This window comes from Ruminiclostridium cellobioparum DSM 1351 = ATCC 15832, assembly GCF_000621505.1.
Lineage (GTDB): Bacteria > Bacillota > Clostridia > Acetivibrionales > DSM-1351 > Ruminiclostridium > Ruminiclostridium cellobioparum.
In genome coordinates, this window is the sequence record NZ_JHYD01000027.1 from 57,672 (window position 1) to 115,342 (window position 57,671).

The following is a 57,671-nucleotide window of genomic DNA, read 5'->3' on the forward strand; positions in this document are numbered from 1 at the left end:
CAGGTATCATTTCATTGACGATATTTTTCAAGGCCAAATGTATATTGTTACTAATTTGATTTGTTGTTTCCAGATTCGCTTCCGACAACTCTATTTCATATCTTTTAGCAATACGGCTTGAAAAGATGAAACTGTTAAATACTTGTATAACCAACACTAATAAGCACAGAGGTGCTATAATTTTATAGCTTATAGACTTACTAAAAAAACCCTGTTTCATTTTACTCATGATTACACCGTCTTTTCCAGCATCAGCCGCTATTTTTTGCTAATATATCAATGATTTAACAATATTACATTTTAAATGCACAAAGAATGGTGGAATTCCAGCCATTCTTTGTGCTTATTTTGAATAATTTAATTTTATAAATGTAAGCTACCGTGCAAGCCAGCCTCCGTCAACTGCCAGCGTATAGCCCTGTACATAAGCGGAGGCCTGGCTTGCTAAGAACACAGCTGCTCCCCCCATATCTTCGGGCTGTGCCCAACGCCCCGCAGGAATTCTGTTTAAAATCTCCTGAGAACGCTTTTCATCTTCCCTTAATGCTTGAGTATTGTCTGTTGCCACATACCCAGGCGCTATTGCATTTACATTAATCCCGTATTTAGCCCACTCATTTGCCAGTAAACGGGTCATACCCATAACCCCGCTCTTTGCAGAAGTATAGGATACTACTCTGATACCACCCTGATATGATAGCATGGAAGCAATGTTAATGATTTTTCCTCCTTTACCCTGCTTTATAAATTGCTGCGCCACTTTTTGACTAAGGAAAAACATAGTTTTTAAATTAAGATTTAAAACGTCATCCCAATCTTCTTCTGTAAAGTCTATAGCATCACATCTGCGAATCGTTCCTGCATTATTTACCAATATATCAATTTTGCCAAACTCTTTTAATGTATCGTTCACAATTTTTCCAACAGGCTCCCGGGAGGTTAAATCGGCCTTAATTTCAAGAAATCTTCTTCCCTCTGCTTCTACTCTTTCTCGTGCTCCGGGACAATTTCGTCTGGCAACGCCCGCAACATCCGCACCTGCTCCAGCCAACGCGGCGGCAATGGCTTCTCCGATTCCTGCCGATGCTCCAGTTACAATTGCCACTTTGTTTTCTAATGAAAAGTTCTCTAAATTCATTGTATTATACTCCTTAATCAAATACAATTATGGTTTTTATCCAGCTACCACTATTGTTTAATGTTTCTTCAAAGGCTTTTTGAATTTCTTCCAATCGGTACTTCCGGGAAATCATTTTATCGGTTATTATACCTTGGTTCAACCACTCAGCAACCTTATCAAACTTACGGCAGTTCATCCTTGATCCAACAATAGTAAGCTCTTTTTTTGTTATAGCTATCGGTGAAATACTTGCAGGATTACTGTCAAACCCAATAACCACCACTCTGGCCGTGGGCGCCGCCAACTCAAGCGTTTTCTCAAACAGCTGAGCAGATCCCACTGCATCGACCAGCACATCTGCTCCCTCAGGGGAAAATCTTTCCACTGCAGCTTCCAGGTTATCAATTCCAGTATTAATTGCCATATCCGCACCGAATTCCCTGGCATATTGCAATTTTGTTTCCGATATATCTGAAATCAGTACTTTTACTCCAATCCCCTTCGCCGCTTGCAGAATTGCCAGGCCTATGGTCCCTGCTCCGATGATGACCATATTTTCTCCGGCCTTTGCACCTGCCCTCTCCAAAATATTAGCTGCGATGGAAAAAGGCTCTCCCAAAGCGGCCACACTGAAATCTACCAATTTATCATAGGCATATACGTTTTCTTCCTCAACAACTATATATTCCTGAAACCCGCCATCCATCTGTACTCCAAAGCATTTTACGCTGCTGCAGACATTCTTATGCCCTTTTAAACAAATTTTACAGGTATTACAAGCTATAACGGGATCAAAAACAACATGATCGTTTAATGCTACTTTTTTTACATTCGCACCCAGCTCAACGACTTCTCCTGCCAGCTCATGCCCCATAACTCTAGGAAATTGCACATCGGTCCGTGTTCCCTTAAAAATATGTAAATCGGTCCCGCAAATCCCCACAGCTTTTACGCGTATCATCACTTCGCTCGGCTTCATAATCCTGGGCATTTCTTTTTCGAGTATTTCAATTTTATTAGCTGCAGTTAATACACCGGCTTTCATTTTCACACCTCCTAAAAGAATTCAATAGCTTCAATGCAACCCATTTTTTTCAACAGCTTGAAATCAGGAGATACACAAATCCCGGGCTCGGAAGGAAGATAAAATTTCCCGTCTTTTTCTTCTGGACGGAGCTCCATGATATCATAGAAAGTTCTCATAAGAGGTACCAGATATTCCACCATATCCTCCTCATCCGCGGTTGCAATAAAAGATGCTGTTATATGCGAGAATCCACCTGAGGTAAGCTCCAGGTTATATTTCCTGGCCTGGTTTTTTACCAGCATCCAATCCCGTACTCCGCTAAGATTGCTGGGGATGGGCTGCAATTGCTTAACGCCGGCCTTTATGTATGCGTACATAACTTTGCCGCATCTTGGGGATTCTCCCATAGCTATTGGAATGGGAGAGATTTCGGTCAATTTCTCAAGTTCTTCAAAATCATATGAATGAACGGGTTCTTCAAGCCACGCAATATTATAATTTTCCACACGCCTTGCGAACTCATATGCCTCCTTGGCATTCCACAGCTGATTTGCATCTATGGCTAATTTCCCCTGGGGTCCAATCAATTCCCGGACAATCCTTATGCGCTCAATATCTCTGTCCAGATCGGCTCCAAAATCTGTTGCTACTTTCATTTTAAAGGTAGTATAGCCTTCCTTAATAAACTGTTGAACTTCGGTAACCATTTGCTGCCCGGTAAGATGTGTTCCGCATCCGCTGGCATATACATTCACCCAATCCCTTTTTGCACCCATGAATTTATGCAGCGGAAGCCCCTTCCTTTTTGCCATTATGTCGTGCAGCGCCAGATCGAATCGTCCGACTTCGACAGCAGCTTCTCCTGAAAACCCATTATTTCTGATAGCCCAATATACTTTTTGATACCATTGCTCATAGGTTTTTGTTTCACCAGTCATAATTAATGGAATTATATCTTTCATATTTTCCGAACATGGAGCCTGTCCGCAAATCCCGTTTTCATCGTACAGTTCCAGCCATGCATCCAGAGGAACCTTATCAAAAGGCCCCCCTGTAGAGTCCCAAAACGGTATCGGGATTTTTATAGGTTTGAATTTATAAAGTACCGCACGCTCAAAACGAATATTTTCTTCATATGCCTGTTTATATATGTCCACCGTTACCCTCCGTTTATTTATTGGAATTTAAGTATTCTTTCTGCAGTTTTGTCAAATATGCAGCCCAGCTTGCCAGCACTTCCTTTGATGTCTTGTCCTTCAGAATGACAGCCTGTAAATCCGGTTCCTGATATTTGGCTTTAAAATCTCCCCATCCCGATAACCAAACCGGATGTGTAATAAACTTCACATGATCCGAGTTCAATAATTCCGTATAAACTTTCATATATTTGTCATTCCGATACCAGTCTTTCTTGTATACCATTTCATTAGCAGGAACCCTGCCCTCTTTTTCACATAAATACGATTGGTTTTCCGAGTTGGCTAAAAACTTCACAAATTCAATAGCACCTTCCGGATTTTTGGCCTTCTTTGTAACTGCAAAGCCTGTAAAGGAGAGGTTCTTTGTAACAACATTGCCATTTTTATTAGCCGGTCCAAATATATTTATGAAATTACCCTCACCCAGGTTTTTCTTGTGCTCTGCCAGAGAAGATGAATTGTGGGATATATACATGCTTGTTCCTGAACCAAACTCTGCAACCATCTCTTTAAAGCCATTTGTAACACTGTCTTTTGATGTCCAGCCATTCCAGTAAATGCTTGCATATGCATCCAGAGCTTCAGTAAAAATCGGCTGATCTAATACACAGTTTCCTTCTTTGTCAAATAAGCTGTCCTGATCCGCATATGTGAACAAAAAGTCCAGAAGGTTTTCCATAGACCCCGTGCCACCTCTCAGCGAATAAAAATATTTTCCATTTGCCGCGTCTGCATATTTCTTACAGGCAGCCATAAATTCATCAATGGTTTTGGGAACCTCGACACCTTTTTCTTTCATTAATGCTGTATTTGCCCATGAAATATCACATGTAAAATATTCAGGAAAAGCGTACAGTTTACCGTCAATAGCACAATTTCTTACTGCTTCAAGTACAGCTTTGTTTAGACTGGCCTTTTCATCAAAATTATTAATTGTGTCTTCCAGATCCAATAACGCTTCCTGATTCACTATTGCCGAGATATCCTGATCCCGGACGCTCATGGTATCCGGTACTGAGTTTGTTGCAATAGCGGTATTGTATTTCTGGAGATAGGAATCCGAGGGCAAGCCTACATAATTAACCTTATATTGGGGGTATTTGTTTTGAAATCTTGAAATTAGCTCGGCAAATATTCCATTGGAAGTTTCATTTCCGTCATGATACCAGAATTCTATTGCCGACTGCTGTACATCATTTGTCTTTTCATCGTTTTTTGCAGTTCCGCAGCCTGCTAAAGCACTTGCAGCTATTGTTGCAGAAAGTAATGCTGACAGGATTCTCTTTTTCATATTTTTATCCTCTTTTCTCTTTTAATTTTTGAACTTTATTGGGCTTTATTTGTTTTTACCAAATGCAGTAATTGTTATCTCATCCTATATATTTCTGCAGCAATTTATAGGATGTATTATCTGTGCGACATGATGTGTCGAACCTACCCTTTTACTGCACCGGCTGCCAATCCCTTTACCAAATATTTTTGGATATAACAGAAAATCAGCAATACCGGGACAAGCGAAATTATTGTTCCAGCTGCAAGTCCCCCGTAATTTACAGTGAATTCTCCCTTCATCATACTTAATCCAATGGGTAGAGTGAATTTACTGGATTGATTTATGAAATTTAATGAAAATATGAATTCATTCCACGCATTTACAAAAGCGAATGCACCGCTTGATACAACTCCAGGCATAATTGCCGGTACAATAATCGTAAAAATGGCTCTCCACCTGGAACATCCATCAATCATTGCAGCCTCTTCCAATGTTGGAGGAAGGCTGGAGAAAAATCCGCTCATCATAATGAGGCAAAACGGAAGATTTATAGCAGTATAGGTAATAACCAATGACCCAAGGTTGTTAATAAGCCCCAGCTTGTTAAATATACTGAACAACGGAATTAAAATAACAACTCCCGGTAGCATCTGGGTCAGCAATAGCAGAAGCATAAATCCCTTTTTTCCCCGAAACTTGTATCTGGATACTGCATATCCTCCCATTATGGCAATTACTATAATAAGCAGGGTTGTCGTAATTGATACTATAAGGCTGTTTATAAAATAATGTGAAAAACCAAAATTATTTGTGATTTTTAAATAGTTCTCTCCGGTGATTTGGCTGGGGAAATATTCCAGCGGTAATTGCATTATTGATCTCTCCGGTTTTAATGAAGTGCACAAAAACCAATAGAACGGGAATAATGTGGTAAGAGAACAAAAAATAACAGGAATATAAATTGTAATTAATTTTTTTATTTTCTCTGCCGGCATTAATAATATTCCTCCTCACCGTATTTTCCAATTTTTAAATATGCAGCTGAAAAAATCATAAGTATTATTATCATAACTACTGCCACCGCCGAGGCATATCCCATGTTTAATGATTCATTAAACAGCTTCATGATATAAACTGGAATAGTTAATGTTGAAAAATTCGGACCTCCGTTTGTCATACCGTATATCAGGTCTACGACATTTAAGGTCCAGATTGTTCTGAGTAAGGTTGTCAATATAAGTGTATCCTTAATCAGCGGCATTGTAATTCTGGAAAACTTCACCCAGCTGTTGGCACCATCCACATCGGCAGATTCATAAACTTCAAGCGGAATAGTTTGCAAGCTGGAAAGAATGCTGACAGTAAAAAACGGTACACCTCTCCAGGTGTTTGCAATTATAATTGCCAGCATTGATGAATTCCCTGATGAGAACCAGGATACTTTCTGGTTTACAAGTCCCAATTTCATTAATAAATCTCCAATAACACCGATGCTTTCATTAAACATGAACCCAAAAATTAACGCCACCAAAATACCGCCTACTGCCCATGGTGTAAACATTAATGCCCGGAATAACCCCCTGCCTTTGAAATCCATATTTAACAAAAGAGCGGTAACTAATCCCAAAATAACTTGTATTCCAACATTTGCAAATGTCCATATTATTGAATTAAAAGCAGATTTCCAGAAAACCCCATCAACTGATAAAGTTTTGAAATTCTCCAGTCCAATAAATCCGGAATCTTTTAGATTTGTCAATACATGGTTCTGCGTACTCAAGTAGAATGTATTACCAATGGGATACAGCAAAAAGATAAAAATTATCGACAGTGTTGGTAAAATCATTATATATGGGAAAGCAACTTCCGCATTGATTGACTTGCTTTTCTTCATTCTTTTCTCCTCCTTCAACAAGAGTTTAGCACATATAACCAAGAATCCTGTTCAATTTCTTACAATTTTTGTACAATATTTTAAGATTTTTATTTTTAAAAATACCACGCTCTCTCATAAATTTCTACCTAAAGGCTTTATTTGCCGGACAAGTGTAGGAGAGACTCAGCAATGTCCGAATCTCTCTACGGACTTCCTTAGTTTACACACAAATAGAAAAAGCCAATGGATAAGCACCAAACCCGGCAGATTGATGTTAATAACAATTTCCCAGCAGGATTTGGGGCAAAAGAAAAGCCGTAGGACTTGAAATCCTACGGTAAAGCTTAAAAGCTGAAAACACTTTTATATCAAGTTTTTGCCATATATCAATACTTGCGGTTTGGCAGTTCAGCAGCAGCCTGTTCCTGTGTGAATACACCTTCTTCAGACTCAATTCTCTTTGGTATGTCAGCAGTTTTTCCATCCATTATCTTCCTGACAATATCCATCAACTGGGGCCCAATCAGAGGATTACATTCTACCGAACAGTTGTATTTACCGGCTGCCATAGCTTCAAATGCACCTTTGACACCATCTATACCAACTATGATTATATCCTTGCCCGGTTTCTTGCCGGCAGCTTCTATGGCCTGGATGGCTCCAAGTCCCATATCATCATTGTGACAGAAGAGAACATCCATTTTGTCTGCATCTGATTTCAGCCAGGATTCCGCAACCTGCTGTCCTTCAGCACGGGTGAAGTTTCCAGATTGTGACTTTACTATATTAAATTTTACATCGGTACTTGTAACAATTTTCTTGTCGAAGCCTTCTTTCCGGTCAATGGCAGGAGCCGAACCGACAGTTCCTTCAAGTTCGTATATGCTGATTTCCTTCTTTCCGGGGAAAAGCTTTGCAGCATTGTCCAGCAGGTATTGAGCGGCTCTTTCGCCTTCCAGTCTGAAATCCGAGCCAAGGAAGGTTACATAGTAGTCCTCGGCTTTTTTACCGTCCTCCATTTTAACAGCACGGTCTGTCAGCACTACAGGAATTCCTGCATCCTTTGCTTCCTGTAAAACCGCATCCCAGCCTGTTTCAACTACAGGTGAGAAAGCAATGACATCAACTTTTTGCGCTATGTAACTACGGATGGCAGAAATCTGATTTTCCTGTTTTTGTTGAGCATCACTGAATTTAAGATCAATTCCCGCTCCTTTGGCCGATTCCTGAATACTTGTTGTATTAGCTGTTCTCCAGCCCGATTCGGCACCAACCTGGGCAAAACCAAGTACTATTTTCTTTTCCGAATTATTAGATGCTGCCGCAGTTCCTGACGGAGCAGCATTACTTGAACCGCTGCCTGATGAATCCGCTCCGCATGCTCCAATTGATAACGACACAACTGCAGCCATTATAACAGCTAACATTTTTCTCATTTTCATATACTCGCCTCCTAAAAAATATAGTAACTTATTCCCGTTACCTTTTATACGTACATTATATATCCGTACCCTTTCACAACAAATGGAGTTTTTTTTGAAAAAGTTATGATTATTTTTTAAGTATATCTACCATAATTCGTAAAATTTTTTAAAGTTATATTTTTTTCAGCATCACTTGTAAAATTTTCTACAGATTCCTCAAACTAACTTTTTAAAATTTCTTGGTGAATATCCGGTCTGTTTCTTAAACAAATTACTGAAATAATGGGGATCATTATAGCCTGTCTCATAAGCTATGTCGGCTGACAGCATATTGGTTGTCTTCAAAAGTTCTTTTGCCTTGTTTATACGTACCCTTGTCAGATATTCTATAAAGGTTTCTCCCGTTTCAGCGGCAAAGATTGTGCTGAAATGACTGGGACTCATCTTTACCCTTGATGCCACGGTTGACAGGGACAGGTTGGCGTCACCGTATTTCTCTGAAATAAATTCCTTGGCAGAGGCAATGATGTAGGCATATCTGTTATCCGAGGCAGCATTTCTATAGTCGATAACCTTTTCTACTGTCAGGGATATGATTTCCCTGAAATGGGTGATGGAATCTAAACTGCAGGCTATATCCCCGACATTTGCTATCTCAGGTAGGATATTCTCAAGCTTGGCTCCAAGCCCTTCAACAAACCTGCGTGCAGCCAGTATAATATTTACAAAGGAATAGTACATATACAGGAAGGACTGGGTTCCCGACTTTTCAAGACATATTGCATACCTCTCGATGGTTTCCGGAACCTGAGTTTTTGTGCCGTAAACAAAAAAATCATCCCAGTTTACTTCATCAAACTTCGGAAGTATGCCCTTTGAGTCGGATTCCAGACGGATATCAGTTATATTTGTTATGGTTTTATTTTTAATTAGATTTCTGTATTTACAGGCTGCCTCTGCTTCCCTGTAGGATCTTGGTACGTTCTGCATACGATCCACAGTACAGCCCATACCCAATATTAGATCATAGCCATACTCTTTTTTAGCGAGTTCCTTTATATTTTCCGACAGGGTTTCGGCTTTATTGTTAAGGATTGCTTCATTCTCCCCCTTGAGCAGGACAATATAGTCCTTGCTCCTGTGAAAACAAATTATATTGGGATTGTTCCCCTCCAGTCTGCCTGTTATCTTCTCTATGCACTCTGTTTTGCGCAAGTCGTTGGAGGAATCAATATACAGTACCGAATACCATTTTGAAAACAATACAATATTGAAGCCTGTGCTCTGCTCTATGGCTTCATTGCTGTTAAGCCAGCCAAGTATAAATTCTCCCAAAAATTTGTCCCTTAAGACTGCCTTTTCACTTTCCAGCTGGACCTCAAGCTTTTCAAGCCTGATTCTTTCATTGTTTTCAGAGTCCAGTTTGGATGACACCCGTTTTAAAGTTTCAATCAGCTGAACTGAATCCACAGGTTTGAGGAGATATTCTTCAACTCCTATGTTAAGTGCCTCCTTTGCATAGTTAAACTCATCATGACCGCTTAAAATGATTATCTTAATCTTTGGGATATTCTTTTTTATTACTCTTGAAAGGGCCAGGCCGTCCATAAAAGGCATCCTGATATCGGTAACAAGAATATCAGGCTTCACCTCTTCAATCAACGGCAATGCTATCTCACCATCCGGAGCTTCTCCGCAAAAATTAAAACCGTGCTGCTCCCACCTGATACTGTCACGTATCGCTTCGCGCATTACAATCTCATCTTCAACAAGAAAAACCTTATACATATGGACTTCCCCCTTAAATGTTACCCTCTAATCAATATTCAATGAAATAATGCGGCTAGGAAAGCGGCTGACTATAACTTGATGGTCTCCAAAGGAATGGTCACCGAGACCTGTGTTCCTTCATTTATTGCACTGCTTATTTCAAGCCCGTATTTATTTCCGTAGTATAGCTGTATTCTCTGGTGCACATTGCTCATTCCGAAACTTCCGGCATCAGTGTTTTCTTCATGTTCCAGCTCCAGTGAGCGTTTGACTGCACCAAGCTTTTCTTCATCCATACCTATCCCGTTGTCAATAACCTCAAAAATCATTTCCTGTTCATTTGTCAGCCTGCCTCTGACTATGATTTTTCCGTTTCCGCGTTTATTCTTTATACCGTGATAAAGTGCATTTTCCACCAATGGTTGAAGCGTAAACTTGGGAATGTTAAAGTTATATATTGAATCAGTCACCTGTATGGAATAATCCAGGGTATCCCTGTATCTGACCTTCAAAATGGACAAATAGCTGCTTACATGTTCTATTTCCTCTTGAACGGTAATGACATCCCTGCCTTTGCTTATGCTCTTCCTGAAAAAATTTGACAGTTCTCGTACCAGATGAATCACCTTGTCGTTATGCCCGGCTTCAGCCATCCACACAATGGTATCAAGTGTATTATACAGGAAATGAGGATTTATCTGAGCCTGCAGCACCTTGAAATCTGCATTTTTAAGCTTCTTTTGCTTTTCTATGCGTTCATCCATAAGTCCCTTTATTTTTATTGTCATAATATTAAAGCTGTGGCCCAATTCAGCAATCTCATCGCTGTTGACATCTATAATCCGTTCGTCAAAATTACCTGTGGAAACCACTTTTGTCATCTTCTGCAGGTTTTTTACAGGGTTTGACACACTGCCCGAGATATACCAGGCAACTATAAATGATACTATTATCAGGCAGCCCAATGTTATTACATTGAAAAGCAGCCAGTTATTAATGCTTTTTTGAAGCTGTGAATTAATTACTCCACAGGTATTCACCTCATACATTATGTAATCCTGAATTTCACGGTTTATGAGACTTGATATGGACCTTACCTGATCCAGCGTTATCATTTGCTCCTCAACAGGCTTTTTTGAGGCAATCTGCACTCCGATTTCATCCACATATTTACTCATGGAGCCCAGCGTTCTCAGAATGATATCAAGATCCAGCAGTCTTGCGGGATCATTGGTGGAATCTATTATCTGATGTATGGTCTTTTCAAAATTTTCAATAATTTTATACTGATCAGCCTCTTTATATTTTTTGGTACCCGAAACAATAAAGTACATCTCATAGTCAATGTCCCTCTGAAATGTACCGTTCAAGCTGTTTGCCCGGGTTATATTCGTGATTATGTTATTATATTGAACTGAATAATTATTAAAACTGATTACAATCAGAAGATTGATACTTACCATTACAATAATAATGGTACTAAAGGAAAAAAGCAGCCTCTTTCGCAGTGAAACACGCCTTAATAAGCTGGAAGTCAGTCTGCTTTTGTTTCTTTCAGGCAATTTTATCCTTAAATTCATAACATTACCTCCAAAAACTATATTAATATAAATTTCCATTAACAGTCAATATACCCGCCATACAAAACACTTTCATATGATAGCATTACAAAACAATACACCGATAGAACCTCTTCTACCGATGTATTGTCCGGAAGGTAAAATCTATATTTGTTTTGCAGCACTTCCAGTTTTTTTGCCGAGTTTTCCGGTATTACTTTTTTTACTGTTCACTCCTTCGATACTTTTCATGGACAGGAGCCTTTGAATTACAATAAATATACATAGCAATGCAGCCATTACAATTCTGGTCCACCAGGAGCTAAGCGTTCCCTGGAACATAATTATAGTCTTTATGGTACCGTTAATCAGTACACCGAAAAATGCACCCACAACGCCTCCCACACCGCCTGTCAGTGTGGTTCCGCCTATTACAGTGGAAGCTATTGCATCCATTTCCATCCCCTGTCCATGAAGCACATAGCCTGAAAGCATATAGAGACTGAATACTATACCTGCCAGGGCAGCACACATGCTGCTCAAGGTATATACTGCAACCTTTGTACGGTTAACCGGAAGTCCCATCAGAATTGCCGACTGTTCGTTCCCGCCTATGGCGTAAATGTTTCTTCCGAATCTGGTATAGGAAAGTACGAACCAGGCAGTAGCGAGCACAACCAGTGCAATTATTACACCTGAACGGATGTAGGCACCTGTTCCGAATATATGTATTTTTGCCTGTGCCAAAGTGACATATGTCTTGTTTGATATGGTTATAGTATTTTCACTTATCAGCGCAGTCAGCCCTCTGGCAAGCATCAGACCGGCCAGTGTTACTATGAAGGGCTGCATTTTTAAATAAGTGATAAAGATTCCCTGTACAAAACCAAATACGGCACCCAGCAAAATCATAAGGCCCATTATGGTAAAAGCATCCAGGCCGGTATTCTGACAAAGCCACGCCGAGGCCATGCACACCAGGGCAATTACCGAACCGACCGAGATATCTATTCCGCTTCCGCCGATTATTAAAACAAAAGTCATTCCTACAGATATAACCAGTAAGGTGGAATTATCTATCAGTAGGTTGCAGAAAACCTGAAGTGAGAAAAAATTAGGGTACTTTACAGAGCCTGCGGCAAACAAAGCTATAAACAGCAATATGGTAATCAGAAGGGAAAACTGGGAAGCATTTATCTTAAGCTTTCGCATTTTTCACACTCCTCTCTCTGTATACCATTTCAGCTATTTTTTTTCTGAACTCTTCGGCCTGAATGAGACAAATTGCAATTACAACAAGAGCTTTAACCACGTTCAGCGCCAGAGGAGAAACTCCCAGTGCATAAAGAGTAGTGGTAAGCGTTTGAAGAATCAGGGCACCGATAACACTTGCTCCTATTGAAAACCTTCCTCCTGCAAGTGAAGTCCCTCCGATGGCAACCGCCAGTATGGCATCCATTTCTATTAATAGTCCAGCATTATTGGCGTCGGCAGCTTTTATCTGGGAACAGGCTATAAGGCCTGCAATACCTGCGCACAAGCCGGCAAAAGCATATGTCATGAATATCAGTCTTGAAACCTTTATACCCGAAAAGCGGCTGGCTTTGGAATTTATTCCCATAGCTTCAATAAACATGCCCAGAGCGGTCTTCTTAGTTACCAGCAATGCTGATATTACAACAACTGCTGCAATAAAAACCGAGGTTGGCAGCGGAATACCCGGAATAAACCCTGCTACATATGTAAAGGGCTGATACTGCGTTGTGGGGATATTACCTCCTGTGATCAGCTGTGCAATTCCTCTTCCAGCCACCATAAGTATCAGTGTTGCCACAACCGGCTGAACACCTATTTTTGATACCAGCAAACCGTTCCAGCAGCCGATAATGGTACACACCCCCACAGCTGCAAGGATACACAGTAGCATGGGAATTTTCGCCTCAAAACCCGAACCCAGCATTGTTGCAACTATTGCTCCAGATATAGCTAGTACCGAGCCTACCGAAATGTCGATGCCGCCCGTTGCAATTACCAGTGTCATTCCCACGGCCAGTATGGCATATACCGATCCGCGGTTAAGTATATCCACAGGTCTTCCAAAAAAGTTGCCGTCACGGAATTGTATTGAGAAAAACCCGGGTATTGCCAGAAAATCAAATAACAGAATGATTCCAAATGTAAAAAGAGGCCAAAACAATCGCTTTTTTGTTATACCAATGACTGACTCAAGGTTCATTGTTTTGCACCTCCTGCAATTGTCTGCATTATTGTAGTCTGGTTTGCATTCTCTCCGTACAGTTCGCCTATCATATTCCTGTCTCTCAATACGGCAACATGATTGCAGCATCTGACAGTCTCATCCAGCTCTGAGGATATGAACATTACCGCCAGGCCCTCACCCGCCAGGCCCAAAACCAGCTTTTGAATTTCTGTCTTGGTGCCTACATCTATACCTCTGGTAGGCTCATCAAGAATCAGCAACCTTGGCCTGGTAACCAGCCATCTGGCAAGGATGACCTTTTGCTGATTTCCGCCCGATAAATTTTTTAGAAGCTGCTCAGGCGAGGATACCTTTATATTAAGCAGCCTGATATAATCGTCTGCTATTTTCTCCTGTTCCTTTCTTGTAAGCCTGTCGGCTATACCCCTTTTGGTCTGAAGTGCCAATATGATATTTTCTCTGACCGATAAATCACCAATAACGCCCTCCTGCTTTCTGTCCTCCGGACAAAAGGCTATCTCATTATTTATAGCATCGATGGGAGAGTTTAAATGAACTCTATTTCCATCTATAACCAATTCCCCAGAATCTATTTTGTCGGCACCAAAGAACAGCCTTGCCATTTCGGTTCTTCCCGAACCCAGTAAACCTGTAAGTCCAAGTACTTCACCCTCGACAAGACTCAGGTTGAAGCAGTTTATCGTTCCTCTGCGGCCTACATTTTTTGCCTCTATGAATGGCTTTTTCCCTTGCTTGTTAAATACTTTTGAATTTTCAAGCGCCGCAAATTCATCCACTTCCTTTCCAAGCATTCTGGAAACCAGTTCATACCTGGGCAGCTGAGATATTTCATATTCACCTATCAGCTCACCGTTTTTTAGCACGGTGATCCTGTCGCATATCTGATAAACCTGATCCAAAAAATGAGTGACAAATATGATTCCTATACCATTGGACTTAAGCTTTTTCATTATTTCAAACAGCTTTTCCACTTCGTTTTCATCAAGACTTGACGTTGGTTCATCCAAAACAAGTACCTTTGCCTTTATATCTACTGCTCTTGCGATTGCCACCATCTGCTGCACAGCAACCGAGTAGGTATTTAAAACCTTGGTAACATCGATATCAAGCTCCAGTCTGGCAAGTGCATCCTTTGCCCTTTTGTTTATCTCCCTCCAATCAATCCTTCCAAATTTCATTGGTTCACGGCCTATATAAATGTTTTCGGCCACAGATAAATTAGGACAAAGATTTACTTCCTGATATACCGTACTTATTCCTGCACTTTGAGCCTCCTGAGGGCTTTTTACAGTTATCTGCTCTCCCTCCAGGCTCATGGTTCCTGCATCCCGTCCGTATACGCCGGTCAGAACCTTTATAAGCGTGGATTTTCCGGCCCCGTTTTCTCCCATGAGTGCATGGATCTCACCCGCTCTAAGTCTAAAATCAACATTCTGAAGTGCCCTGACACCTGGAAAAACTTTTGATATGCCTGTCATTTCCAGCAATACAGTTGACTTCTCCATTCATTCATCCCCCTGCCTTAGCTATTTTCTGGCAACTTGATATCTTAATTATAAAAATTGGCCATGGTCAAAACAATGGAGTATTATTTTAAAAAGTTATAATTTTTTACGAATTAGACAAATGAGTTTGTTGGCAACCTTATCCACCAGCTTACGTCTCATGTGATTTCTGTTCATCAGACCAGAGATTTTCCGATGGCTTCCTTCAGATTTCTCGTCACCGGAAACACCCTTTAAGATTGTGTCCATGCCTGGCACACCAAAAAGGCCGCTGCAAAACACGTTTGAGTTTTGCAGCGGCCGCTTTTAAAAAACTACCATTACTTTGAATAGATCTTGTAGAGTATTGCAGCTGCTTCTGCTCTGGTGGTGGCTCCCGTCGGATTCAGAGTTGTCTTGCTGTCTCCGGTTATAAAGCCCATCCTGACCATAGTAGCCATGTTCTCTACGGCATATTTTGCAATCCTTCCGGCATCGGTATATTTCCTGAGATCCTGTACGGTACCCTTCTCCAATGCCTTATCTGCTTTATTTAACGCATTTACGGTCATGGTTACCAGTTCCTGTCTGGATATTTCCCTGCCGGGGCTGAATTTACCTTCAAAACCGGCTGTTATGCCAAGTGCCTTTGCTATGCCTATTTCCCTGTAATATTTGTCCGTTTCCTTCACATCGCTGAAATTGTCCTGTATATCCGCAGCAAGTCCAAGCGTTCTTACAAGCCATGCTACATATTCCGCTCTTGTGATTTTTTGTCCGGGGCTGAATGCCGTATCCGAGGTACCCTCCAATATTCCGTTTTCTGCAAGGGCTTTTACCGCCTCTGCTGCCCAGAAGTGCTTCTGCATATCGCTGAAGTTTACCTTTGTGTACACTACGGCATATTTGCTCAAGTGATCAGTGGTAAATACCATGGCTTTTTCAGCCGGAACATATTTGGCATCCTTCATCTGTATTGCCCTGCCATTTGCATCTATGTACCATACTGTCAGATACTCGCTGTTTGCAAGTTCGGCTGAAGTTGGAGCATAAGGTATTTTAATGGTTAATTTTGCTCCTGTATTGCTCCAGGCTTTTTCCTTTCCATTTACAATAAGCTTTACATCAAACACAGGTTTGTCTCCGATTGCTGCCTTCTTGGCAGAATCAAGGCCTGCCGTGCCGACTTTTTCAATGAAAAGCTCAACCCTGTCTGCTCCTGCCCAATCAGTTGCAGAGAGCATGTTCAAGGGTGCTACTACAGTGCCTAATTCTGTTACAACCTGAATTGCCTTTGAAGTGTCACCCGATGTAAGAGCCGATGACGGCAAGCTTGCCACGTAGGCATTCATTCCTGCTGTCTTTGGAATTTCCACTGTAGCAACCTTCGCCTGGGTTAATGCTCTTGCAAGTGCACTTGCGTCAACTGTAACCTTTGCAATGCCCTTGGCTGTATCCACAACAGGTGCGGCTGTTTTTACATTACCGGGAACTGTTGTTTCCGCAGGTGTCGTAGTACTTCCACTGCTGCCGGTTCCACTGCCGCCGTTGCCTCCGCTGTTGCTGCTGCCTGAATTAGTGGTTGCGTAAACAGACGGGCCGTCGCTGCTCCAGTTGCCGGCAGCATCTCCAGCCTGAACCGAAAACTCATAGGAGGTTCCGGAAGACAATCCGCTGACATAGTAGCTGTTTGTATTTCCATTAACTGTTGCAATTAATATCGAATCTTTATATACCTTGTATTTGGCTACTGCCATATTATCCTGCGCTGCAGGCCAGTTCAGCAAAAGACCTGTCTGGGATATTCCCGACACTGAAAGCGTACTTCCTTCGGGCCATACCGGTGCAGAGGTATCCTGCGGTTCTTCCGGTCTGGTAGTTTCTGTTACCGAGAGACCAGGTTCACTCCAGTTCATGGCCGCATCTCTGGCCTTTATGGTAAAGGTATACTGTGTTGCGGCATTTAAGCCTGACACCATATAGCTGGTTACATTTCCCAGTACTACTCCCACCTGAATATCTCCATTGTATATGGCATAGCCTGCTACAACCACATCATCCTGCGCCGCCGGCCAGGTGAGAGTCATTCCGGTTTGGGAAACTTCGGACACAGTAATACTGCTTCCGTCAAGCCAGTACGGTGCAGAGTTATCCTGCTGTTCTTCCTGTCTGGTGGTTTCTGTTACCGAGAGACCAGGTTCACTCCAGTTCATGGCTGCATCTTTGGCCTTTATGGTAAATGTATACTGTGTTGCGGCCTTCAAGCCTGACACCGTATAGCTGGTTACATTCCCCTGTACCACTGCCAACTGCATATCTCCGTTGTATATGGCATAGCCTGTTACAGCCGCATTATCCTGGGCTGCCGGCCAGTTGAGAGTCATACCGGTTTGGGAAACTTCTGCTACAGTAATACTGCTTCCGTCAAGCCAGTACGGTGCTTGTGTATCACCTTGTCCATTATCCGGTAAAGTAGATAATGTAACTGTTGGACCGTCTGTACTGATATTTCCTGCCTCGTCTCCTGCCTGAACAGTGAAGGTATATTCGGTTTCGGCATTGAGATTCATGACATCATAGCGGTTTATGTTTCCTGCTGCCGTACCGATTTTATCTGTTCCGCAGTAAATCTCATATACTGTTACTCCGGTGTCGTCCTCTGCCGGTGTCCAATTTAATGTAACAGCATTTATTCCTATGGCTGAAGCTGTCACCGTACTTGTCTGGGGCCAGGTCGGCGCTGTTGTATCTGTCTGTCCGTTATCCGGCAGGGTGGATACAGTAACTGTTGGACCGTCTGTACTGATATTTCCTGCCTCGTCGCCTGCCTGAACCGAGAAAGTATATTCAGTACCTGCATTGAGGTTCATAACTTCATAACTGTTAATATTTCCGGCTACTGTACCGATTTTATCGGTCCCTTTGTAGATTTCATAAGCTGTTACTCCGGTGTCGTCCTCTGCAGGCGTCCAATTTAACGTAACGGCATCTACTCCTAAGTTCGATGCTGTCACCGTACTTGCCTGCGGCCATGTAGGTGCGGCTGTATCGTTCTTTACAAGTGTGACCACACCCCATTGTGAACCGTTATTCCAGGACGATCCGCTCTGGTCGTGCCACATTATAACGTCCTGACGGCTTCCGGCTGCCCCCGCGTCATTGATCTGCGCATCAAATCCGATTACGTGACCAATCTTGGGAAGCACAGGTTCTCCATTAACTACAGCCTTAAAGGGGATCTTGGTTTCAATGTAATATCCGCCATCCACTATTTTGGCATAGGATTCAAACCCGGTACTGATACTGCCTGGATTAAAGCTTTTCTCATTGAGATAGTTAATACGGTATTGCCCCATACCCGTACCGAAGGAGGCTGCCTTACTGTTGGTCTCATCCACAAAAATCTCGACCGAGTCCTTCTCGTGCGCATTGCCGCTGCTGCTGTTCAGCACAGGGTCATTTACACGCGCCAGCACATACAGGTTGGCGTCGTCCCACAGCACTTTAGCAGAGCCGTTCGTCGGGCCGTTTGCCATTGTCAGATGCTTAATGATGGGCAGCGATACGGTGGTGTTCCAGATCGGGTCGAGCTCGGAGCCGCCGAGAACAGGAGTACCGTATGCAGCAGTCCCAATACCGCTTGGTAACAGGCTAAGCGCGTTGAACGCATTGCGCAGTGCATAATATGAATTGTCTGCTGCTTCCTGACTGATCTCATTATTTGAGGCGGCAGTTTTGGCTTCGCTTAAAGCACCTGCAAAAGCGTTCCAGGACTCCTTCGTATAAATCGTATTGTCCTGGTTATTGACGTCCTTAATCAAAGCGGTCAGCAGGGTTTTGTCCACCACCGGGCCGGTTGGGTTTGCGGTTCCGCCTCTGCCGGCTTTAACCTCATTAAAATATGTTTCTACCTTGGCAATCTCGTCAGTTGTCAGTACCCTGTCATAGATGAGAACCTGCGCGACTCTTCCAAGGAAACGGTAGGGAGTTTTAGCCGCCATAGTGTAACCTATGCCCAGATCCGTTCTGTTTCCCTTAAGCGCCGTAGAGTTGGATCCCCCGCCGATACGATTATTATTAACATAAACGTCTCGATTGGCTCCGTTTAGCTGCGCCCGAACGCTGGCCAGACCGCTGATGGTTGTTGAAATACTTTCTCCGCCGCCCTGTTTGGCTCCATCCGCGTTACCAAAACGGAGGTTAACTCTGTTTGTTCCTACACCCAGGTTAATACCGCTCCAACCATCGTTGCCGGCCCAACTTCCGTCGGCCTCGTTCAATCCGAAATATACAATGCCGGTTTGGTCACTGGAGTTGTTGGCTGTGGCTGTCGGGTTAACCAGCGTGAATATGGTCATCTGCGTTTTACCGTTATAATCCTTGAAGCCTGCAGCTTTCAGAGGCCTTGACATGGCTGCAAAGTCCACATAGTCGTATACATCTTTCTTCAGTGTTGGGTTGCCGTTTGGCTGTCCAAGATTATCACCGCCGCTGCTGGTGACATTGGCCGGGACAAGCGTTGCGGAAACCGATCCCATATTTTTCCATCCAGTAACATTGCCGGTGTCATCTGTTCTCACACCCTCATCTGCCTTAAGCCATAGGTCAAGACCATTTCTAGGAATATCCACAGGTGTCATGTCACGCACCACAACACGGGCATGTGACTGGCCAAGTACTTGTCCTTCACTGGATCGTACAAAAATAACGTATGGACCTGGTATATTTGGAGCCGTCATCCCCAGCTTGTTGCCGGAGGTCTTTGTTTCCTTGTCGCTTTCAACAAAATTTCCGTCGCTGGATGAGGAAATCCATATCTCTTTTGTGGCGTCGTTCAAGTCGTACGCAAACCTGACCGTCCCGCCGGGAGCCACTGACACATCAGCCGGGAGCAGCTTGTTTGCCAGTGATACTGTGGTGGTAAAGTTTATGGTTTTGGCATTCGGCTTGGTCGAAGTACTGAGTACCAAAGTCCAGCTTCCTTCGGTGGCGATTTCGTACCCGCTAGTTACCGACTTGCCGTTGAGCTTGTAGGTGTAATCTTCACTTAAAGTCAGTTTAAGAGGGCGTACCCCTGAAACTTCATAACTTTTCCCGTCTTCCACATTGACTGCCGAACCACTGGCGTCTACGTATGCCGTATACTTTGAAGTGGCCGTTGCTGTGCCGTCTCCATACACTATATATAGTTTGTATTCTCCTGAGGCAGACGGAGCGGTGATAGTCTTTTCGTTGCCGGCAGCTTTTGTCATATTATTGCCTGCCGTAAATACAGTTGTGTTCGCGGGCGCCAGCCAGACAGTGTCTTCAGCCTTTAGCAGACCCCTGCGGTTCAGCGTTTCGCCTTTACCCAGGATGACGTTGGAAGCCAGCTCAAACTCGGTATCGGCTATGAGGCTCTTTGGGATCATATGAACGTATTCGTCGGTAAGGCCCGAATTCAGAACGATTTCGTTGCCCTTAACCGGCCAAATGCGGTCTTCGCTTTTGTAATTATTATAAGTAATTCTGGGGCCGCCATTCTGGTTGTTATTCCCGTCCACATAACCATCGACAGCTATCATATCGCTTTTGCGCTTCCAGTTGTTAAACTCATATGCACGGCTCTGTCCCTGGGCATATGAGAGCTTGGACTGCACGACGTTGCCTATCATCTTTATGAATGTGCTGCCTTCGTCGGGATGGAATCCGTTGGTCCAGTTGTTGGAATCCTGAGGTCTGTTAGTGGCATTTGGATTAAGGAAGTTGTAGTTCATCTCGGTGAAATTCGTCCAGTTGTCAGGATTCCAGTTATTGCCGGGGTCGGTGACGGGGCTGCTGGACAAACTTTTGACAGTGTCCCAAGTCCCTCCGTCGGGCAAATTACCCGGATCACCCTGGCGTCCCAGTGAGTAAATGGCACCGGAGTCGTTTACTACCGTACAGATTTCCTCTACCCTGTTATAGTTTATTTTGTTATCCCTGGAGGTCGTAGAGATTGCCGGTGACCTTGCAAGGCTTGTTTCATTTGTGCCGGCGTAAGGGCTGCCATTCTTGTCGGTACCATGGCTGGTATAGCCGAACCCGTCATATTCGCACCAGCCCCAGCCGATACTCATGGCGCCGTAAGTGGAGTCATACAGGAAGTTGTGCAATACCTGCATGTTAGTTGTGTAGAAAGAGGTCAGTGAGTTGGCGCCCGGGAAACCGTAGCAGTTCCTGTACAAAAAGTTGTTTGTAATATAAATATCCTGCGGCACTGCTTCGGTACCCGCCGTATATTTTTCCTTGTCAACGCCGGCCCAGTTCCGTATTGGTGTGCCTGAGGCCGAAATACTTGATTCATGCTTAATGGCCTCATCGTTTTCATAGATATGCGTGGGATGTCCCACTACAACACCCGAGCTGAGCGTATCTACGATATAGTTGCCGGTAACTTCGCAATCCTTTACATCATTTTCCAGGTGGATGCCGTTAAAGCCGGTAAGCCCGATCTCGCCGTTCATCACCTTGATGTTTCTGGCCGCGTTGACCATTACCGCCGCCGGAGGTATGTCATACCCGCGGTAGAAGGTCTCATGCCAGTTTATGCTGCTGGGGAAGTACACTTTGTTTACTATGCAGCCCTGAACGGATGCGAAACCGCGGGAGCTGGTGGTTACCGGCCCGGAGCCGTCACTGAGTTTATATGTACCCGTCAGTTCATACAGCTTATAGTCGGTGTGGGCAAATGTCAGCCCATTGAAGGTTATGTTTCTGACACGTCCTTCATCAGAGCCCTGAACAGGGTTCAACCGGTCTCCCACAGGGATCCCTCTTATGTCTACAACCGTCTCAAGCTTTGGTATTACCACCTCGGCAGTATTTATGTCCTCGCCTTCCAGCGGGATGTAATAAAGCGTACTCTCTGCCTGGTCGAAATAAAAATCTCCGCGTTTGTTAAGAAACTCAAAAGCATTACGTATTACCTGATTGTTGCCTGGATTGTATTGAGTGTTATTGCTCAAAGACTGTGAAATTGCAGCATATGGCATCTGGAACCGGAGCATGGTGCCGCCTGGCATGTTGCTGGTTCCCGGTGCTGCTTCGGCCGATGCAAAGCAGACAAACGGCCTCGCCCATCTGGCGCCGCCCAAGCTTTCGGCTTCAATGTTCTGGGGGTTTTTCGTTTCTGGCGTAAGACCTACGCTGGCGCTGAATACGATAGCCGCCCGGATATTGCTGCCGTTCTGCCATGCCCAGGGGTTACCGGAACCGTCAAAGCTGACTGTGGGGGTACCTGTGGTGGTTCTGTTAGTCGAAGTTATTGTTGGACTCAGCGTCATATTGGCGCGCTTGTCGTTTACATATATGGCGCGTAACTTTTCGTCCCGGTTAAGGGTGGTTCTATACGCCTTTAAGCCGCCGGTCTGGGTAAGACCGGTGGCTTCTGTCCACACGCCTTTTTCCAGCATCTCACCGCCGCTGATTACCGGCTTGGCACCGGGTGCCGCCTCATAGCGGATAGTGCAGCTTGCACTTCCGGAATCCTCTTTGTCAAAAACCAGGGTATCCTCAAGCGGATAAAACCCATCCGCAATTTGAACGACGATATCCCCTCCGGTCTTAGGCAAAGTCCTTACGGTTTCTTTCGCCTTTGCAAGAGTTTTAAAAGGCGCATCAATTGTTCCCTGATTATTATCGTCTCCTTCCGGGGATACATAGAGGGTTGCCTGTGTTGGACCATTTGTACCACTCTCTGCGGCAACGGGAAAAGCTGCAAATGTGAAGAGACTGCCGAAAGCAATTATCAGAGCTAAAAACACGGATAAACATTTCCTATACCAACCTACCAGTTTCATTATTTGCCTCCTTTAAATTTAACTTGTCAATATTTTCTTGACCTTGTCCAATACTGCTAAAACGTTGTGCCAATTAGTTGATGAATTCAACAATTAAAGAAACCAAAGCCTCCTCTCTGTTTTAAATATTTTATTCTAATAGCCTCAATGTCTAAATTGAGGCTAAAACATTAACAAGCTATAATGGTGATATTTTGCATTATTTCTGAACTGTTAGTCTGAACAAAGATGCGGCCCGAGCTGCCTGGGACTGAAGTTATGTGAACTTATTACTTGGATACTTAATGCTGGTTTGCATTTTTTGAAAGTATATTTTACGGTTCATAGTATATGATTATTGCTGCTCCTTTTTAAGGGATTATTTTTGGGTAACACGGAAAATAATCGGTTTATTGCAAAGTATTTTTCAAACCAAGACCATATCCACATTCACCGGTTCTGTAAAATATTTATGTAAAAAAACATCCCCCGGAGTAACAACGATTTTTTCTCATTGTCCCCCAGGGGATATTAGCATTACCAAACCCTGCATTAATCAATCCTACAGTCACGTTATACTTCTAATACAGTATCTTCGCAAGAAATATCCTGTCCACGTCTGGCTTATAACGCCTCGGTTCAAAAGTAAACTTTTCGGTTGTAGAAAAGTTTACTTACCTCAGCGGCGTTTCAACGAGGCAATGGCGTCCATAGTGCCCCAAGAAACACTATGGACACCTTGGATATGCTCACCGCCTGAAAACCAAATCGGTACCAAAGGCTACCATAAGTAGCCTTTGCACCTGGTAGAGGTGGGGGACATCTATTATCGCCTCGTTATACGGTAATTATGTCCAGACCTCCAATGGCAGCTTCACTGTCATTGTTAAAGCCTTCAACTGCAACAAATCTTATGTATTTGCCCGTCTTGCTTCTGGTAACATTAAAGCCGTCATCGATCCAATCAAGAATTATCTCCTGTTTCTCAAGGGTTTTATCAAAGCTTCCTGAAGCAACAGGCTTGCCGTATTGCACCGGATCACAGGAAATATATATTTCATATTTGGATATAAGTCCTATTGTCATGCCATCCTGTCTCGGAGAATATGTAAAACCTTTTATCCCCGTACTTTCCATAAGCTCAATATCAATGACATACGGGTACTGTCCTCCCATAGTTATCCAGCAGTCAGACGAATCAGAATCAAGGATATATTCCACTTTACTTGAATATTTTGTATTTGATGCTTTAATATGCTTTGTCAGCAATTTTAAATTGGATGCAGTATTTTTTGACAGTATATCTGCCAGAATGTTCTCCTCCACATGGAGTTCAGGCTCAAACCTTTCACTCCGGATATAATTCAGAATACTGTACCTTAGCTGCCTTGCCACAGGAAGCCCGGTTAAATCACCGTTCAAATCAAGACTGCATACAAGAAGTTTTCCATTGAGAACCTTTGCCTCAAAAATAACTCCAAGCCTGTTATTTCTGACAGGATGGTCAATGGCAGAAACGATGGACTCAAATCCCGCCGGCAGTTCATTTATACAGACACATTTAGAATCGGCAAGCAGTTCCCACCATTGCCAGTTTGCGTGGAATTCCGTGGGGAAGTCCAGCAGAGCAGGATGATTGGGTTCACACAGAATACCCATGGTTTTTCTCTGGTTTTCAAACATCTGTGTATTCCAGAAAGGTGTGGTAAAGCACATTGCCTCGGAATTCTTTACAGTCCCCGCAAGCATAAGTACGGTTCCGCCATTGCGCAAAGCTTCAGACACACCGTCATTCCAGCTGTCGGCAACAAATACATCCTCGGGTATCTCAATATCCACCTTATGGGGATACACCCAGATATCCCACTGATTTGTAATATTAAATCCTTCTGCAATAAGCTTAAATATGAGTTTTTCAGCAGTTTTTACTTTTTTGAGCTCAGCTGACGCAGCTCCTATATAAGATAGACTGCCCTGCGGAATACAGATATTTTTAAATTCACCGCAGGAATATATTTTGCCTTCACTGTCTGTTAGTTCCCATACGATGTTAAGCTGTGAATAATCACTTTGGCCGTAATTGGCAAAATTAACCTCAGCCCTGAATACTTCAGTATTAAGCCAGGTGCGCTTTTCAAATCCTGCCAGAAGAACAGAGTGATTGCACCAGTTTCTAAACTCCAGCGGCTCCACAAGACCCTTTGAATCCCAGAAGGCGTCCAGCCAGCCCACAAGGGCACTACCCTGTCCGGGAAAATCATGCATATCAAGAAGCTGAAAGCCTCCATAATCCGCAGTTCTCAGCGAGCGTTCTATTTCCTCCCTGTACAATAAAACTGCCAGCTTGCCAGAAGCCTTAACAAAATCCTTGTTTTTGTACAAAACTTGTTTTGCCGCTGCCGACTCTTTAAACACCTCTAAATTTTTAGCTTTTAAAACACCTGTATACTTTTTTATTTCATCAAAATCAGGATAAACCTCCCACTGTCCCACTTCATGTGATATGGTCGGAACGTCTATTCCCTTTAGTGTCTCACTGTAGTCGGCCAACGTTTCAGGCCTTTCATTATTGAAAATGCTCTCACAGCGTCTATTAACCCTTTCCCCGTTTATTCTTGCTTCATGGGCAACATAGTATTGATCTCCTTTATTTGGTTTTATTCCCACCACTGGTTCTGCAGCATTGTTGGCAGCTGCCGAATAAAGGTGCCTGCCGTCTGTTTTCCTGCCCAGTTCTACAAATCCTGCCAGCTTTTCATAATCTCCACGAAGCTCGTTTCCCATGCACATCATACAGAAGGACGGGTGATTTCCGTACTCACCCAGGATTCTCAACAGTTCCTGTCTCAGAAAGCTGTCTCTGGCCTCATCCTGACCCAGTGGCGGAGCGGTATAACCAAACAGCGGCAATTCGGCCTGGAGAATAATTCCTTCTTCATCAGCGGCAGCAAATGCAGCCTCGCCCGGACACCATGAATGAAATCTGAAGTGGTTTATTCCATAGGATTTTGCTGTTGAATATATACGTTTCCAGTCTTCAGCCTGCATTGACGGATACCCTGTAATAGGGAAATTTCCTGCATCATGCGTACCCCTAAGAAATGTTTTTTTGCCGTTCAGCTTGAATACGGAACCTTCTGCCCGAAAGCTCCGGTTACCGAAAAATACCTGATCAGAGTCTGAATACGTTTCATCCTCATGGCTTCCCCGGCATTCCAGAGTAATATCCATTCTATATAAGTTCCGATTGAACTCATCCCACAAGTCCATTCTGCCCTCGCACTCCTGCGTCAATTCAACAGTATTTGATGAATTTGCGTCTACCCTGAAATGATGTGAATCCTTTATAATGGCATCATCACCGTACTGCTGGCATACCGAGAGCCTTATAAAGCCCTTGGCTGCCTTTGGGGCAGTATTTACCAGCAGCAGCCTGGCTGTCAACTTGCTGCTTTCTATATCCGGATACACACTGCTTTTTTCCACATAGACCTTATCCCTGATATCAAGCTCTATTCTTCCCACAATACCATTCCAAATGGTTTGTACCTCTTCCGAATATCCGTGGCTCATGACTCCCAGATTAAAGACAGGTGAGTTATCTACCCTTATGCTGATAAGATTTCCCCCTGCTTTGAGCATTCCATCCAGCTTATACTTATGAGGAGTACATAAACTGTTTTCCGAACCGGCATATTTGCCATTTATCCATAGATCTGTCTTCCACATGCACCGTTCCAAAAACAATGTGACATGTTTATCAACTATTTCGTCGGGCAGGATTACTAATCTGTTGTACCATGCCGCCCCGACATATTTTCGGATTCGGTTCAATCTGAAAGTGTCAACAGCTGTTACAGGCTTACCGGCACCGTTTTCATCAAGAGTACCGGGCAGTTTCACCGTTTCTGAAAATAACTTTTCATACCATCTCTCACTTATTCCTGTCTCCTTTTCATCCAGAGCCACATACCAATCCCCGCTTAGGGGAACAGACCTTCTACTCATGATTAAAATCCTCCTGTGAAAAAATTCTTGATTCATCTGTAATGTTGAGTGATTATATCCCAGAATGATTGCAGCAATATAATTATATTGATATTATATATATGTTAAAACGCGCAATTCAATCTAAAGATTTTGTAATTATATGAATTTATTGAACAAAAAGGAGCAGCAAATGGAAAGACTTTTCTCTCTTCTTACAGAACGTGATATTTCTCTTCCGCTTTTTGTAACAGGTGTGGGTTATGAACCTTATCAGGATCATGTCACCAGAAAGGATGGCTTCCCCAATTACCACCTGGCATTTTGTGAACAAGGTGCAGGCAAGCTTTTAATAAACAACAGGGAATACATGATCGAGCAGAAAACGGCTTTCTTCTTCTATCCGGATGTACCTCACGAATATTATCCTGTAACAGAACCATGGTCACTCAGGTGGATAATATTCTCAGGCTTGGGAGCCGATATTCTGCTTAATGCCGCAGGTATGAACCATGTTGAAGTGTTCAGGCTCAACAGCTCCGAAGAAGTCACCTTTTGCTATAAAATGCTCCACAAAATACTCCTGGAAAAAAGACCCACTAGTATGCTTGAGGCCTCAGGCTTTTTATACAATTTTCTTGCAAATATAAATAAACTGATTGAAACTGTAACTCCGGAAGGCGACACACAGCTGGTAAAAAAGCTGAATATTATTACCGGATGGATAAAAAATAATTTCAGAAAAGATATTTCCCTGGAGGAACTGGCTGTACAGGCAGGTATTTCTTCCTCATACCTATGCAGGATATTTAAAAAGGCATATGGCATAAGTCCCTTCACATACATTCTCCGGTGCAGGATTAATGCAGCCAAGGAAGAACTGATAAATTTACCTGATAAAAGTGTAAAAGATATATCTCTTGATACAGGCTTTAACAACTGCAGCTATTTCGGCACGGTCTTTAAGGATTATGAAGGCTGCTCTCCCAACAAGTTCAGAGGTCTGTATTCCAAGTAGTGGAATCAGGCCCTAAGATTGGGAAAGCTGCAAGTTTTAATAATAATATTCAATTACTCATAATGAGGGAAATTAAATGCATTTATGAATGCCAACGTCGGACCGCTGACGGATATTCAGATATATGCCATAATAAAGTAATGTGCAATTTTTTGGTTATTGTATATTTTTTGGATTTAATACTTTATCAATTATTATAATGTTATAATTAAGTTAATTATGTAAATAAAAAGACTTGGAGCAATAGTATGATTATCAGAAATTTAAGAAAAATTATTAATGTACTATCTGTCAGAGCCTCAAAAAAATATCTTCTGAAATACTTTATCACATATTGTACAGTTTTAATAATTCCACTGGTAATAGGTTACGTATATTATATCAATACATATAATATAGTATATTCTGATGCCATAAATGAAAATAATACAATTCTCAGGCAGGCTTCCTCCATTCTTGAGCAGAGATTTGAGGAAGCAGATTCCATGGCGGATCAAATTATTTCAAATAGTCATGTAAGTGCTTTTCAGGGTCTTAAAAACCCTTTGCAGTATCCCAATTCATATTCAATCATAAGAACAAGGGACAGCCTTACAAATTACAATACCTCCAACAAATTTGTATGGAATTATTTTATCTTTTTCAATAAAAGTGAAATGGTTATAAACAATCAAATCACCTATACTTATGAGCAATTTTACAAACGGTATATGAGTTTTAAAGGTGTGCCATATGAAGAATGGTATGGCAAAATGACTGAAAATCTTTGTGAAAGCGGGCTTTCAGGAGAAATAGAAGCTGAGCTTTACAATTTTACGCCTTCCGGTACTGTAGGTATGACAATGGTTACCTATTCAAAACCTTTGATTTCCTATGGGCAAAATGACGGTATCGTTATGCTGGTAATTAATAAAAAGGACATAACCGATCTTTTATCTTCAATAAATACCTATGATGGTGGAGTAACATATATAGAAAACAAGGCAGGTAAAATCATAACATACTTTTCAGGTGAAAAATGCGATATTCATGCAGTTCAGGCCGCAGTAAACAAAAGTTCTTCAGAGTCTGAAAGTACTTCAGAGATCTCTATAAACGGTAAAAAAATGATGGTCAACTACATCAAGACAAATAATAATGGGTTCAAGTATGTGGCTGTCCAGTCTAAAAAGGTTGTGCTGGAGAAGGCTAACAATCTTAAGCTTATTATCTATATCGTACTGCTTATTTCTGTTTTGCTGGGTACTCTCATTTCTTATTTTATGGCAAAAAGAAGTGCAAAACCTTTACAGGATATATTAAACAATATACAAATCAGCGAAATCAGTGAAGATATTTTTAAAAATATCAAGTATACCATAAGTGAATTAGGCGATAACAACAGCAATTTGAAAAGAACCATTGACGAGCAGGTTCCTATTTTAAAAACAACCTTTCTTACAAGGCTTATAAAAGGGGAGTTTAATTCACAGGAGGAAATAGAAAAGGTAGCCAGATGCATCCGCCTGAATTTTAAAGGCAGGGTATACTGCATTATTATATTTAGATTCGATACAGATTTAAATAATTATGATACCGTGGAATTAACAATTGTGAATTCATTCAAGCAATTGCTCCGGGAAACATTGAGCAGGGTGGTGCCCGACGCTCTTATTTGTGATCTGGATGAGGAGCAATTGGTGATGCTTGTTGATTATCCTGCATTGCAGCAGGGACAGCTCAATCCCTATATTGAAGATGTGGCGGCAAGGTTGAAGCAGGATATGCCTAAAAATTTATTTGAAAGCCTTTTGATCTCCTGCGGCAATATTGTTGAACAGCTCATTGATATACCCGTATCCTTTGAGAAGGCAAAGCTGGCTTTTAAAATCAACTCTGCCAACAGGCACAGCAATATTCTCTGGTATGCCGGAACTGGTAATTATACGGTTAATTACTATTTCCCCACCGATTTGCAGGCCAAGCTTATAAATAATGTCAAGGCAGGCGATAAAGGGGCTGTTAAAACAATACTAAACATTCTCTTTACCAAAAATTTTATGGATTCAAACCTTTCAACTTCACTGCATAAACTGTTTATTTACGAGCTGCTGGGGGTTATTATAAAATTGTGGAATCAGATTGGCTTTGACGAAAATACCTATAAATATATAATAAGCAATACCGATAATATTGACAAATATAGTGAACTTAAGCAGATAAAAATAATAACGGATTCTTATTACATGCTTTGTGAAATAATGAACGGACAATCGGACAAACAGAACTTGAATACCAATAATCAAATTATTGAGTACATCAACCAATATTATCATGATTGCAATATATCACTTGCTTCCATAGCAGACAAATTTAACATGAACGAATCTTATTTATCATATATATTCAAGCAGCAAAGTGGTATCAAGCTTTCTTCATATATTGAAAACTTAAGAATCCAGAAGGCTAAAGAGCTGTTGGGAAGTACCGCCTTACCTATAAGTGAAATTGCAATAAAAACAGGATATTTGTCTACAAACACTTTTTGCCGGGCTTTTAAAAGGGTAACAGGTATTAACGCAACAACGTTCAGGGGCAGTAATGCATAATTGATATATTTAACTTAATATTCTGAGAAAAAAATTTAAAATACCCTGTAAAGTGCCTTACAGGGTATTTTTATGCCTTATTGTATCTGTTATTCAAGGCACCCATATGATTCCGGAGTGCCCTTATTATTTATGTACTATTTCATTTTATACACATTTATCTTTACAGACGGAGTCCCTGTTTGCTCAACTTGAAGGCTTGCTACAAAAACCCCGCTGCACAGCCATTCATATTTACCCTGGGCCACTTGAAATCTTGGTGTAGTTCTAACTACGTTATTTTCAGCCTTTGCATCAATATATCCCTCATTTTCAATGGAAATATACTGTCCGTCTTCAGTTTTTAAAGTATACTTGGCCAACACGTGAGAAATATTTTCGTCTATTGCAGTATTCCAATCATAACCTCCAGGGATAACAATACCTTTTATGCCCTTACCCGAAAATGTTCCTCCTATTATTGGGATTAACCTGAGATAACCCTTCAATGTTTTTCCAACTTCCAATACCGCTCCTATCTCAACGGTTAATTCCATTACCAGATCAGCTTCCAGCTGCATATTTTCACCTTTCTGAAATAGCCCAGTCTATTCCTTTCTCAATATATTTATTCCAGAAATCCCAATCGTGAGAACCTGAATCTTCTACATATGTATGTTCTACATTTTCAGAAACCAAAAAATTAATTAAGTCTCTGTTTTCTTTTAATAAAAAATCTTCGGTTCCGCATGCCATATATATTTTGGGAATGGCTGAATTTCTTTTTTTAAGATCGTTAATAAGTGCTTCCGGGTCTCTATCACTTCCTATAAGCTGATTAAGATCCCCGAAAACTCTTCTATAATACTTATAGTCGGCAATAGGGTCCTTGAAATCAACTGGAATTCCAGCGATATTCTTTATTATAAGGGCTGAGGATAATGCTATTATCCTGCTGTAATTTTCGGCATACTTTAAACCGTTTCTGATGGCACCATAGCCACCCATGGACAATCCGCCTATATAAGTATCCTCTCTTTTATTGGACAAATGAAACATCTTACGTGTGATTTCAACCAGTTCTTTTCCGATGAATTCTCCATAAAGAGCCCCCATGTCTGTATCGTCCAGATAAAAACAGTTCTCTCCGGAGGGCATAAATACCGCTATTTTATACTTATTTGACAGTTCCTGAATTTTAGTTCCGCAAATCCAGTCCATATGATTACCTGAGTAGCCATGCAGAAGATAGAGAGATTTCATAGGACGTTCCTCTGACTTCTGATCATTTAACTCAAAGGTATCAATTGGCAAAAGTACATTAAAATTTACCTCCCTTTTTAAAGTTTGTGCAAAAAAATTAACCTGTAATAAAGCCATTTTTACTTCTCCTTTTTTCATGTATCAATCAGCAACCTTGGACTATTAACTTTAATACCCCGGTATCATGCTGTCGTCAAGTCTGTAATAAGTTTCCGATTCTTCTTTAATACTGCTGATTTCAAAAAAAGTTACTCCATTTTTGCTTAAGGTAAAGCCTTTTATACACCCGGGCCTACATATAAATTTTATATTCTCCTGCCAGCATAAGCAAGCAGAAAAAATATAAACAGTTATCATAATATCTTCGTTCTCCCTGTCTTAAGGGCAGCTCCCAGAAATCCCGAACCCACTGCAACCTGTACTTTCCCGTAGCTGCCAGTGAACCGGCGGCATTGGTTGCGATTATAGCGACCGGATGCATGGCCGGTTCATCAAAGGGTTCCCCTTTTATAGTATAGGCTTTATATTCACCCAGTGCAGTGTTTTCACTGAAAAAGGCCTGAAGGTTATCAACTATCTTCCACAGTGATTCATCCTTATTAAACCATGCCGCATCCAAACCGATATTCATTGCAACGCGATACGCATCTGAATAAAACTGCCAATCTCTGAAAAGTTTTTTTGGAGTACCGTCAAATTCGGCATATTCCGGTGCCATACCGGTATTCTTGTCACAGGAAATTCGCAGGTATTTTCGGCTTGCCTCTGCAGCCTCCTGCCAGAAGGTTCTGTCCTGTTCATCAGACAGCAGCGCAAAAAGCTCATAAAAATGGGGCAGATGGTAGGACGGATCTGAAAAGGGTGTTTCAGGAACAAATTTAATGTAATGGTTTGATGCATCCCACATAGGTTCTCCGCCCTCTGCAAGTTCAGACTGATGAATACAGTGACGTAAAATATCCCTTGCCTGAACACTGTAGTCAAAAGGAGGCAGCCCATCCCCCCACCTGCTGCTTGCAAAGAAAAGTGCCATTGCAAAATATTCTTCTCCATCAGGTGCAGGGCCTTCAGAATTTTTCTTCCCTTCGGTTGTTACCGACCATGCAAAATAGCCCTGATGCTTGCCCTCCTTTTGATACATATAGGTTTTTGAAAACAGCCATAATCTATCAAAAATGTCCTTACGATCTACCTGCACCGCCATCATCATTCCATAGCTCATACCCTCGGTTCTTGCATCATTATTACCTGTATCAAGCATATATCCCATGTCTTCACCCATCTCGAAATAAATTCTTTCTTTTGGGTCAAAAAACATGGTGTTAAAAGTTTCAGTTATTTTCTTTTCAATTTGCTTATGTGAAATACCCAGTTCGGCAAATAAATTGGGATATTCTTTTGTATAATAAGCTCCTTTTGACATGGTCACCCTCCAGCAGTCAAAATATTATTGAAACTGAATTTTATAGCATTCTGCGGCCTGCCTATCCCTTAACAGCACCGATGGTAACACCTTTAACAAAATATTTCTGCAGGAAGGGATATACCAGCAATATGGGAACAGATGCAACAACTGTAACTGCTGCCTGCATAGAAACAGGGGTAACTGAATCAGTTACAGGCCTGTTGCCATATATGGAAGATGCCGACTGATTTGCTCCTGAATTCATTGATGATGATAGTAATTTCATCATTTCATACTGCAGAGTTGTTAAGCTCTCTTTACTGGAGGCATAAATAAAGGTATCAAACCATGAATTCCATGCCCCAACAGCACACCATAGGGCTACAGTAGCCAATACCGGCTTACAGCAGGGTAAAATAATCTGGATAAAACATCTGAAATGGCCTGCCCCATCAATATATGACGCCTCAAAAAGACTTGCAGGTAACGATTGCATATATGATCTTACAATTATTATATTAAAAACACTTACCAATCCTGGGAGAATATACACAAAATAGTTATTGATAAGATTCAGATCCTTCATAAGAAAGTAATTTGGTATCAAACCTGCTGATATATACATTGTAACCAGAAAGTACCGCGTTACAAACTTTCTCCACAGAAATTCAGGTCTGGAAAGCACGTAACCAACAAGCGCAGAAATGAAAACGCCTAAAACTGTAGACAGTAATGTACGTGTTACGGAATTTACAGCACCTGTTACCAGTAGATCGTTTTTAAATACGGTTTGATAATTGTATAAAGAAAAAACACGGGGGAAAAAAGTTATTCCACCAAGGAGAGTATCCTTTGCGTTATTAAATGATACAACAATTGTATTCCAGAATGGGTATATCATAACCACTATTACTGCAAGCATTATTATTGTATTAATCGTGTAAAATATAAAAGATTCAATTTTGCTGCCTTTTGTTGCCAAGCCACTGTTTTTCATTTTAACACCCCCTTAGAATACGCTGTTTTCATCAAGTTTTCCGGATATATAGTTCGATATTGAAACCAGAGCAATTGATATTACAGATTTGAAAATACCTGCCGCAGTTCCTAAAGAATAATTACCAAGAGTAATACCATATTTCAGTACATAGATGTCTATTGTTTCAGATACATCCATTACCAAGCCTCTGCCGAAAAGGTACTGTACTTCGAAGCCGGCATTCAACAGCCAGCCTAAATTCATTATTAAGAGTACAACTATGGTTGGGCGAATTCCGGGAAGAGTAACATGCCACATTTTTCTATAACGATTCCCGCCATCAATTTCACAGGCTTCATATAGTTCGGTATCTATTGAAGACATTGCAGCAATATAAATAATTGAGTTCCAGCCTACTTCTTTCCATACATGTGAAAACGCAACAATCCACCAGAAATACTTCTGTTCTCCCAGCCATAATACAGGTTTGTCAATAAGGCCAAGCCCCATCAGAAGATTATTGAGTGTTCCATCATAGGTTGATAATATATTTGATATTAATGAACAAACTATTACCCAGCTAAGAAAGTGAGGTAAATAGGATGCTGTTTGTACAACTCTTTTAAAACCGATACTTCGAATTTCATTTAATAATAATGCAAACCCTATAGCAAAAACAAAGCCGAAAACCAAATTCATTATTGACATGCCGATAGTGTTTTTAAAAGTTCTCCAGAATACAGGGTCATTAAACATAAAGGTAAACTGGTCAAAGCCCACAAACTTTGAATGCCAATACCCTTTAGCCGGCCTGAAGTTCTGGAAAGCCATAATCCACCCTGAAAGGGGATAGTAGCAGAAAATAAAGGTCAGTATCATGCAAGGTATAACCATAATAAAAAGCGGTATTTGCTGCTTATATTCTTTTACTCTTTTAAGCCTTTTATTTGTCTGAATAGTTTTAGTTTGTAATACAACGCTTTTTTGTTCCATAATAATCTCTCCAAATCTGGTTAGTTTTGCACGCTGTCAACCCCAATTACATATGTTTTAGAGTTTACAGTGCACCTTAGAGGCTTATAAAACTAGAAGAGAGGAGATTGTCCTCTCTTCCGGTTAAGGATTATTGTTATGGCTATTTTTTAGCCGCATCCATCTTTTCTTTAATCTGACGGTTTACTTCATCCAGATATGGCTGTGGATTAGCAGCCTCAACTTCTTTTACAAACTTATCCCATAAAGCGTCATAATCTGCCGGTTTAGCCAAAATCAACTGTGGATCATACTTACGGCAAACATCAATGAATCTTGTATTTGCAACCTTTGCAGGACTTCCATCTTCAATCGGGAATGACCAAACCGGATAATAATCGGCACGTTTGACCGGTTCTGACAATATTCCTGCCGGGAACTCTACATTGAGTGCCTTAAGGAAGTTCTGATCGTACTCTGATAAAGCTGCCATGTATTCTTCTTTGGATGCGCCTGGATCACAAGGAGTTCCATCATCATACATACCCTGCATTTTTGGAGTATACTGCCACAAAGTATCGCCTGTCATTTCACGTTTCTTGGCAGTATCTCTCATAATGTCACGACGTTCATCGGTTAATTTTCTTCCGTTGGTACCGACTTTTACCCAGTCCTTGCCTTCTACACCCCATGCGAGGTAGTCCTGAACTTCACGATTTAACAAATAATCATAGTATGCAAGCAAACGATCTACATTTTTGCAGTTCTTTGTAATAAGTAATCCACCGGTTCCTGTAATTGCTGCCGGCGGGTCAATAAAGTTATCCTTGACACCGGGATTTGCTATCGGAACAGCAATGTATGTGCGATTGAATTTTTTAGCTGCTTTCAAAGTATCATCAGCTTTCTGGAAATTCCAATACTGGTCGAATGTACCAAGCACTGCTCCGGATGACAATCTTGCAATGTATTGGTCATAGTTTTGAGTAAATGTTTCAGCTTCAATAATACCCTTATGATACTCATCGTTTAGCTTCTTATACCAAGCTTTTGCAGTGTCAGTTATCTGATAAAGTGACGCTGTAAACGAATTCTGATCAACGATAACATCGCCTTCATTACCTGAACCTAAGAGGTGCATTGCAGGGTTACGCAAGCAGAAGTCTCTCCATCCGTCACTGAGAACTTCAAATCCGATTGTCTTTACTCCATCAATATCAGGATGTTTTGCTTTGTAGTCTTCTATCATCTGGAAGTACTCATCAACTGTCTTTGGTATTTTATATCCGGATTCCTCAATTACAGCCTTCTGCATGAAGAAACCTGCGCCACCGTTCTGGAATATAGGAGGATCATTTTCATATGCGTTATAATTTTCTATGGTATATGCATGTCCGTCTCCAAATCCGGCCTTCATTTTATCCATAAATTTTTCATAATGTCTTTTAAGATTTGGATAGTTAAGTATTTTATCTTCAATTGGTATAGCAGCACCTGCATCAACAAACTTTGCACCTTCTCCGAATACTACATCCGGATAATCTCCGCCGGCAAGCATTACTCCAATTTTTTGCTGCAAATCACCAACGAGGAATTCAAATTCCATTGTAACACCGGTTAATTCTGTTATTTTCTTAAGAACCGGGTTGTCCTTTGAAGGCGCCTGACCCGGGTCACGTAAAAATACTTTAAAAGTTATTGGATTATTGCGATCTGCCATCATTGGTAAACCTGTTTCAGGATCCTTTTCTGCAGTGGCTGAAGTTGTTGCAGCTGCTGTAGACGTGGAAGTCTGTGAACTTGTTGTTGCTCCAGAAGAATTATCTTTGGAACCACAAGCAGCGAAAGAAAGAACTACAGATGAGGCAAGTATAGCTGCTAGAACTTTTTTAAACTTTTTCATTTTTATAAAGTCCACCTTTCTTTATTTTTGATGAACTAATGATATCATGGAGCAAAATCAAAGTAATTTAAAAAACAATACATGAAATATAAATTATTATACCTTCTGCCTCTTTATTATTTTTCACTGACATTGTGGTTTCTGTACTCATTAGGGCTCTGCCCCACCTCCTGGGTAAACTTGGTGATAAAATAACAGCTTTCGGAATAACCTACCTCATTAGCTATTTCATATATAAGTTTGTCTGTCTGCATCAAAAGCCTTTTTGCCTCTGCTATCCGCAGTTGGTTCACATACTGGTTAAAATTAACTCCTGTGGCCTTTTGAAATGCTCTTCCCAAATAAGCCGCATTCACAAAGAATTTATCGGCCACCTTTTTTATATTTATTGGTTCCATATAGTGAAGATGTACATATTTTATAACATCCTTGCTAACTCCTAAATTAGTCATTTTACATCTGCGCTCAATATATTCCAAACCGTCTGTAACCATGGAACAAAGCATATCCTTCCATTTGTTGAAAGATATAAAATACGGGGAATCCAGCCACTCCGGACGGGCCAGCACAGCTTCATTCTGGTTGTCTGCCGAATTAATTTCATCTAAAATAAGGTAATAAATCCTGTAACTTATTTCTTGAATATAGTGAATTCCCAAATGAATGTTTTGAGTTTCCCATATTAATTTATCAATAATATTGATAATGCCATCTCTTTTCAGCGATTGCAGATTTACTCTGATCTCATCCATATACTTACGCTCAAAGCACAACTCCCCGCTGCTTGTAAAATTGACCGGACTGTAATCCATAAACTCAATAGGTGAGTAAAAAAGTTCGGTCAGCATGGAATATATATGATTTGATAAATCTTCTCTAAAGGTATTTTCCTCATGATTGAAAATATAAGAATCAAAGAATAAGGAACAATTTAAATTATGCTTTTTTAATATTGGGAGCAGATTATTTGAAAAACATTTTTTGTTGCTGTTAAAGGGTTCTAATGCTTTAGGCGGAAGTAAAAAGGTGTACTGACTGCTTTTGGTTCTGAATAAATAGTTCTCCAATTCTCCTCCTAAAAAATCCTTAAGACAATCCTGGAGTATGATATGCGGGTTACTTTCTTTAGGATCATATGAGCAAGGCAAAAGGACGCAGGTCATCAGAGTATGATCATTAAATTGCTCTCTTCCTATTGCCGCCCCATTGTATAAATTATTAAGCATATTCAAATTCTTACGAAATAAATCATTACTCTTTCTGTCAACGTTATCTTCCAGTTCACTATGAATTGATTGAAGTACCGGGATAATTTCGTCCTCATCAACGGGCTTTGTTAAATAATCCTTTACGCCGTATTTCATGGCTTCTTTTGCATATTCAAAATCACTGTACCCCGAGAGCATGACAACCAGAGTGTCTGAATAGTCACTTTTCCTAAGCTTCTTTAAGAATTGGAGTCCGTCCATAACAGGCATCTTTACGTCAAGTAGAATTAAGTCAGGCTTAACAACCGTAAGTTTTTCCAAGGCTTCTTCTCCATTTATGGCTGTACCTTTTACCATAAATCCATTTTGTTCAAAAGGGATGGCTTTAGGCAGATACTCCCTGATTGTTTTTTCATCATCCACCAACATAATTGAATACACTAAAATTCCTCCTTTGAGTACCTGACAGGTATGATTATGTCTATTTCCGTTCCGCATTTCTCCCGGCTATGAATATCCATGGTAAAATTCCTGCCATAGTATAGTGACAAACGTTGATATACGTTGTACAAGCCGACACTGTGAGTAAGCTTTTTTCCTCCCTGAAGCATCAATTTCAACTCTGCTAAACGGCTTTCATCAATTCCTATTCCGTTATCAGAAACAGATATCATTAACTGATTATCTATTACAGCCACGGATATTTTAACCGTTGTGTTTCGAGAAACCGACTCAACACCGTGAACACAGGCATTTTCCACTACCGGCTGAATAATAAGCTTTGGCAGCAGACAGGCCTTCGCTGCCTCTTCAACCATTATTTCGTACTCAAATTCATCATCAAATCTGTACTTTTGAATAAAGAGAAACTCTTCTAGAAATTTCATATCTCCGCTAAGCGATATTATGTCATCATCCCAATTAATAAGATGTCTGAACATTTTAGAAAGATACATTATTATCTTGGCAGTTTCAGCTTCATTTTTTACTATAGCCTTTAATCTAATGCTTTCAAGTGCATTAAACATAAAATGGGGGTCCACCTGGCTCTGCAGAGCCAGGAGTTTTGCCTGTGCATTCTCTCGTTCCAGTTGGGCTTTAATTATTCGGGAATTATATTCCTCATCAATCAAGGTTTGCAGCTGTAAACTCATATGATTAATACTGTCAGCCAGAACACCTATTTCGTCGCATCCAATTTTATCCTGACTTATTTGTGTAAAATTTCCCTTTGCAATGTTTTTTGAAAGGTTCACTACCAGCTTTGTCCTTTTAGTGATATTACCTGCTACCATAAGAATAAAAAAGAATGCCAGCAGCATACTCCCAAAAGCAATCAAAATAGTTTTTCCTCTCATAAAGTTAAATTCTTTTGAAATAATATTCGAATCGTAAAAACCATAAAGTGACAGAGGTACATCTCCCAGAGGCTGCTTAAGCACTACGATACCTTTTTTCAGTGTATCCTCTGAAAAAACCTCAAATGCACCTAGCTCATGGTAATAATTGGCAGATGCAATTATTCTGTTATCGGAATCAACAAGGACTATATTGTCAAACAGGTCGCTTTCTCTGAGCATTGTAGAGATATAAGACAAATTAATATCTATTCTTAAAGCTTTTTTATATTTTGAATATTGAGGGAAATAGACCAAAGGCCTTATAATACTCAGACTCTTGTCGTGCTCGGTTGCTAACTGCAGCGGAACTAATGCTACTCTTAGTCTTGGTCCATTTGTTGATTTTGTTAATTCATCCGTCCGGCCATCAAGTAAATTCTCTCCAAGAGTGTCAAATTCGTCCGATGCGATTTTTTTAACAAGGGCTCCATTGAATAAAGTAGGGTTGTCAGAATAGAGGGTCAGCTGAATAACCTGTTGGTTATAGGCCAGATCGGAAAGCAGCAGACTTTTGATATTATCCTGATAATCCATAAGATAGTTAATCTTCTCTTCATAATTTGTGTCCAAAAAATTATACAACATTTCGTTTGTATTATACCTGAGTGCCAAAGACATTGATCCTGATATGCATCCGTTGACCTTGCTTTTTTTTTCACTTAAGGATAATTGGAGCCGCTGCATCATTTCTTCCTGAATATTCTTTTCTGTTGCATTTAAAAAGAATATATTTTGAATTAAAAACGGAACAATAACACATCCAACAAAAATAAGCATCATTTTTTGTGTTATTGAAAAATTATTAAGAAACCTGTGAGAAAATAGCTGTTTCATAATGATACCCCTGTAATAATCCAATATTTTTGATGCTTGGCAAGCTTTCTCTGCAAAGTAACCCTGCCATTACCAATATTTATTCATTTTAAAATTCTAAAGTGGGCACAAGCGACAGATTCAAATAAATTTAGAATAGACTATCTAAATTATAAAATGAATAGGACCTCACTTCTATTAACATTTCTTTACTTTCTTATCATTTGTTTACCTTTATTATAGTTTTACCGCTGTCGGATAATTAGCGGATAACTCCCTGTGAATATGAAAAAGCTAATGCTTTCCGACAAATAAAAGCAAATGTCCTGGCGTTTACATTCAATGCCAGGACATAAAAATTATAAAGTATAAATTTCATTTTGTAAATATTTCCGGTATTCATTTTATTTCAGCAAATTCTCGGGCAATTCAATCAAATTTACACTATCTCCAGCATAACTACCGACTTTGGCGGTAATTTCCCAACAACATGATTGTTTACAAGGCCGATACCTTCAAGACACTTTATCACCAGATTGTTCGGTGCATCAAAAGTATTTTTGGCATTTATCTCATGGGAGGTTATAATGCTTCCTGTAGCGTATCGCGGAGCAAAACCACGTATATCTATATCTATGTCTGCATCCTGCCAAGGACTCAGGTTACAAATAGATATATGTATTTTCCCCTCCTTGTCCTGAGAAGAAGAAACACTTATCTGAGATATTTTATCCCCGCCTAGTGCATAATCAGGACTTTCAAATTCCATTGACAACAACCGGGCACCATGGTGTACCTTATACATATCAAATATATGATATGTCGGTGTCAAAAGCATCTTTTGACCCTCCGTAAGGATTACTGCCTGAAGAACATTTATCATTTGAGCTATGTTCGCCATTTGAACCCTGTCACAATGATTATTGAATATATTAAAATGTACTGCTGCTACAATGGCATCTCTTAATGTATTTTGCTGGTACAGGAAGCCCGGATTGGTTCCGGGTTCCACGGCAAACCATGTACCCCACTCGTCAACTATCAAACCGACTTTTTTCTCAGGGTCATATTTGTCCATGATTGTAGCATGCCTGTTCACAAGTTCTTCCATGTAAAAAGCATTCTGTAAAACCGAAAACCATTCATTTTCCTTAAACTCTGTTGCCGACCCCTGTTTTGACCAGTCTTTGGAGATTCTTGTATAGTAATGAAGGCTTAAGCCATCCATCTGCTTTCCGGCTTCCCTCATAAGGACTTCCGTCCAATGATAATCGTCCACCGAAGCACCACCTGCAATCTTGTATATCTTGTTATCTCCAAAGTTTCTTACGTAGGTGGCATACCTTTTGTACTGATCCGCATAGTATTCGGCCCGCATGTTTCCGCCGCAGCCCCAGTTTTCATTTCCGACTCCGAAATATTTTAAGCTCCAGGGCTCATCTTTTCCGTTTACTCTTCTCAAATCCGCCATTGGAGATTTACCGTCAAAGGTAATATATTCCACCCACTGCTGCATTTCCTGAACAGTGCCGCTGCCTACGTTGCCGCAGATATACGGCTCTGCACCAATCAACTGGCAAAATTCAAAAAACTCATGTGTGCCGAAATGATTATTTTCTACAACGCCTCCCCAATGAGTATTTACCATACAGGGCCTTTTTTCTTTAGGCCCTATGCCGTCCATCCAGTGGTACTCATCTGCGAAACATCCTCCCGGCCATCTTAAAACAGGAATTTTTATTTTTCTGAGTGCTTCAACTACATCTGTACGAAAGCCTTTTATATTTGGAATCTGAGAATCCTCTCCAACCCATATTCCTTCATATATGCATCTTCCAAGATGCTCAGCGAAATGCCCGTATATATTTTTATTTATTATTCCTTTTTTTATATCGGTGTTCAGAATCATTTTTACCATATAATAAATACTCTCCTATCTTAATTTACCTCCATATCGGTTTTAATCCAACCTTCGGTTTAGTGCAAGCCTGGATTTCAAAAGTTTATCCAAAGCCTGAACTCCTTGATATATCAACCCTTAACGCCGCCAAGAACAATACCCTTTACAAAGTACTTCTGAAGGAATGGGTAAACAAGTATTATGGGCAGCGAACCCAGGAAAATCTGAGAGGATCTTAGAGTCCTGTCGGACACTGTTGCAAGTTCCGAAATTTCCTGACGTGAAAGCATACTGTAGGATCTCTGAACAACAATAGTCTGTATATAGCTTTGCAGCGGATAATTCTCTGCCTTGTTCATCAGTATAAGACCGTCAAACCAACTATTCCAGTGACCTACCAGAGAAAACAGGGTTATGGTGGCAAGGGCGGGAGTAGATACTGGTACGTATAATTTCCAAAGCGTTGTCCAATGGCCTGCCCCATCTATAAAAGCTGCCTCACTCAACTCCTTGGGTACCTCTCTGAAAAAGTTTAAAAGAAGTATGACACTGAAAACAGGTACAGCACCCGGCAGCACAAGCGCCCATATGCTGTCAAGCAATCCTGCCTGCCTGATTACGGTATACCAGGGAATCAAACCTCCGCTGAATAACATTGTTACGAAAAATGCCCATGCATAAAATGTACGGAATCTGAATTCGGTTCTTTCCTTTGATAAGGGGTAGGCGCACAAAATAGTAAGCACCAGATTAACAGCTCCTCCAATTGCTATTCTTTCAGCCGACACCAGCATTGAATGCCAGAATGCCCCTCTTTTTGCCACATACATGTATGAATTCAAAGAGAATTCAACCGGCCAGAAAACAACCTTTCCTGCTGCAGCAGCCGAGCTTGAGCTGAATGAGACCGCTAAAATGTGAATAAGCGGGATAATACAGAGCAGTGCTGCCAAAATAAGAAAACAACTGTTTATTATTGTAAAAACACTAAGTTTTTTTATACTTTTAAGTTTCAATTGTATACCCCCCTTTAAAAGATTCTATAATCTGCAAATTTATACGCAAAGAAGTATGATACAGAAATAAGCGTGAACGAAACTACAGACTTGAATAGTCCGACTGCTGTTGCAACACCGTATTGAGCATCAAGTAAGCCTATTCTGTAAACAAAGGTGTCAATAATGTCTCCGCTTTGATATACCGGGGGACTATATAAATTGAATATCTGGTCGAAACCAGCATTCAAAAGATTTCCAAGACTTAAAACCATAAGCAGCACTATAACCATTTTCATCCCTGGCAAAGTGATGTTCAATGTTTGCTTCCATCTGTTGGCCCCATCAATACGAGCGGCTTCATACAGGCTTGGATCTATTCCAGTGATTGCTGCAAGGTAAATTATCGTACCATATCCGAATTCCTTCCATGTTTCGGTCAACACCATGGTTGCAGGGAACCATTTATTATCTCCAAGAAAAAATATTGGCTCAATTCCTATAGAATTTAACAATCCATTAACTATTCCGCCTGAAGGTGAGAGAATATCAATAAGGATACCGCCAAGTACAACCCAGGACAAAAAGTGAGGAAGATATATCAGTGTCTGAACACTTCTCTTCAAAGTATTACTTGTAACTTCATTAATCAAAATAGCAAATATTATCGGAATAACAAGCCCTAGAATAATTTTCATCACCGCAATAGAAATTGTATTCCATATCACACTGCCAAAATTCGGCAGATCAAGGACATATTTAAAATTGTCAAGACCTATCCATTTTTGAGGTCCAAATAAACCCTTTGCAGGAATGAATTTCTGGAAAGCTATTACAATACCGGCCATAGGCAGATAACTGAATATCAATAAAAGAATAAATCCCGGAAGTATCATCAGATGCAAGGGTAGTTGTTTTTTTATATTTAAGTTTTTCAAGCTTATGCCCCCTAATCGGAATATATGTTGGTTAAATGTTTCCTGCTTCCACAGGTAGACAAGAAGGAAAGGATGCTGCCAGTACCTGCATGAGTCCTTTCCTTCCAGCCATCCGGTAAACTTATTTGGATTTAACTGAATCGTACCATTCGTTAACTTCCTTGGTCATATCAGCACCGCCCAATTTGTTCCAGTCACTTACAAATTTATCGAATTCATCAATAGATACAGAGCCCATGATAATTTTTACAAATACCTCTTTTTCCATCTTATCAAGAGTAGTTTTCTTTTCAGCCATTGTCTTAGTTGGAGCTCCGGTGAACTTTTCCTTTAGAAGCTGATCATTTTTCTTGTATTCTACCATGTTGCGGAAAGCCCCGGCTTTACCGTAGATTCTTTCCCAGCCCCACATTGTATCATCCCCATTTTCATAAGCTTCTATATTTGCCTGAATAACCTTCGGTTCGCCGGTCAGTTTACTGAAATCATTATTGTTTCTTGCTTCATCTATTGCTACAAATGCTTCAAGATTTTTGAAGGAAGGAGCAGGACACACGGGAGAGAACTTCCATACTCCGACAGCTCCATTTTCAACAGGCATATAGTACTTGTTAAAATCAGCTGTCTTACCCCAGTTCTTTTCTACATGCATATTGAAGAGTTTGACAAGCGCTTCGGGATGCTCATATCCCTTTTTAACAGCAAATATTCTTGTCTGGTTAAACTTAAGAGGAACCATAACCTTTTTATCATCTGAAGACACTATTGGATATGCTGTCCAGTCTGCATTTTTGTCATTATTGAAATTACTGATCAGAGGATACATCGGATTCCACTGTGCTCCATAATCAATACCAACTTTACCGGCTGCTATTGTCTCAGCCACCTTTCCTCCGTCCTTGACGCCAAATTCCTTATCAAGCTGCCCTGCCTTGTACATATCGGCAAGTTTCTGAAGCGCTGTCTTTGTTTCCGGCAAAGTACTGCCCCAGGCGAGCTTCCCTGAGCTATCCTCAACCCACATATTCGGATATGCATGATAACCTGCGAAGAAACCTTCTGTTCCCATACACCCGCTGTATAAATCCTTAGTTATCGGGAGCCCGTAAGTATCGTTCTTTCCGTTTCCGTCAGGGTCCCCGGTTGTAAAGGCTTCTGCAATCTTCAGAACATCATCCATTGTCTTTGGAGGCTGCAGATTAAGTTTCTTTAACCAATCGTTTCTGATCCACAGGTATTGAGCACCTTCGTTCATTGCTATATTCTCGGGAATAGCCATCATTTTGCCGTCAAAGGTTACAGAATCAATATTACCTGAACCTTCTTCAGTCATATATTGCTTTAATTGTTCTGAAGCATAATCATTGTAATATTGTGTCATATCCTCAACCATATCTGAGTCTACAAGCTGCTTGAGCTGGGATGGATTAACAAGAACCACATCCGGCAGTTCTCCGGATGCTAAAGTAACGTTGATCTTTTGGAGATATGCATCTGATGTTTCATTGCCTTTTACTGTCCAGGCATAATTTACATTTATACCAAGCTCATCCTTGTACACCTTCATCCAGCGGTTGTCTTCGAGTGTTTCGCCAGGAGTTTTAGGCAGAATATTTGCAGCAAGGTCATCATCGATTCCCCTGACAAATGAAATGTCGATTGCAGGATCATATTTGCCCAGAGGATCCTTATTTGCAGAAGCGGAACTGCCTGCTGATGAAGAGGTGGTACTTTGTGCTGATGATGCTGAACTGTCTGCTGAGTTTTGACTGCCGCATGCCGTAAATATTGCAGCAGTCATTGAAATAGCCATTGCTAATGAAACAGCTTTTTTTAAATAATTAAACTTCATTTGTTTTCCTCCTGTTATTATTTAATTATTTGAGGCCTCAAATATATTATAGAAGGGGTATTCCAACAACACCATGCACATGTTTTTACTTTGTTAACTTCTGTTTACCAAGATTTTTTCATATTCATTGAGTATCATATCTTTTTTTTACTTTGTTAACATCTCTTTACCTTTAATATAAACCAGCTAATAATAAGCGTAAAAAAGGATCATACCCAAACCGGATATAATCCTTATAATATTTCATAAATTATTTGGCAAATTCATACCATTGATTTACCTCTTGTGTAATCTCTTTACCTCCGATTTTATACCAATCGCTTACAAATTTATCAAACTCATCAATTGGAGCAGCTCCCATTATAATCTTAATAAATACCTCTTTCTCCATCATATCCATAACTGCTTTTTTTTCCGCCATTGTATTTGTAGACGGTCCGACAAACTTATCCGGAAGAAGCTGGTCATTCGCCTTGTAACTTTCTAATATTTTAAAAACTCCATTTCTTCCATATATCTTTTCCCAGCCCCATTTTGTTATATCACCCTTATAAAAAGCATCAAGATTGGTTTGTATAGCTTTTGGTTCGCCCTTCAATTGATTCGGATTATTTTTTTCACGCGCTTTATCAATTGCAAGGAAAGCATCCAGATTTTTATACGGAGGAGTGGGGACTACAGGTGAGAACTTCCAAACACCTACTCCCTCATTTTCAATTGGCATGTAGTACCTATTGAAATCTGCTGTCTTTCCCCAGTTCTTTTCCAGATGCATATTTATCATTTTTACCAGTGCTTCAGGATGAGGATAACCTTTTTTTACTGCAAATATCCTGGTTTGATTATATTTTAGAGGAACCATAGCTTTTTTACTATCAGCAGAAACAAGAGGGTATCCTGTCCAGTCCGCATTATGATCATTATTGAAATTGCTGATTAAAGGATACATGGGGCTCCACTGAGCTCCAAACTCAATGCCTACTTTCCCGGCAGCTATGGCTTCAGCCACTTTACTTCCGTCTTTTACTCCAAATTCCCTGTCCAATTCTCCAGCCTTGTACATTCCGGCAAGTTTTCCCAGCGCTGTCTTTGTCTCAAGTAATGTGCTTCCCCATACAAGGTTTCCCGAAGCATCTTCAACCCACATATTCGGGTATGCATGATAGCCTGCAAAAAAGCCCTCAATTCCCATGCCTCCGCCGTATAAATCCTTAGTTATTGCGACTCCAAATGTATCCTTTTTCCCATTTCTGTCAGGATCCATAGTTGTAAATGCCTGTGCGACTTTTAAAAGCTCATCCATTGATTTTGGAGCCTGCAGATTCAGTTTCGTCAACCAATCATTCCGTATCCAGATATACTGAGCTGCTTCAACAAATGAATAGGGTTCGGGTATAGCCATCAATTTTCCGTTTATAGTAGCTGAGTCCAATGTTGCCGTACCTTCCTGGTTATAAACCTCCCTGGTCAGAGGCGATGCATACTTGTCAAAATATTCAGTCATATCCTCAATCATGCCGGAATCAACCAGTTGTCTTAACTGTGCCGGATTTACAAGAGTTACGTCCGGAAGATTTCCCGATGCCAGTGTAACATTTATCTTTTGAGTATATACATCGGAGGTTTCATTACCTCTTACAGCCCACGCATATTTTACATTTATCCCAAGTTCATCCCTGTATAATCTGAGCCAGCGATTATCCTGAATAGTTTCTCCAGGCGTTTTCGGCAGTACATTTTTTGCGAAATCCTCATCTATCCCACGTACAAATGATATATCAATAGTTGGATTATATCTTCCCAAAGGACCTGTATCAACTTTTCCATATGAAGAATTTAAACTACTTTTAAGTGTGTCCTCCGACGCGAAATTATCCGTTCTGCTTCCCGCACAGGCCATAATAAGTATAACTGTTAATGAAAAAGCCAAAACCAATAAAATATATTTATATAGGTGTTTTTTCAACAATTACCATCCCCCTGTAAAATCAGGTACATTATCTAAAATTCCTCACTTGTTTAACATTTGCCTACCGGCTACAGCCGAATCATGGTACTCTTGAGGTGAACAGCCGCAAATTTTCCTAAAAAAGCGGGTAAAGGATGCCGCTGTCTCATATCCCACCATTCGGGCAGCCTCATGTATTTTTACATTTTCTTTCTGTAATAGTTCTTTAGCTCTTTTTATCCGAATACCGTCTATATACTCAGATAGGTTTATTCCTGTTAACTGCTTATACAACCTGGATAAATATGAGGGATTCAAGTATACCTGTTCTGCCAGCCTTACCAGTGATAAATCCTCACTAAGGTGGCTTTGAACAAAGTTCTGAATATATTCAACGGTATTGTCAGCTCTCTTTTTTTGCTCTTCATTCTGAAGCTTAAATATAATATTTGAGATATCATAGAGATATTGAGCAGCATCCAGCCAGGTGTCATGCATGTCAATTCTCATAAGTTTGTTTTGAGCAATATGGAAAGCAATTTTATCGGTTAGTTTCCATCGGTTGATATATGTCAAAAGACTGAGTGATACCTTATAATATGCTTCAATTGCCAAACTACAGTTCTTACTTCTTATTGATTTCAGCGGGTCGATTATTTCAGTCAGAACCTCGAAAAATTTCTCATTTTGCCCGGATTCAAGATATTGCTCAATAGATTCAAAATTTCTTTTTCTTAATGACATTTCCAGAGGCTCGTTTCCGGTGTCAAGTTCAGGTACGTCAATACTCGAATTGGTAGCCAACAGATTATTTTTTATTTCATTATCAATAAGAATCATTTCTATTCCCGTACCAATTCTGTAGTTCAACAACTGGTTCAGAAAAAAGTACTTTTGCGATACCTCTGACCAGTTGCACGCTTCTGAACTCAAGGCAAAGCTGATTGATAAATTGAGAGATTCCCTGCAGGCCGACTGGATAACCTCAAGTGTTCCTTTCAAAAATGATACTGTCTTGGTATAGTAATACGAGGTTTCATTTTGAATTTGATTTTGAATGAACAGTTCCTTTGGCTGAATAAACAAAACAAATCTGTAGTTTTCATCCATCACAACTACACTTCTTATATGAGGATTCAAATTCCGGTTAATAAGCATTCTTACCGAATAAAGATACTGAATCCTGTCCCAATAGGTCACATCTGAGGGAATATTATCTACATGCCCAAGTAATAAAACTATTGGCTGTTCAGAATGCAATGAGATAGATAACTGCTCAAATTGAGCTTTATTTATATTTAATGATGCATCTCCTCTCAGCAGTTGGATGAAATAATCCTTCTGAAAGAGATCTGCTGCCATATTCATCTGTTCTTTCGCCTTATGAATCAAATCCTCAATTTTTATACTTTTTTGTATCTCTTTAATTGCATTCTCTACAGCACCTATAACCTTTTCATGGTCCTCTGTTTTTAAAATATAACTGACACCGGTGTGCTGAATTGCTTTATATACATACTCAAATTCATTGTATCCGGTTAGAAATATGACTTTGCACTGAGGCCAACTTTTGTAAATTGTTTCCATCAGCTGCAAACCGTCAATCTCCGGCATTCTGATATCGGTCAGGACAATATCGATCCTGGTTCTGTTTAACCATTCAATTGCCTCCTCACCTGAGTATGCCTTATATACATCAAGATCAAGGTTTTTCATATTGTTAAATATCTCATACAAGCTATTAACAATTATTTCTTCATCATCAACGATCAACATTCTGTACAATTTCGTCACCCCCGGAAACAATAATTTTCAGAATTACTTTCAGGCCTCCCATTTCACTTCTTGATACAGCCAGTCCGCTATTTTCCCCAAATACGAGCTTAATACGACGGTTGATATTTAAAATTCCCGTTATCTCTAAATCTTCCGTTGTATTATCCAGTGCCTTCTTCAAATCTGACAGTCCCTCATCTGTCATATCATTTCCATTATCTTCGACTATTATATTGAGCTGTTTATCATTTCCCTCAAAATAAACTGATACGATTCCACTGTCCTTTTTTCTTTCAATACCATGTTCAAATGCATTTTCTATAACGGGCTGCAATATCAGACGCGGTACTTTTATATTATGATACTTTTCAGGACATTCTCCAAATTCCACCCTCAATCTTTTGGCAAACCTCATCAACTGTATATTTGTATATACTTTTGCATGATTTATTTCATCAATTAGTGGAATATAATCCGCTGAGTTTCTGGTTACAAAGCGGAAGTATTCACCAAGATACCTGGAAAACGGTACAAGGTTTTCATCACCTATCGAGGCCATGGTATTGATCATGAAAAGACTGTTGTATAAAAAGTGTGGATTTATCTGTGATTGTAATTGTTTTAGCTCTGCCCGCTGCATTAATATTCTCTGATTGTAAACTTGATCTATCAGATTATTAAGATTTTTTACCATATCGTTAAAACGCTTGTATAGATAACCGAATTCACTGTTTGAATCATGAGTGATAGCTACCTGCAAATCCCCGCTTTCTACCTTACGGAATGACTTGACCAACTGAACCAGAGGTTTGTGCATAAACTTGTAGGTAGAGAAAGAATAAATAAGTATAATAATTATAACAGCTACCGAAAAAACCCAAACCCATATATTAAAGTTCTTGATTGGTTTCATCACATATTCCTGAGGGATATATTTTAATAGAATCATATTTAGATATGTCGACCTGGCATGTACCACATAGTATCCTTTTTGCTTAATATTAACATATTCTGTGCCGCTGGCGGTATCTGTACTGATTTTATCTATAATAGTTTTAATTTCATAAGTGTTCCCTGCATCTTTCTGATTGGAAATAATACCCTTGTCAATAATACTTATTAAAATCGAGCCACTTCCATTATAAGTATTAAACTGCGTTAAGGCCTGCCTGAAAACATCTTCATCCAATTCAATTTCAATTGAATAAAGCGGATTACTGCCTAATAAATCCCTTTTTTGCAGGGTACTTAGATATAGTCCTCCTTTATAGCTTATAATCTGTGCCCCGCCCAGCCCTACAGGAACTCTGATATCTTTAAATTTTTCCATATTTAAATCATCCAAACCGGAGTTGGAGGAAATGGTTCTGTTTATTGGAAGAATGTGTACACTTACATTTTTTATATACACACTGCTGTTCCTTATTGTAACCAACCTCTGCTGGAGCTGTCGCATGCTTTCAGTTGATTCATATATACTCATAATTTGTGATCTGATGGCCAGCTTATTGAGATTTTCATCATTCAAGCAGTCATATTGCAGGGTCTTCATACGTTCAATTTCTTTTTCAAGGCCTTCAAGGTAGAAGGAAACCTGAGCAATAGTAGATTTTGATATTTCAATTTTAACTGTAGATAATCCCCAATTATACATATATATTGCCAGTCCATATATAGGAATTATTATTATAAGAAATGTTATAACAAGGCGCCCGAAAATACTGTTTTTTAAATTTGTTTGTAAAATGTTCAAGTCAATTACCCTCTTTCACATTTTTTGTTATGGAAACTAATAGTCTGTAACATCTAAAAGGTGTATTGTCCGGCGAGAAAAATTTTCTCAGGACCAGGCGGAGGAGGGCGGAATAATCGCTTTATTCCAGCTGACGACAACGCAGTGCCTGGGAAATTTAACCTTCGGCAATATATGAATTTAGATGTTACAGACTATTAGTATATACTTCAAGTGAAATTTAAACAAGTAAGCTAATTGAGGGGCACCATATTCGTTAGCATTCTGTATGTGGTACTCCTGCTGGTCCTTATAATAATATGTTATACAAAATTGTCATATATACGGTTTCTTTTTTTGAGCTCCTCGGGAGGCAACCTTTGCGCATCCGAAATTTCGTAGCCGCCAAAGGTATCATACAGTCTTGACAAAGGGTCGGCTTCTACGAAAGTGCACCAGGGCAGCCAGTGATAATGGCTTTGCAGAATCTGTCCGGTGAAATCACCGCTTTCATGCCCCAAACCGGGCATTATATATCCTATGCTGCCATCTATATCGCTGGATTGGCGGGTATTTTTGTGTATGAATTCGGCAAAATCCAGGTAATGTTCATCAGAGGTTATCAAATATAGCCTGTAATAAGTATAAGCACAGGCAGCCATATATACGTCTGCACCGCCTCCGATTGTTATGATGCTCTGCCCGCTGATGGAATACCTGTTGAAAGGATGCTTGGGCCAGGGAGCACATACTGGGAATTTCCAGGCATAGGTCCAGGTCTCGGTATAGTCGGCAGCACCAATGGCACCTTCCAGCCACTTGTCATCACCGGTCAAATCAAACAGGGCCAGGAAGCCGAACAGGGCATAAATACCTGCTTCCTTATCCTGTATATCAGTGTTGTCACAGGTGCCGCCCCTGTATTCCATGTTAAGGTAAGCATTATCAAATGACCACTCGCCGGCCTTGATTGCAGCAGCTTTGTATTTCTCCTCACCCGATACCAAATAAAATTGCACAAGAAAACGTACCACGCTGGGAGTATTTGACTTTGAGTACATTCGGACAGAATTATCGGTATTGTACGATCGGTAAAAACTGCCGTCTTCATTTTGAATGCGTAGCAGCCAGTCTGCCGTCTTTCTGCAGAATTCCCGCCAGGTCGGCCGCTCGTCTCCATTCCTGCGCATATATAGATAAGAATCCAGTATGGCCTCCATTCCATCGGCAAGCATGCGGATATAGTGCGGATATGGTTCAAACCCCTTTATATTGGGATTGTAGCACATTTGAGGCAGCCCGGAGTCTGTCATTGCCGTCCTCACCCAAAAATCAATAATATTCACACCTTTTTCAAAAGCCTCCGGGAAGTCTTCCTTGCTGCCGAAGCGCAGCAACTGATAGCCTATGCCTGGCTGCTGCCCTACAAAGCCGAATTGGAAGGATATACAGGATATGTCCATGTCAGGCAGCTGGCAGGCAAAGGGCAGACCATATGAATCGCCGTATTGACGGGTATACTTATTAAGTATCTTCATGCAGTTGTGAAAATGAATTTCGTTGTCCACCTCGAATAACTTATCCCTAAGACGGTCATAAGTCACTCTCCAGATATTTTTCATCATACTCTGAAAACTGCCATATTGCGCGAAATTTACAGCAACCGAGTAATTTTGTTCAAAACCTGCTTCAACCGGATGATTGATACGTTGAAAGGTTTTGATCCTGTTTTTGTAGTCCAGCCCGCCAAAATTGTTTCTTCCGGGCATCTGGCCATCACACCCGGGATAAACATAATCAATGGACAACCCATCACACTTTGTCTCTATTTCCTTTCGTACTTCAAAACCGTAATACATGTAATTAACGGTTTTGCTTTCAGGTCTGCTCATGCCTATGGATCCGATTGTATACCGGGGATCGGTGTTGTTTTCAGACTGTACAAGGTCAAGTGACCTCATTGTTATATCCGCCCCCCAGCGTGAAAGGGCCGCTGTCTCTCCCGATTTAATGTTTTGCATTGCAAACAGCGGCAGGGCATAGCTGGTTTCCCTGCACCAGAAATACTCACAATCCAGATCTTTTCCAAAGGCGTAATCCGGTGCAAATTCATTCTGCCTATACCAGACACCGGGTGCAAAGCAGTTATATTCATGAGCATCATCAGATTCAGTCATTATAAAAGATATTTTTGTGGAAAAGCCCAGGTCATCTCCCGCTTTTAGAACCTTGACATTCCGGATTATTCTAAATCCATTACCTGCAGCTTCATATTCATCCGAAAAAGAGAATACAGAGCCGGAAGGCACTGTGAGCGCGCCCTTCGCAATGACTTTATTACTGGAAGCGGCAGTCTCACTATAAGCATCGTCATAAAATTCGTTAACGGCAAATGCTGTCTTTACAGTCACAAACATCGGACGTTTATTAAAATATAAAAGCTTGTTGTTTTTTAAAACCTCAATTCCGCCTTCTCTGAAAATAAGGCTATACTCACCACATATTAGATTCATTAATGCTCCTCCCTTAACCGATAAAAAATCGCTTATCCAAATAATTAAATTAACGTGTTGTGTTAGTTTAAGATACAGTTACTTTCAGTAACAAATATCTGCTGCCTCACCGGAACAAAGCTTTTAAGAAATGAGTTTCAATAGTGCGGGGGAGAACGTCTCCATCAATGAGAAGCCTGATTAGAAGAGCTTGCTTGAAATTTGCAGGCTTACCCCAGGTACATCGTGCCGGGAAATTGACAGCCACAACGCATAAAATTACACCTGTCTTTTAAAATTATTTTTGGCCTCAATTAATATTATAGGAAAGGTATCTTCATAACACCATGCACATGTTTTTACTTTGTTATCTTCTTTTTACTTTTTTGATTTATGTCAATAAGATCAAAAAACATTTCTTTTGCTGCTCACAATAAATTACCTGCCGAAAAAAAAAGAATTCCAGCCGGACATCACTGAAATTCTTCACCCATTTACAGACTTCCATAAAATACCATTGAAACAACTTATTTTATAGTTAAATCACATCTGTCTTTTTTAAAATTTCCTCAAGTTTTAAAATCTGAGCTTCATTTGCCACAGGCAGCGGGAATGAGCAATAATCCTTGACAGGAATACCTTTGAGCAACATTGCCTTTTTTATATATGGCACAAAAGGCTTTCCCACCTGATATATATCCATGAGCTGATCTATTCTCCTCTGTATGCCGGCAATCAAATCAAAGTCATTAGCCTTGAAAGCTCTTACCCATGAGCTGCAAAGCTCAGGGACAAGATTTGACAATCCCGCTATGCAGCCGTCTCCCCCCGATAAAACATTGTGTGCAAAATTGTCGTCAAAGCCCGAGTAAATTTTAAATTCGGGAAACTCCGGCTTGATAAGCTTTATCAGCTCCCTGGTGTGGTCCATACCGGGTAGGGTATCCTTGTAGCCGGCAATATTCTTATGTTTTCTCAGCAGCTTCAGTGTTAAGTCCGGTGAAAGGTCATATCCCGTACGGTCTGGAAAATTATATAGATACAGGTCTCCCGGGCACTCCTTTGCCACCAGATCATAATATTCTTCAATGCTTTCATTGCTCAGGCTGAAATAATAGGGCGATATTACGACAACACCATCTGCACCCTGTTCACAGGCATACTTTGAAAGCTCTATGGTTTCATTTACATCCATGCTCCCCGTCCCCACCAGCACTTTCGTTCTCCGGTCAATATGCCTGACGGCAAGGCGGATCAGCTCTTTTTTATCTTCCAACGGAATGGCAAAAAACTCACCTATGCTTCCCAATATCAAAATACCGTCCACACCGCCCCCGATGAGGTGGTCATACAGGCTTTCAAGGGCTTCCCTGTCCAATTGTCTGTTTTTATCAAATGCAGTAATTGCAGGGGTTATATAATTACATTCCATAATCCCAATCTCCTTTGTTATTTAATAACCTGCGCCTTCCATAGCAGAAAGGGCATTCTCGGTATATCTCTTAAGCAAACCTTTTCTGGCAGGAGCCGGAAAGACTTTCTTTTTCAGCTTCCGGCGGCAAAATACTTTATCTACTTCCTCCAAAGCTATTTCCTGACCGTCAATACCAACCACATTAAGGCTTCTGCTTTCAATATCGTATTCGATTATATCTCCCGTTTCAATGAGGGCCAGCGGTCCTCCGGCAGCTGCCTCGGGTGAAACATGCCCTATTGCCGCCCCCCGTGTGGCACCCGAAAACCTGCCGTCGGTAACAAGGGAAACGGTACCGTTCAATCTCCTGTCGCAGACAATTGCTTCAGTGGTCATTAGCATTTCAGGCATTCCGCTGCCCCTGGGCCCCTCATAGCGGATAACTATTATTTCACCGGGGTTGATTTCATTATTTACTACGGCGCAGTATGCAGCTTCTTCAGAATTGTAAACCCTGGCCGGGCCCTTGTGCTTACGCATGCCTTCAGCACAGGCTGAATATTTTACTATGGACCCCTCGGGGGCTATATTTCCTTTTAATACTGCGATGGACCCCGTTTCTTTGGCATCTTTCAACGGTATTATCACATCTTCCCGCTTTAAACCGTAATTGGAGAGATAGCCCAGGTACCTGTTGAAAAAATTGTCCCTTTGCAGATCCTCAAGGTTTTCTCCCAGGGTCTTCCCTGTTACAGTCAACACCTCCAGGTTCAGATACTCCCTGAGCATCAGCTGCACCATAGGTACGCCGCCTGCAAACCAGAAGGCTTCGGTAAGGTGCTCTCCCCCCGGGAATATGTTTCCGATATGCGGTATTCTGTGGTTTATTTCATCAAATATATCAGGTGTCAATTGAATGCCAAGTTCTCTGGCAATAGCAGGTAAATGCAGTGTGGCATTGGTGGAGCCCCCAATGGCACTATGTACGACAATGGCATTGACAAATGCTTCCCTGGTCATGATTCTGCCCGGTGTGACAGCTTTCGAAACCAGCTCCATAATTTTTCTGCCTGCTTTTCTGGAGTATGAGAGTATATCCCTCATGGTTGCAGGAACCAGGGCGCTTCCGGGCAATGCCATTCCCATAGCCTCGGCCATGCACTGCATGGTACTTGCCGTGCCCAGAAATGTACATGCTCCTACTGACGGGCAGCCGGTCAGCTTATAGTCTCGGACTTCACTGTCGCTTATTTCGCCCTTCCTTTTTTGCCGTAAGGATATATCCCCGGCCACCAGTGAAGTTGTCATATTGGGACCGGGCCTCATGCTGCCTCCCGGTATGAATATGGCGGGTATGTCTAGCCTGGCAGCTGCTTTTAAATGTGCAGGAATTGATTTGTCACAGGAGGAGGACAGGATCAGCCCGTCCCAGGAAATCATACTTCCATGCACCTCAACCATATCACATATGGCCTCCCGGGAAGCCAGCACAAAATTCATCCCCTTATGTCCCTGTGCACACCCGTCGCAAATATCGGTGGCATGAAATCTCGCAGGACAGCCTCCTGTTTCAAGGACGCCGCTCCTGGCCTGCTCGGTGAGCTGATTGAGGTGGGTGCTTCCCGGATGGCTGTCGCCATATGCATCCTCAATCAGAATCTGGGGTTTGACCACATCTTCCTCATCCCAGCCCGAGCCCAGCTGGAGTGCATCCACCTGCGCCCAAAGCCGGCGTTCAAAGGAACTCTTCTGTGTAATATTCTCCATGTTTTCATCTCCCACTAATCCAAGTTAATCAATATCAATGCATAAAATTATATATAAAGTTTTAAACCCTGGAGAACCTTAAAGTATATATGCTCGACGGCTCCAGAGCAACCTTGAAATTCTCCTGCTCCAGACTGATATCAGCTGTTCTCTTCTCATTGGAGAAATTGGAAACCAGCAATATTATGCTCCGGTCGGGATTTTTAAAAGCAATCATGCTTCCGTCCACACTGCCTGAAGAGCCTATTCTTTTGGCACCGGGTTCAACAAAACGGCTGAAATGCATCATTACATAATATTCATAATTATAGAGCACCTCTTTTGTGGTGCGGTCTATTGTAAGCATGGAGTTTTGTTTCCAGCCCCACGAGCTCAGAGCGGATTCGTCCAGAATCATATTCCAGTAGCTGTAGTTGACACATCCGCTTTCAAGATATGACACAATATCCAGATATATTTCCTTTGCCTCCTCCCATGAATTTGCTCCGTTGTGACATGGAGATTCGGTGTGATAAAGCTTCATTCCGGGATATTTTTCATAGGAATCCCCTACCACTTCCGGTGATGAA

General features: G+C 40.9%; 36 protein-coding genes (2 of these 36 cut by a window edge). 2 read left to right on the plus strand and 34 right to left on the minus strand.

From position 1 onward, the window contains the following. The 15 genes from T344_RS0111635 to T344_RS28075 form a co-directional block, all read right to left on the minus strand. Positions 1 to 229: the 5' portion of a sensor histidine kinase gene (locus T344_RS0111635; protein ID WP_027628862.1), read on the minus strand. 1,559 nt of this gene lie to the left of the window's left edge; 229 of the gene's 1,788 nt are visible here — the first part of the coding sequence; its start codon is at positions 227 to 229; its stop codon lies off the left edge, out of view. Between the two features lie 147 nt (positions 230 to 376). Further along, positions 377 to 1,138: a 2-dehydro-3-deoxy-D-gluconate 5-dehydrogenase KduD gene (kduD, locus tag T344_RS0111640; RefSeq protein ID WP_027628863.1), complete on the minus strand. Its 762-nt coding sequence runs from the start codon at positions 1,136 to 1,138 to the stop codon at positions 377 to 379. 13 nt (positions 1,139 to 1,151) lie between these two features. Further along, positions 1,152 to 2,165 carry an alcohol dehydrogenase catalytic domain-containing protein gene (locus tag T344_RS0111645; RefSeq protein WP_027628864.1) on the minus strand — a complete coding sequence of 338 codons (1,014 nt, stop codon included), beginning with the start codon at positions 2,163 to 2,165 and terminating at the stop codon, positions 1,152 to 1,154. Between the two features lie 11 nt (positions 2,166 to 2,176). Beyond that, positions 2,177 to 3,304 (minus strand): mandelate racemase/muconate lactonizing enzyme family protein, encoded by a 1,128-nt coding sequence (locus T344_RS0111650; protein ID WP_027628865.1) that lies wholly within the window; start codon positions 3,302 to 3,304, stop codon positions 2,177 to 2,179. Between the two features lie 13 nt (positions 3,305 to 3,317). Next, positions 3,318 to 4,637 carry an ABC transporter substrate-binding protein gene (locus tag T344_RS0111655; protein WP_027628866.1) on the minus strand — a complete coding sequence of 440 codons (1,320 nt, stop codon included), beginning with the start codon at positions 4,635 to 4,637 and terminating at the stop codon, positions 3,318 to 3,320. Between the two features lie 143 nt (positions 4,638 to 4,780). Beyond that, on the minus strand, positions 4,781 to 5,491 hold the full coding sequence (locus tag T344_RS0111660) for a carbohydrate ABC transporter permease (protein ID WP_242842065.1): 711 nt from the start codon (positions 5,489 to 5,491) through the stop codon (positions 4,781 to 4,783). Positions 5,492 to 5,613: 122 nt separating this feature from the next. Next, entirely contained in the window at positions 5,614 to 6,513 is a 900-nt protein-coding gene (locus T344_RS0111665) for a carbohydrate ABC transporter permease (protein ID WP_027628868.1), read from the minus strand. 368 nt (positions 6,514 to 6,881) lie between these two features. Next, positions 6,882 to 7,937: an ABC transporter substrate-binding protein gene (locus tag T344_RS0111670; RefSeq protein WP_027628869.1), complete on the minus strand. Its 1,056-nt coding sequence runs from the start codon at positions 7,935 to 7,937 to the stop codon at positions 6,882 to 6,884. Between the two features lie 198 nt (positions 7,938 to 8,135). Continuing rightward, the gene (locus T344_RS0111675; RefSeq protein WP_027628870.1) at positions 8,136 to 9,707 is read right to left on the minus strand and encodes a response regulator; all 1,572 of its coding nucleotides are present in this window, start codon (positions 9,705 to 9,707) and stop codon (positions 8,136 to 8,138) included. A 71-nt stretch (positions 9,708 to 9,778) separates the two neighbouring features. Beyond that, positions 9,779 to 11,269 carry a sensor histidine kinase gene (locus tag T344_RS0111680; protein ID WP_027628871.1) on the minus strand — a complete coding sequence of 497 codons (1,491 nt, stop codon included), beginning with the start codon at positions 11,267 to 11,269 and terminating at the stop codon, positions 9,779 to 9,781. A gap of 144 nt (positions 11,270 to 11,413) precedes the next feature. Further along, complete coding sequence (yjfF, locus tag T344_RS0111685; protein ID WP_027628872.1) at positions 11,414 to 12,460, minus strand: galactofuranose ABC transporter, permease protein YjfF; 1,047 nt, start codon at positions 12,458 to 12,460, stop codon at positions 11,414 to 11,416. After that, entirely contained in the window at positions 12,447 to 13,484 is a 1,038-nt protein-coding gene (locus T344_RS0111690; RefSeq protein ID WP_034861196.1) for an ABC transporter permease, read from the minus strand. Before T344_RS0111690 ends, yjfF begins: the two co-directional genes overlap by 14 nt. Continuing rightward, complete coding sequence (locus T344_RS0111695; RefSeq protein WP_027628874.1) at positions 13,481 to 14,995, minus strand: sugar ABC transporter ATP-binding protein; 1,515 nt, start codon at positions 14,993 to 14,995, stop codon at positions 13,481 to 13,483. The genes T344_RS0111690 and T344_RS0111695 overlap by 4 nt, the downstream gene beginning before the upstream one ends. 320 nt (positions 14,996 to 15,315) lie before the next feature. Further along, on the minus strand, positions 15,316 to 22,794 hold the full coding sequence (locus tag T344_RS30345) for a sugar-binding protein (protein ID WP_084331202.1): 7,479 nt from the start codon (positions 22,792 to 22,794) through the stop codon (positions 15,316 to 15,318). An 816-nt stretch (positions 22,795 to 23,610) separates the two neighbouring features. Beyond that, positions 23,611 to 26,781, minus strand: coding sequence for a sugar-binding domain-containing protein (locus tag T344_RS28075; RefSeq protein WP_051571778.1), 3,171 nt, complete (start codon positions 26,779 to 26,781; stop codon positions 23,611 to 23,613). A 172-nt stretch (positions 26,782 to 26,953) separates the two neighbouring features. Here T344_RS28075 and T344_RS0111715 point away from each other — a divergent pair, with 172 nt between their 5' ends. After that, positions 26,954 to 27,778, plus strand: coding sequence for an AraC family transcriptional regulator (locus T344_RS0111715; RefSeq protein WP_027628875.1), 825 nt, complete (start codon positions 26,954 to 26,956; stop codon positions 27,776 to 27,778). A gap of 248 nt (positions 27,779 to 28,026) precedes the next feature. Continuing rightward, positions 28,027 to 30,366 (plus strand): helix-turn-helix domain-containing protein, encoded by a 2,340-nt coding sequence (locus tag T344_RS0111720; RefSeq protein ID WP_027628876.1) that lies wholly within the window; start codon positions 28,027 to 28,029, stop codon positions 30,364 to 30,366. Positions 30,367 to 30,503: 137 nt separating this feature from the next. Here the strand turns inward: T344_RS0111720 and T344_RS0111725 are convergent, their stop codons facing one another. The 19 genes from T344_RS0111725 to T344_RS28090 all read right to left on the minus strand — a co-directional run. Next, positions 30,504 to 30,926 carry a DUF3237 domain-containing protein gene (locus T344_RS0111725; protein WP_027628877.1) on the minus strand — a complete coding sequence of 141 codons (423 nt, stop codon included), beginning with the start codon at positions 30,924 to 30,926 and terminating at the stop codon, positions 30,504 to 30,506. A gap of 4 nt (positions 30,927 to 30,930) precedes the next feature. Continuing rightward, on the minus strand, positions 30,931 to 31,725 hold the full coding sequence (locus T344_RS0111730; RefSeq protein ID WP_027628878.1) for an alpha/beta hydrolase: 795 nt from the start codon (positions 31,723 to 31,725) through the stop codon (positions 30,931 to 30,933). Between the two features lie 175 nt (positions 31,726 to 31,900). Then, complete coding sequence (locus T344_RS0111735) at positions 31,901 to 33,031, minus strand: family 8 glycosyl hydrolase (RefSeq protein ID WP_027628879.1); 1,131 nt, start codon at positions 33,029 to 33,031, stop codon at positions 31,901 to 31,903. A 61-nt stretch (positions 33,032 to 33,092) separates the two neighbouring features. Beyond that, positions 33,093 to 34,010, minus strand: coding sequence for a carbohydrate ABC transporter permease (locus tag T344_RS0111740; RefSeq protein ID WP_034861200.1), 918 nt, complete (start codon positions 34,008 to 34,010; stop codon positions 33,093 to 33,095). A 12-nt stretch (positions 34,011 to 34,022) separates the two neighbouring features. Then, positions 34,023 to 34,985, minus strand: coding sequence for an ABC transporter permease (locus T344_RS0111745; protein ID WP_051571780.1), 963 nt, complete (start codon positions 34,983 to 34,985; stop codon positions 34,023 to 34,025). Positions 34,986 to 35,127: 142 nt separating this feature from the next. Next, positions 35,128 to 36,867, minus strand: a complete 1,740-nt coding sequence (locus tag T344_RS28080; RefSeq protein WP_034861213.1) for a type 2 periplasmic-binding domain-containing protein — start codon at positions 36,865 to 36,867, stop codon at positions 35,128 to 35,130. 116 nt (positions 36,868 to 36,983) lie between these two features. Next, a complete protein-coding gene (locus T344_RS0111755) occupies positions 36,984 to 38,516 on the minus strand; it encodes a response regulator transcription factor (RefSeq protein ID WP_027628882.1) in 1,533 nt (510 codons plus the stop codon). Further along, on the minus strand, positions 38,516 to 40,309 hold the full coding sequence (locus tag T344_RS29725; protein ID WP_051571782.1) for a sensor histidine kinase: 1,794 nt from the start codon (positions 40,307 to 40,309) through the stop codon (positions 38,516 to 38,518). Before T344_RS29725 ends, T344_RS0111755 begins: the two co-directional genes overlap by 1 nt. A gap of 418 nt (positions 40,310 to 40,727) precedes the next feature. Continuing rightward, positions 40,728 to 42,206 (minus strand): alpha-N-arabinofuranosidase, encoded by a 1,479-nt coding sequence (locus tag T344_RS0111770; RefSeq protein ID WP_027628883.1) that lies wholly within the window; start codon positions 42,204 to 42,206, stop codon positions 40,728 to 40,730. 113 nt (positions 42,207 to 42,319) lie between these two features. Next, positions 42,320 to 43,204 carry a carbohydrate ABC transporter permease gene (locus tag T344_RS0111775; protein WP_027628884.1) on the minus strand — a complete coding sequence of 295 codons (885 nt, stop codon included), beginning with the start codon at positions 43,202 to 43,204 and terminating at the stop codon, positions 42,320 to 42,322. 14 nt (positions 43,205 to 43,218) lie between these two features. Continuing rightward, positions 43,219 to 44,121 (minus strand): ABC transporter permease, encoded by a 903-nt coding sequence (locus T344_RS0111780; RefSeq protein WP_027628885.1) that lies wholly within the window; start codon positions 44,119 to 44,121, stop codon positions 43,219 to 43,221. 121 nt (positions 44,122 to 44,242) lie between these two features. Next, entirely contained in the window at positions 44,243 to 45,973 is a 1,731-nt protein-coding gene (locus tag T344_RS0111785; protein WP_027628886.1) for an extracellular solute-binding protein, read from the minus strand. A 250-nt stretch (positions 45,974 to 46,223) separates the two neighbouring features. After that, positions 46,224 to 47,942: an extracellular solute-binding protein gene (locus T344_RS0111790; protein WP_117407506.1), complete on the minus strand. Its 1,719-nt coding sequence runs from the start codon at positions 47,940 to 47,942 to the stop codon at positions 46,224 to 46,226. 42 nt (positions 47,943 to 47,984) lie between these two features. Beyond that, positions 47,985 to 49,697 carry a response regulator transcription factor gene (locus T344_RS0111795; protein WP_242842068.1) on the minus strand — a complete coding sequence of 571 codons (1,713 nt, stop codon included), beginning with the start codon at positions 49,695 to 49,697 and terminating at the stop codon, positions 47,985 to 47,987. After that, positions 49,684 to 51,450 carry a sensor histidine kinase gene (locus T344_RS0111800; RefSeq protein ID WP_027628889.1) on the minus strand — a complete coding sequence of 589 codons (1,767 nt, stop codon included), beginning with the start codon at positions 51,448 to 51,450 and terminating at the stop codon, positions 49,684 to 49,686. The genes T344_RS0111795 and T344_RS0111800 overlap by 14 nt, the downstream gene beginning before the upstream one ends. A gap of 302 nt (positions 51,451 to 51,752) precedes the next feature. Beyond that, a complete protein-coding gene (locus tag T344_RS0111805) occupies positions 51,753 to 53,942 on the minus strand; it encodes a glycoside hydrolase family protein (RefSeq protein ID WP_027628890.1) in 2,190 nt (729 codons plus the stop codon). Positions 53,943 to 54,459: 517 nt separating this feature from the next. Next, positions 54,460 to 55,353, minus strand: coding sequence for a dihydrodipicolinate synthase family protein (locus T344_RS0111810; protein ID WP_027628891.1), 894 nt, complete (start codon positions 55,351 to 55,353; stop codon positions 54,460 to 54,462). 21 nt (positions 55,354 to 55,374) lie between these two features. Next, positions 55,375 to 57,102 (minus strand): dihydroxy-acid dehydratase, encoded by a 1,728-nt coding sequence (gene ilvD, locus T344_RS0111815; RefSeq protein ID WP_027628892.1) that lies wholly within the window; start codon positions 57,100 to 57,102, stop codon positions 55,375 to 55,377. A 61-nt stretch (positions 57,103 to 57,163) separates the two neighbouring features. After that, positions 57,164 to 57,671: the 3' end of a glycoside hydrolase family 30 protein gene (locus T344_RS28090; protein WP_051571784.1), read on the minus strand. The gene runs 827 nt beyond the window's last position; 508 of the gene's 1,335 nt are visible here — the last part of the coding sequence; the start codon falls outside the window, past its right edge — the gene reads right to left on this strand; its stop codon occupies positions 57,164 to 57,166.

Bases quoted from the DNA above. Each gene is read 5' to 3' on its own strand.
- T344_RS0111695 (WP_027628874.1), bottom strand. From the start codon at position 14,995: ATGGAGAAGTCAACTGTATTGCTGGAAATGACAGGCATATCAAAAGTT.
- T344_RS0111645 (WP_027628864.1), bottom strand. From the start codon at position 2,165: ATGAAAGCCGGTGTATTAACTGCAGCTAATAAAATTGAAATACTCGAA.
- T344_RS0111680 (WP_027628871.1), bottom strand. From the start codon at position 11,269: ATGAATTTAAGGATAAAATTGCCTGAAAGAAACAAAAGCAGACTGACT.
- T344_RS0111810 (WP_027628891.1), bottom strand. From the start codon at position 55,353: ATGGAATGTAATTATATAACCCCTGCAATTACTGCATTTGATAAAAAC.
- T344_RS0111715 (WP_027628875.1), top strand. From the start codon at position 26,954: ATGGAAAGACTTTTCTCTCTTCTTACAGAACGTGATATTTCTCTTCCG.
- T344_RS0111655 (WP_027628866.1), bottom strand. From the start codon at position 4,637: ATGAAAAAGAGAATCCTGTCAGCATTACTTTCTGCAACAATAGCTGCA.
- T344_RS0111725 (WP_027628877.1), bottom strand. From the start codon at position 30,926: ATGCAGCTGGAAGCTGATCTGGTAATGGAATTAACCGTTGAGATAGGA.
- T344_RS0111660 (WP_242842065.1), bottom strand. From the start codon at position 5,491: ATGCAATTACCGCTGGAATATTTCCCCAGCCAAATCACCGGAGAGAAC.
- T344_RS0111690 (WP_034861196.1), bottom strand. From the start codon at position 13,484: ATGAACCTTGAGTCAGTCATTGGTATAACAAAAAAGCGATTGTTTTGG.
- T344_RS29725 (WP_051571782.1), bottom strand. From the start codon at position 40,309: ATGAAACAGCTATTTTCTCACAGGTTTCTTAATAATTTTTCAATAACA.
- yjfF (WP_027628872.1), bottom strand. From the start codon at position 12,460: ATGCGAAAGCTTAAGATAAATGCTTCCCAGTTTTCCCTTCTGATTACC.
- T344_RS30345 (WP_084331202.1), bottom strand. From the start codon at position 22,794: ATGAAACTGGTAGGTTGGTATAGGAAATGTTTATCCGTGTTTTTAGCT.
- T344_RS0111720 (WP_027628876.1), top strand. From the start codon at position 28,027: ATGATTATCAGAAATTTAAGAAAAATTATTAATGTACTATCTGTCAGA.
- T344_RS0111735 (WP_027628879.1), bottom strand. From the start codon at position 33,031: ATGTCAAAAGGAGCTTATTATACAAAAGAATATCCCAATTTATTTGCC.
- T344_RS0111730 (WP_027628878.1), bottom strand. From the start codon at position 31,725: ATGGCTTTATTACAGGTTAATTTTTTTGCACAAACTTTAAAAAGGGAG.
- T344_RS28075 (WP_051571778.1), bottom strand. From the start codon at position 26,781: ATGAGTAGAAGGTCTGTTCCCCTAAGCGGGGATTGGTATGTGGCTCTG.
- T344_RS0111785 (WP_027628886.1), bottom strand. From the start codon at position 45,973: ATGAAGTTTAATTATTTAAAAAAAGCTGTTTCATTAGCAATGGCTATT.
- kduD (WP_027628863.1), bottom strand. From the start codon at position 1,138: ATGAATTTAGAGAACTTTTCATTAGAAAACAAAGTGGCAATTGTAACT.
- T344_RS0111745 (WP_051571780.1), bottom strand. From the start codon at position 34,985: ATGGAACAAAAAAGCGTTGTATTACAAACTAAAACTATTCAGACAAAT.
- T344_RS0111675 (WP_027628870.1), bottom strand. From the start codon at position 9,707: ATGTATAAGGTTTTTCTTGTTGAAGATGAGATTGTAATGCGCGAAGCG.
- ilvD (WP_027628892.1), bottom strand. From the start codon at position 57,102: ATGGAGAATATTACACAGAAGAGTTCCTTTGAACGCCGGCTTTGGGCG.
- T344_RS0111795 (WP_242842068.1), bottom strand. From the start codon at position 49,697: ATGTTGATCGTTGATGATGAAGAAATAATTGTTAATAGCTTGTATGAG.
- T344_RS0111670 (WP_027628869.1), bottom strand. From the start codon at position 7,937: ATGAAAATGAGAAAAATGTTAGCTGTTATAATGGCTGCAGTTGTGTCG.
- T344_RS0111805 (WP_027628890.1), bottom strand. From the start codon at position 53,942: ATGAATCTAATATGTGGTGAGTATAGCCTTATTTTCAGAGAAGGCGGA.
- T344_RS0111770 (WP_027628883.1), bottom strand. From the start codon at position 42,206: ATGGTAAAAATGATTCTGAACACCGATATAAAAAAAGGAATAATAAAT.
- T344_RS28080 (WP_034861213.1), bottom strand. From the start codon at position 36,867: ATGAAAAAGTTTAAAAAAGTTCTAGCAGCTATACTTGCCTCATCTGTA.
- T344_RS0111665 (WP_027628868.1), bottom strand. From the start codon at position 6,513: ATGAAGAAAAGCAAGTCAATCAATGCGGAAGTTGCTTTCCCATATATA.
- T344_RS0111740 (WP_034861200.1), bottom strand. From the start codon at position 34,010: ATGAAAAACAGTGGCTTGGCAACAAAAGGCAGCAAAATTGAATCTTTT.